Origin of the sequence: Flavobacterium polysaccharolyticum (genome assembly GCF_038739875.1) — a bacterium.
In the GTDB taxonomy this organism is placed as follows: domain Bacteria; phylum Bacteroidota; class Bacteroidia; order Flavobacteriales; family Flavobacteriaceae; genus Flavobacterium; species Flavobacterium polysaccharolyticum.
Window position 1 is genome coordinate 1 of record NZ_JBCGDP010000020.1, and the last position, 57,671, is coordinate 57,671.

Sequence of the window (57,671 nt, forward strand, 5' to 3'; positions counted from 1 at the left end):
GCTAAATTGAGTTTCCCTTTGAAATGACCTTGTAAAACTGAAATAAGCTCTGTATCTTTACCCTCAAGACAGGTATTCTTCATTATAAAAATTATGTCGTAATAATTCTATAATGTACGAAATATCACTCTTTTTTGCAAATTAATTAACTTGTATATTATTGATTTTTAGTAAAATGTAATTTTGTCATGTACTAAACAAAAATAGAATATTTGTAAATAGACGGAGGATTCAACTATCAATTGCAAGGGGTTTGAAACATTTTATAGAATTTCCTTGGACTTACTATTGTAAAAAAACTTCTAAGCAACAATAAATTCAATGATTTTTGATTTTTCAACAGAGCCTACTTACTTTATTAGCAGCTTTTAGTAGTATAGATTAAAAAAGCTGCTAATTCATTTTTTCTAGTCTCTATTGGGACTATTTTTTTTATCTCGTTTTTCTTCTTTTTTTTCTTTCGCTGTTTTTAGCGGTTCTTTTTTTGCTGTTTTTTTAGCATTTAGACTTTTTGCCATAATTACTTGTTTTAGAGAATCTAGTAAAGGTAGTTTAATTTAGTGTTGTCAGTACTTTAAAAAAACTCCCAATTACAAGATGCAATTGGGAGTTTTCAAATGGGTTAAATAGGTACTACAATTGCTATTTAAAATTTAAGAAATTGATATGTAATAAAAAAGAAAACCCTGTGTGTGTCAGCAGCAACAGGGTTTTCAGAGATCATTTCTAAATAAATTCAGGGGACACTTTTTAACGAATATATTATGCTGAAATGATCTATACTAACTACTACCTTGCTTTTTTGCAGCAAGGTAGTAGTAAAACCAATCTTTTTGAAACGCTTAATTATGGAAAAGCAACTCATTACGACTAGAGTTTTTCAAGTAAGATTGGATTTTGATATTTAAAAAAGACCTTTAATGAACTGATAGTTTTTTTCAAGTTTGTTTTCCTCGTTGTTCAATTCTTTACTTTTTGTTATTTTAAGCGAAGTGTTTTTTATTTTTAATAAAAAAACAATTGATAATGCTACAAATACAATTATCATAATGGCTAATACTTGTGTCATACTTATTTTTTTAAATTATTTTTTTTTGAAGAGTCTACTATTAAGATTCTTTTGTTATTAATTAACTGTGTTTTGGCGTTTTTTTCATTCAAAACCATCACACTACTGATGGTAATGAGCATAGCAATGATTGGTACTATGTAGAACAACTTTGACATTTCTTATTTTATGGTTAAAATATATTCTGATAATTGATCCAATTGTTCTTGTGATAACTGTGACTCAAACCCTGGCATTTGAGGGTAGTCAGGTCTTTTTTTGCCTGGGTTTTTAATCCATTTTTGTAAGTCACCTTTGTTCCCTTTATAGATGGTTGCCATTTCTTTTACTGGTGGGCCAACTAATTTCACATCGGGTTTGTGGCAAGCAGCACAGTATTGATTAAATACTGCTTTCCCTTTATCGGCACCAGAAAGATTAGCATTGCTTTCATTGGCTTTAGCCTCTTTACTTTTGGCAATGGCTATTTTTTTAATTTCTTGAAATTCATTGGTTTTTAATCGAACCAACTCACGGTGTTTTTCTAATGCATTGGAACGATAAATTTGACGACCAGATCCCATAAAAACTACAGTAATTGTCATTAATATCAATACTTTTTTGAAATCTTTATCAATGGTAGTTTCATCCCCTTTTATTCCTTTCCACATCATCCACATTGCAGGAAGAGCAATACTAGCTCCAATTAAAATGACAAAAACCAAATTCCAACCTAATCCTTTTGAAGGTAAGGTTAAAAGCACAATTGGGCCTATTAAAAATTGAATAACCGATCCGACCAAAGCCAATGAATATCCTTTTTTCTTCAGCTCATATCTTGTAAACGTTGGAAAAATAGTTTCGAATGGGTAATTTTTGCGACCCATATACCAATGTAAAAACAAACCAGTAATAGATAATGAAGCAAAAATAAAATGAAGGTATCTTGGAAATACATTGGGTAAAGTTAACGCACTAAAAAAGCCTTTGACCAAACTCCATTTTTCAGGAAAAAGCATCAAGTTAATATTGGTTAAAAAGATCAAAGGAATAAACAAGAATATAGCTACTGCGACTGCAAGAATTGAAATATGAATAGCTTTATGATTTTCTAATGTTTCCCAAGTGTATTTATGCAAATAGGTTAACAAGAATGCCACGGTTACTAATGGGATTACTGCTAACCACATTAATCCAGTAAGCGCATTAGCAGAGTAAAAGTAAATAGTATACAGTACATTGATACTTAATAAGGGAGCAATTCCCATTACTACGGCTATACTTTTGTTTACCGTTATAGTTGCGGCTATTTCGTGAGCAAGAATGTCATATTCTTTATTTTTTAATCCTTTAATTTGTGACCAAAGAGTCAATAGGGATCCGCCGACCATAAGATTCACAAACAGAAGATGAACTAAAAATGAAACTACAAGTAAGACAACCAAAAGCCATTCAGGAAGAGGTAACGGTAACGGAATATCTTTTGGAACAGGGGTAACGTTTTGTAAGGCTATAAGTAAACTATGAATCATTTTATTTGTTTTTGTTAATTAATGCAGCTGCGGTATTGTTTGGGTTAATCGAAATCCCTTCTTCTTGAACCCCCTCTAAAACATCACCAGTTTGTTGTAAGTATTTAATGTAAGTTGCAAGTGCTTCTGCTTCTTTTTCATTTCCGGGAAATTCTGGCATAAATGTTCTACCGCTATGCATATTTGGCATATAAGCAGCCATTGAGGCAATATCCAAAGGCTTTCCGCTGCCACCATACATTCTGTCAAAAACGTATACTACACTATTTACTCCTTGAGAAGTATGGCATCTGCTACAAGCGATTACAAATACGTTTTTACCCGCTTCAACTTTATTGTCTTTTGTGATTTCGTTGACAGAAGTATAGGTGGCGTGTTTCAAAACTCCATCTTGTTTGTACACTACATAATCATCCTCCAGCAAAAGATTGGAGTACATATATTGTCCAATTACATATGGTTTCCTTATAAATTCGCGCACTCTTTCAAAGAAACCTAAATAAGCAATAGCGGTAATTACGGGTACAATAACAATATAGGGTTTTAATACTTTTGTTTTATAAATCCCAAGTATTCCAACAATTAATGTAAATCCTACACCAGCTGCCACAAAGTATTTTAACAAATCATAATACTGAGAAAATGTGATTGTACCTACAGCAGTACTCATATTTGCTGTCATAGCATCAGGCATAGCTTTATAGTAGATAAAAGCGCCCATCATCGAAATAGGAGCCCAAAGCAACAACCATTTCGAAGCGTATTTAACAGCATTTAATCGCAATTCGCTTCCTGATTTAGTAAAAATTGTGATTAAAAACATTCCAAAAATTCCAGCGACTAGCATAGCCGTTGGTGTTCTAAATAGGAGTTGAGGTAAGTATATTGGGTTAGTAAAGCCGTTTAGTAAACTTTTATGAGTTTGCCAATTCCCTGGATCCATCATAAATCCTAGAATCGAAACAATAATAGCCATTGTTATCCAAGAGAAAATACTCAAATACCAACCAAAATTAATATGTCTTAGTTTGGCTTTTAAGGTGCTGTTGCTGTTTTTCCAAGTAAGGAAGTAGATCATAATTAAGATTACTTCGGTTACAAAAACTAACCATTCTATAAACCAAGCCCAATAAAAAACTCGAATTAAGCTTCCTATTGAAGCTGGGCTAACTAGCGCAACAGAGAACCAAATTCCTACGCCAGTCATTGCGCCAAGAGTTGTCGTGATGATGAAGGCGATTTTCATAATTTTGTACACCATAGCATCCCATTCTAGATCGGTAATTTGATCTTTACCACTTCTAGAAACACCTCTTTGTTCTAGCCAAGTCACAAAAGGCATAAATCCTACAGCTAAACCGTGATTAATAATAACGTGAAGAATGGCAATAATGGCTATAAGCATTCTATTATTAAGCCAATCTAAATGAAACATTGGGAAATCCATAAAATATAATTTTGATGGTACAAATTTCTATTAGTATTTCGTGTCTTGCTAGAAACAAAAAAGCAGGAAGTTTCGAAAAACGTTCCTGCTTAGTATGATAAAAGTGCTTAATTTGTTGTTATTTATACTAGTTGATTTAGATTTTCAATTCTAAAGTTTTTATTTTAAATAATAAAACCCAATAGTTTTTAACCATTGGGCTTCTAATTAATCATAGAAATGATGCAAATAAAAAATAGTGTAATTTTTTCACAGTCCATATTTTTAAAATTCACTAATTTTTTTTCTTGTTTTTTATAATCCTACAAGAAATAGAACTATTATAATAGCAAAAGTATTTAGCAAAACAGTAAAAAAAAGCAGGAACGTTTACAATTTTGAAACTATACTAAAATGTAAATAAAAAAAGTGAGGGTTTACATAAACTCTCACTTTTGCTATTTACACACATTTTATCATCTAGAAATTTATAGTTTAATATGCTTTGCCCTTCAAATACTTTCATAAAGTCTAATCTTGATGGTGCTAAATGACTAACTAAATTAAATACTTGTAATTTAAAAAAATAGAAAACTCAACTACTGTGCATTTATAAATATTTTAGGTACTTTAAGAAATAGTATAAATACCAGATTTCATACCATTAATCCGTTTGCTTTCTGCCTTTTCTTTTCCAAAGAAAAAATCCAGTAATAGAAAGGATCGCAGGACTAAATCCGGCAAATACATAAAGAATTTTGATAAAAATATTATCATAATCACCTCGGTGAAGCTGTTTCATCATCCAATAAAAACGGTCGGAAAATGGTTTTTCTTCAATCCGTATAGTTTTTAGCCAATTTCCACTATCACGGTCATAATAAACGTCACTGCCTTTGCCAAAATAAAGCGGATTTTTGGTATCAGAAAACTCACCACTTACTACTATTTCAGTTTTTTTATCATTAGCTATTTTTACAGCTATTGGATTGAAATTCGGAATTTCGCTAGCATGTTTTATCACTTGATCAATATTTGCTTTTACCTTGTAATGCTGTTCTTTTTTGGGAATTATTTCCCATTCTGCGGGTAAAAAAAGACTTTTATTCATCCAGAAACCCGTAAAAAAAAGAATGAAATTAAGCATCAAAGTCCAGACACCTATAATTCTGTGGAGTGATGAATTAAAGGTTCTGGCAGATTTACGATTTAACTTCTCTTTGAATGTAAGTGTAGTAAATATTTTTTTACGATAAATAATCACACCGGTAATCAAGTTTATCAGTAAAGCAATGGCCGAAATGGCAGTTATGAGTCTGCCTGGTTTATCAATTAAAAGCGAGTAGTGCGCAAGATAGAGCCAGCGAAAAAAAGGGGATTGAAGAGAACTAAAATCTCCTTCTCTTACAATTTTTCCACTATAAGGGTCAACCATACAGCAGTAGAGATAATTATGGGCCACATTATCCTGATAATTATAAATCATAAATTCGTATGTATCACAGGTACTTCTTGGAAAAGTATGCAGCATAATCTGTCGTGCTTCAGGATACCTTTCCGAAACTTTATAATACATCTCGTTTAATGAAATGGAATTGCTTCCCTTTGCACAGTAGTGCATTGGCGGGTTATTGAAATACTCGATCTCTTTTTGAAAAACCAGTAATGCACCCGAAATTCCGAAAAACAGATACAGTACCCCGAAAATTAATCCGAGGTAACTGTGAATTTTAAATGATATTTTTGTAATTTTTTTCACTTTAAGTTTAAAAATAGCGCTTTATAATTTCAATTTAAAAGATAAGATTACCTCACGTAACATTCCTGGCGTAATCATACCACGACCTCCATACCAATAGTGCTCGTTAAGCAAGTTATTAGCAGAAAGAGAAAAAACATATCCTGTTTTCTCAAAACTTAAAACAGAGTTGATTAAGGTGTAAGCATCAGTAGAAAAAGAACCATTAGTATTATTGATAATTAAGTCTTTACCATAATGACTCCCGCCCAAACCTAAAGAAAAACCGCTTAAACCTTTTGACTGCGGAGCATAATTGATATACCAGGTTCCGGAAAGTTTAGGACCAGCATCTACGGGTCTTAAGCCTTGAGTAAGAGCATCGGAAACGATAAGTTTACTGTCGTTATAAGCTAAACCTGCATGCAGAAACAATCCTTTGATTGGATTTGATTCTAAATCAGCTTCAAAACCTTTACTATTTTGTTTACCATCTTGTAAATAAGATGCGGTATTATTTGGATCTTGCCTTACCACATTGGTTACATCTATATTATAATAACTTAAAACGGCATCCAGTAAGTTCTTTTGCAGAGAAATTTTAACTCCCGATTCCCATTGATTTCCATAAACGGGCTGAAAATTGGTCATCTCACCATTTACTGATTGAGGTGCTTGGGCTTGAAAACCATTCATATAATTAGCAAATAATGCAATTTTTTCAGGAATGATTTGATAATTTATTCCCAATTTTGGAGAAATAGCAGTCTGTTTGTAATCAGCAGTTGTGGTTGCTGTCAATAAATCCTGCGTACCTTTGTTGTCAATATGATTTATTCTTGCGCTCAACATCAGGCTAAGATTCTCAAGGGGATTAATAACATCCGAAATATAAAATGAATAATGATCCTGAACTGCTTTATAATTTTCTCCATAAGGTTTTGAAGCTAATTGAGCAGCAATATACTCATTATTAAAATAAGCGTTTTGACTATCAGTTCCAGTTGCTGGAACTTTGGTAAAATTCATAGATTTACTACTGATAGCATAGAGATAATGGTAATATTCAACTCCAGTAACAAGTCGGTTTTTGATTTTTCCAATATTGAAATTTCCAACAAAATCTTGTTGAATTTGCTGGCTGGTAATATTTTCTGGGTACATTCTGTATACTCTTCTGGTAACATTTTGGCTGTTATCATCCAATCGCAGTCGTATATAATCTCCTGGAGTTTTATTATTTATTGAAATTAAATTGGTTTCAGATTTCCAGTTTGGTGAAAGCTGATAAATAATTTTTCCATAAATATTTACCGCCTTATTGTTCAAAGTTACAGTATTGTCCTGGAAGGAATGGAAGTAATCCAAATTCAGCTCCTCGGAGGATTTAGCATTGCCTAAAGCCACTTGGTACAGTGAGTTATTAGTAGCCGTTTTGTTTAAAATTTCGGCATCCAGCTGAATCTTCATTTGATTATTAACCTTATAAGAAATACTTGGAGCAGCAAAAAAAGTTTTTGAAAAACCCTGATCTTGAAAAGAGCCTTTGTAAGTATAAGCTCCTGTTAGTCTTGCGAGAATCTTCCCGTCTTTGTCAAGAGGACTGTTAACATCAAGTGTTGTCCTTTGCAGATCATAAGAGCCACCCAACACACTGATATTGGCAAATGCTTTATCCTGCGGTTTTACGGTAATACGATTAATGAGTCCGCCAAAAGTTATCATTGTAGAGCCACCGCCTCCGAAAATAACAGCACTTGGTCCCTTGATAACCTCTAGCTGAGCTATGCTGACAGGATCCATATCAGACGCGACATAACCATTAACCCCATTTCTGAAGCTCGAACGAGTACGAAATCCTCTAATGGAATAATATGGGGAAATACCAGCCCAGCTCGGGACAACACCAGTGGCATTTTGTAGCATTTCACCTTGAGTGTAAAAATTTCTATTTTTAATGAGCTGTGGCGAAACCGAAGCGGTAACCTGCGGATTTTCTAAATTTTTAATTGGAAGTTTTGAAGCCAATTCGCTTGATACATCCTTAGACTTTCTGACTCCTTCAATAATCACTTCGTCCATTAAGGTATATTTTTTTTCGATGCTGTCTTTTTCTTGTGCATAAATTTGTACTGAAGCTACTAAAGCCAGTGCAATAAAAAATTTTTTTTTCATTTTGTAATTTTATAATTATAATTTTATTAGAGTGAAAGCACTCTTTCATTTTGGTTTAACAATGAAAGGTTATTCCAATACGAATTGAAATTTTCACGCTACTATTTTACTCTTTTAACCAAACTATTTTACTTTCCCTTTTTTATACTGTCCAATACTGGTCCAAACATTGAATCGTACATTGCTACCATCATTTTTACAGTTTCTTTGTCGGTATTTGTTACCGAACCTCCTTCTAATGGTGGCTTTGGATCGTACTCTAAATCCAGCATTGTTATTTTTAAGTATTCATCGCCACGAACTTCACGAACAATTGCAAGACTCATATCAATACCTGCTGTAATTCCTGCACTAGTCCAATATTGGCTCTATTTTGTTTTTCAATTCTTTTATTTTACTTTTTAGCCAGATACATTTCAGGATTTTTTAAAAATTCATCTTTGCACATTTTGGCACAAAAGCCATATAATTTTCCTTTGTAATGAAGGGTGTCGCTTACTCCAAATTTGACAATATCCATTTTGCAATAAAAATCAACTTTGTTGTCGTATTTTAATTGGTTTAGAGGATTGCTAGGTTCAAGTACAGTAGTAGCTTTTTCTTCAACAACAACTTCTTGTTTTTTGTTACAGCTCAATACTGTACCTAGGACAGCTAGATAGATTAGTTTTTTCATTGTTTTTTCATTAAGTTATAGGTATGGTTTTTATTGCTTTTTGTAAATCCTTCTTTTTAATCGTCTTATAGTTTTTGAGCTGTTAAAGTAAAGTGCAAAACCGCTTATTACAGTACAGCAGCCAACTAATGAGAAAATGCGCAAAGTAAGCGTGTTGATGTTATCTCTACCTTCGTAATCCATAGTGTGTGTCATCCAAAGAAAATCGAAGATTCGCCATTTACTGTGTCGTATGGTTTGAAATTTTCCATCCTCTTTTGAGACATAAGCTTTGATGGCATCATTTCCCTTGTAACTAATCACATATACGGGGACTTTTTTTTCTCTGTATTCGTGATGTTTTCCTACTGTTTCTAGGAGTACAACATCTTTTACTTTTAAGCTCTTGATAGTATGCTCTTTTGCTATGGAGACGGCTTCAGTTGCAGTTATTCCGTTTTTTAGAATACCTGTATAGGCATTGACTAACTGTTTGTTATTGATCCAGTAATATGGAGTTCCAGTAATATCCCTGAGTTCAACCGAGGTTATTTTATCCTTGATTTGAAATTCAGAGAAACCGATCAAATGCTCAAAAGATCTTTCTTTTTTTGTGATTTTATAAAGATCACCGTGAATATCATCAATATCAGTCCAACTGAAATAGAGACCACTAATGGTCCAAAGTAGGAATTGAATTCCCGTGAAAAGTCCTAAATAACGATGTGTTTTTCTAATAGTTTTTGCTGTACTCATTTTCTCTTAATGGCTATTGTCTTTTCTAAATTGTTCAGGAGTTACTAAGGTTTGTTTTTTGAAAAAAGTAACAAAATAGGATGTGTTTTCAAATCCTATGGTTTGAGCAATTTCATTGATCGATAAGTTGGTATAATGAAGAAGTCTTTGCGCTTCAATCACAATTTGCTTTCGAATCAAATCACCAGCGGTTTGTCCTGTTTCTTCTTTACAAAGTTTATTTAAATAATTAGTGCTCACATTCAACATATCGGCATAGCAAGAAGGTAATTTTTTGGTCACAAAATGATTTTCTATCAGTTTTTCAAAAAGTTGAATTTTATCCTGCTTTAGATTTTTATGTTTACTTACTCCCAATGGTTTAAAGAATCGCTCTAGTTCAAATAAAAAGATATTCAAATAAGAGCGAATCACTTTGTTCGCATCATTCCTTTGTTGCAAGTATTCTTCCTGCATTAGTTCAAGCAATAAATCTATTTTTTGCCTTTTATTTTCGGTTAATCGAAACGATTTTTTTGCTTCTCTATCAAATAAAGAGAATTGATTTAAAATATTATTGTTGTATCGCAATGAGAAAAAATCCTCTGAAAAACAGATTATTTTTCCTGAGGCATTATTATTTATTTCGATACTATTTATGCAACGAGGTTTGATGATGATAATTTTTGCATCGATAAGATTTATTTTTTCATTGTCAATTTCAATTTCCCCTTGGGCTTCATTGATAATTAGCAAAGTGTAAAAATTATTTTTGTGTGGATATTCTAAACTAGGAAATCGCTCCAAAAGATTCCAAAGGTTATCAATCCATAAGTGCTTTAATTTTTCATCAAATATATCAAGGTTGCATACTGGTAAAATTCCTGTTTGCATAGGTATGAGTTAACTTGATTAATAATAAAATAGTACTAATAAGTTAAGCCAATTTTGGAGGTTGGAGGATAGCAAAAAGGTAAGGCGCTCTAATTTTTGAGACATTCAAGTCAACTATTTTTTGACGAATTTCAAGTGTAATGGTAATTGTAAATGCTATTGTTTTTTGAAAATTAAAATACAATAGTGTCTCTTTTTCTTTGATATTTGGGATTTTTTCTTCCTTACTTTCGTTTTTACTAAGTTTGGTATTTAAGTAGCATTTACCATTACAAAGTGGTATTTTATCAAAACGGTTGATACATAGATTTTGAGCAATATAATCTTGATTGACATAAAAAGCCCCTATAATCCATAAGTTAGAAAAACTTTGGAAAAAGGTAGCCAATACAATAATATATATAATGCCTCTTTTCAATTTATCGTATTTCTTTTTTTAAAATAATGATTTCTTTTATCAAACGATCCACATCTTTAGTATCGGTGCCGTCATAAACACCTCGAATATGTCCTTTTTTATCTACTAACAAAAAACCACCGCTATGCACATATCCTCCTGGGGCAGTTTGATCTTTATAAGCTTTAGCATAATAACTTTTTTCGGCCAATTCATAGACTTCTTTTTTTTGACCGTATAAAAAGAGCCATTTGTTTGTTTTTACATTCAAAGCATCTGCGTAGGCTTTTAGTGCAGGAATTGAATCGTTTTCAGGATCGATAGTGTGCGAAACGAAAATAATTTCATTATCCTTTTCAAAAACATCATACACTCTTTTTAATTGCATATTCATTTTTGGGCAAATGGTTGGACATTTTAAAAAGATAAAATCAGCAATATAAATTTTGCTTCTCAGTGTTGAATTGGTTACCAGCTCTCCCTCTTGATCCAAAAAACGAAAAGGACTTATCGTTGGATAATCGATTTTGTTTCCTTTCTTTATCGGGTCTCCCAAATAAGGCAATTGCTCCTGTTTAGGAGTGCAGTAAGCGAATAAAAAAAGGATACAGAATAAGATTATTTTTTTCATTGTTCAAGCGTTTAGAATGGTAATGCATTTTTAACTTTTTTGCTTTTGTTTTTTATAAACTATAATTCAAGTTAATACTCCAACGATAGTTGGCTTCCATTTTATTATTGGCTAAGTGTTGATTGATAGGTAGCATAGCATTAATTCCAAGAGAAAAATTGTCTTTTCCTAGTTCTAGACCAAGTTTGCTAAACAAAACATCTCCAGCAGTATTAGGTAAATTCAACCCATACTGTTTATTGGTAGCATAAACTTCTCCTGCAATTCCTAATTGAGGTACAAATTGAACAGCGGAAGTATCAAATAAATAAAACAGTGTGCTGCCATAATTGAACTGATTTCCAAATTGGTATTGTTTTTTGTTTTCTGTTTTTACGGTATAATTGGCCATAGTATGCAATCCTAATTTCCCTTTTTTGAGGATGTATTCTGTAGCTAATAAAAAATCCCAACTCCCAGTTCCGACTTGAAAACTTTGGTTGATATTGCCAGCATTGTTGGTTTCGTTAAACTTCCCAGTAGGCATTTTTACCCCACCTCCAAGCTGTAATTTATGAATCAAAAGAGTGCTGTCTTTGTGAGTTTTATAGATAGTATACAATCCCATCAGGGTGATGTCGCCCAAACCTTTGATGGATTCATTGCCAGTGGTTCTTTCTCTGTTGTGAAACTGGTAAGGAACTAATAGCGAAAGTTGTAATTGTTCTGTAACGGGAATTTTACTCCAAAGTTGAAGGGTATTAAAGTGTTCATCTACCCAAGGCGAATTAGCAAATATGCCGTCTTGGCTAGAGTAACTTTGATAAAAATACCGAATTCCCACAAAATTAGAGTTCAGCATAGAACTGAACCCCATACTTCCACCACTTGCTGAACAGCCACAAGCATCACAAAAATCGTCATAGCTTTCTATAAGCATCTTTTGAAAGGTGAATCCCGAAATTGGGTCTTCTGTCTTTGCACAGAATCCTATTTGATGACATAAAACAAGAACTAATAGGTATATTTTTTTCATTTTGATGGGTTGTTTTTATCTGTATTGACAATTTTTGCTAACTTTTTAAAATTCCGAGAATCGTTTATCGGTAAGGAATTCGTAATCGGTTAGTGTTTTCAAAAAGGCAATAAGTTGTTCTTTTTCTTGAATAGAAAGGCTAATACCTATTTTTCCGTTTTGTTTTAAAAGGGGATCCAAAGTTGTTGAATTTTCAACACCATTGGCATAATGATCTAAGACGGCTTCTAGTGTTCCAAAGCGTCCGTCGTGCATATATGGTGCTGTTTTTTCGATGTTTCTTAAACTTGGTACCTTGAATTTATATAAATCGGCGGCTAGTTCTGTTACTCGGTAACGTCCCACATCGTTTACTGCTGGATTTACGGGCAGGCCATTGTTTCTAAAAGAATGGTCGGTCATTAAATCTGTAGCGTGACAAGAAGCACATTTGGCATTAAAAACAGCATAGCCCTCTTTTTCGCTCGTAGTGAGTGTGATGCCACCTTCATTTCTTCTGAATTTATCAAATTTTGAATTGCTTGAGGTTACTATTACCATAAATTGTCCCAAGGCTTTTAGCATATTTTCAGAATTAATTAATCCGTCAGTGAAAGCGGATTTGAATAACTTTCGGTATTCAGGGTCATTTTTCATCATCGCAAGCGCTTTGTTGAAATCGCCATTCATTTCTATTGGACTGGTAAAAGGAATGATGGCTTGTAAGTCCAAATGATTGGTAGCGCCATCAAACATAAAGGTAGTTTGATAGGCTAAATTTTGAATGGAAGGCGTATTTCGAGTGCCTACAGCGCCGTCTACTCCGTGACTTACGGTGTGTCCGTGGTGCGTAAACGCTGTTTCTTGTTCGTGACAAAAACCACAAGAAACGATTCCGTCTGAAGCCAATCGTCCGTCATAGAATAATTTTTTTCCTAATTCGAATCCTTTTTCGGTCAACGGATTATTGGCAAAATTATAGGCAACTGGCGGAAAGTTTGAAGGGACTTTGAAGTTGATGGGTACATTTTGATAGTCTTCGTCGTTGTCGTTTGAACAACTCAAAAGAATAGGAAAAATGAACAACAATAGGTATTTTGTTTTCATTTGTATTTGTACATTTTGTTATTAAAAAAGGAATCGCGATAACTTTGGTTAGCGATTTTGGTAAAAAAACGATTGAAAGCGATTTTCGTTTGAATGTTTCCAAAGTATCCTAAGTGTGGGTCTTCTAGCCCCGACAGAAGGGAAAACCTTGTGAGCTGGTGTTCAGCTCACAAGTTTTGGAATGATGGCGGGAATCTTGTTGACAAAAATGCCTGATGATTCGCTCCTTATTCTTAATAGATGGCGACTTTCAATCGCTTTTTGTGAAGTGGATTAGTCGTTATGAACGTGATCTACTTTGAACATTTGGTTAACATTAGCGGTAATTAAGGCTAATTTTGAACCACTCATAATCATAGCACCCATACCGTTCATATTGTTGTCTGTCAATTTGATAGTATTGGCTCCGTCTACCACTTTAGAGATATCTGTGATGATATGTACTTGTGGGGTAATGTTGGTTCTAACTAATGCTTTGGTAGCTAAATCCAAAGTGATTTCAGTGTAGTTGTAATCGGTTCCTGTTTGTCCTGTGTGGATCATAAACGAAGTAGGAGTTGTCACTGTACTTGAAGTAAAGGTACCTTCGAAAGCTAAGAATTTGTATCCTGCAGTCCAGCTCCACATCATTTTTGCTGCTTGTGCTTTGGCTAAGAAATCGCCTTGTCCTGTGGCACCAAGTTCCCATTGTGCTTTGTCTACCCCAATTCCGAATTTTACTCTGGTATAATTACCTGCTGGAATGTTTTTTAATTGAGCTTCTAAACTAGCTGGAGTAGCTTCGTCTATAATGAAGTAGCTTTCGCTTTTTGGGTAAGTGAACGTTGTTCCGTCTTCTTTTGTCAAAACGATGTTACTTACGATGTATTTTACGGTACTGATTTTCAACACTTCGTTGTTGGCTGTTGTATTCGCTTGTGAAGTTAGGATAAGATCGTTGGCTTTGAAAGCATTGTCAAATTCAAGTGCTAAAGAACCTGTTCCATTGATTGCTTCGTCGTTATCGTTAGAACATGCGGTTATAGTTACTATTGCTGCTAAAGCTAGAGTTGCTTTTAAAATATATTTTTTCATGAGTTGGTTTTTTACTATTATGATATTCATTTGTTTTTTTTTGCATGATTGTATCGAAAAAGAACTTGATATATGTTCTTTTTTGAAATGAGATTGGTGCATTTTCGAATTAAAACGCACGAAATCTTTCAGAGGCAATCATTGCGAGACATTGTATTTTAATACAAGTCAATGCCTTTCAATTGAGATTGAAATGGATTTTGAATAAGATTATAGTAAAAAGGAGGGAGGTCTGAAAGTCGAATTTGTTTTGGAAATGGTTTTTCCAGACGTATGAAAAACGTTCAACTTGGTTGTTGAAGTTATAGCGGTGTTACTTGTGAATGCTGTAGGATTCGAATGAATGAGGTAAACAAAATCTGCTTTTTCTTTCAGAATGTTTTCCATTTTTTTCTCATTCTCATCAAATTGTTTTAGGCTTTTTTGTAATTCACAACGTCCGTTACAAGTATTGGTAACTAATTTTCGTTGTACACAAATGGTTTTGATGATTTGCTCTTGATTGGCTTTAAATTGGGTGTATATCACTAGATTCCCAAAAATAGGGAATAGCAATGTGAGGGTTAAAAGATATACGCCAATTTTTTTCACAACAATTGTATTGTTTTTCGAGGAGCAAAAGTAGAACAAGATTTTAGATTACAAAATTATATTTTCACAAAATTCAATTTTCTAGTTTTATGGGGTTATTTCATTCTATTAACAATAAGTTCTTGATAAATGTAATGCTGTCTTGTTTTTTTGTTAAGGTTTTTAATTATATTTAAGAACTATTTAGAATAAAAAATACCACTATTTATTCCTAACCCAAATATGAACATATATTCTGTTGTACTTGTTGATGACGAAATGATCAACATTGAGATTTTAAAGAAAATTATCTCTACGCATTGCTTAAAACTTGAGATAGCTGGTGTAGCTAAGACTATGGAAACTGCCTACTTAGAGATTGTTGCTAAGAAGCCTGATATTGTTTTTTTGGATATTAATATGCGTGAAAAACAAATTTTTGAAGTTTTGGATAAATTTGAGACTATCGATTTTCAAATTATTTTTGCTACAGCTTATCCTGGATATTTCTTTAAAGCTTCAAAGTATAATCCTGCAGATTTCGTGGTTAAACCATTTAGTGAAATTGCGGTAAAAGAAGCTGTTGAAAAGGCTACTAAGCGAATCATAAAAAATATAAAAAAGTAATACGTATTATTATTTTTTCTTCAAGATTTTATATTCTTCATAGCAACCACTTATGGCATCCATAATTTGTAAATCATTGGCTGTTTGGATAAATGCGTCAGAGTAATTGCATCGTTTGAGGATGTCAGGAATTTCATTTTTATCTATTCCTAATAAGGTAGCAATCATCTCTCTATCGTACTTAGACTCTAAGGCTTTGCGTACTGTGTCGTCTTTCTTTAAATCCTTTAATCTTCGTAATTCTTTTGGTTTTTTACCAAAAAAGTTATACAACATATCTGCTGGGTTAAAAATCGACCCAAGTACTTTTCCGAAAGCATCAGGAGAATATTGTCCACCTTCGTAACCAGCAGTTAATCCTGAAATACTATATCTGAAGTTTTCTTTTACTGGAATCAATTTTGAATCTACTTCTAAATATCCTGTAAGGTGAAAAGGTCTAATAACCACTTCCTCAAGGGCTATTGCTTTTTCTGTAAGTTTAATTACTGTGGTTTTATTTTTCAACCAGTCGTTTGTAACTCTAACTTTGATGGATTGAAAACCTAATAATGAGACGTGTAAGGTGTCGCTTTGTGAAACTTCAATTTCAAAATTTCCTTTAGTATCTGTAGTGGTTCCTTTTACTTTGTTGACATTGATGATGTTAGCATAAGATAATGGTTGGTCATTACTGTCATTAACGATGGTTCCTGAAACTTTTAAAGTAGGGTTGGTTTCTTGTGCGAAACTGCTAACTGAAAGTAGCATAAAAAAGAAAACTACAAAATATCTCATATACGAATTTAAAGCTTTAAAAGTAGTAAATCGCAATTAAATATTTTGTAGTTTCTTAGTATTATTATAAGAAAATTAACAAAGGAATGTTAGTCTCTTCTTGGTCTTCTTGGTCTAGGGCTATCGCCAAAACTTTCAGAACGTCTTGGGGCTCTTTCTGTTGAACCGCCTTCTCTTCTTGGAGCACTACCTCTTTCGCTTCTGAATCCTCCCTCTCTTGGAGCTGAGTTTCTGTCGCTACGGAATCCGCCTTCTTTTCTTGGAGCGAAGTTGCCTTCTCTTCTTGGAGCAGAACTTCTACCGCCAAAACCTCCAGAGCTTCTTCCGTTGTGGTCACGTCTTCCGCCACCATCATTTTTAGAGATCTCTACATTGATTCGACGTCCTTCTAATTGCACATTGTTTAAGATGTCCATTACTTTATCAGTATGTTCAGCATCTGTATTAAAGAAAGAGAATCCTTCTTTTACATCTACTTTGAATACGTCATCACGACCTAAGTCTAAAGTTTCTTTTAAGAAATCCTTCAAAGTCATCCAATCAAAATTATCTCTTGAACCGATGTTTACAAAGTAACGAGTTGCACCGCTATTGTTTCCTCTAGACGCACTATCTCTATCGTCGCGTTCACGACGATCTGAGCCAGATGATTGGCTAGATAAGTCTCTGTTCTTTTTATAGTAGTTGATAAAACGATTAAATTCTACCGATACCATTTTCTTGATTAATTCTTCTTTACTTAGACCTTCTAATACATCATTAATAGCTGGAAGGTAGTTGTCAATTTCGTGATCTACTTCAGTTTCTTTGATTTTGTTGGCTAAGTGCAATAATTGAATTTCGCAGATTTCAATTCCAGATGGGATTGTTTTTTCTTCAAATTTTTGTTTTATGATTCTTTCGATAGAAGAAATTTTACGCAATTCACTTTTGGTAACGATTACAATCGAAGTTCCTAATTTACCAGCACGACCGGTACGACCAGAACGGTGGTTGTAAGTTTCGATTTCGTCAGGAAGTTGGTAGTTTACAACGTGAGTTACGTTGTCTACGTCAATTCCACGTGCGGCTACGTCGGTAGCTACTAGCATTTGGATTTGTCTTCCTCTAAATGATTTCATTACCCCATCACGTTGTGCTTGCGATAAATCTCCGTGTAAGGCAGCAGCGCTGTATCCGTCTTCTATTAATTTTTCAGCTACTTGTTGCGTATCTCTTTTGGTACGACAAAATACTACTGAGAAAATATCTGGATTAGCATCGGCTAAACGTTTTAAAGCTTCGTAACGATCTCTTGCGTTTACCAAATAAAATTCGTGAGAAACAGTTGCAGATCCTGAGTTTTTAGTTCCTACTGTAATTTCAAGAGGACTGCTCATAAATTGTTTTGCAATTCTTGCTACCTCTGCTGGCATAGTTGCAGAGAATAACCATGTGCTTTTTTCGTCTGGAGTATCTGATAAAATCGAACAAATGTCTTCATAGAATCCCATGTTTAACATTTCATCTGCTTCATCAAGTACGCAATAATCAATGTTCTTGATGTTTACCAAACCTCTATTGATCATGTCTTGCATTCTTCCAGGAGTAGCTACAATAATTTGTGCTCCTCTTTTAATTTCTCTAGCTTGCTCTGTAATACTAGCTCCACCATAAATCGCAACTACATTAATACCTTTTTCGTATTTTGCGTAGTTTTTAAGTTCATTTGTAATCTGTAGGCAAAGTTCGCGTGTTGGCGATAAAACTAATGCTTGTGTATTTCTGTTGTCGGCATCAATTTTTTGGATTAGCGGAAAACCGAAAGCTGCCGTTTTCCCTGTCCCTGTTTGAGCCAACGCAACCATATCTGTGTCTTTTTCCAATAATAGGGGAATCGCCTTTTCCTGTACCTCTGACGGATTTTCAAATCCTAGATCTAAAATCGCCTTCAGTAACGATTCATTCAATCCTAATTGTTCAAATTTGTTCATTATGTATTTTTAAAATAGGGTGCAAAATTAATGTTAATTTCTCAGATTAACTAATGTAATTTTAAGTTTTAATGAATTATTGTGATTTGATTGTCAGAAAGTTAGCTTTTTGAATTTTGAAATTTAAGTTTTTAATACTCTTTTTGATGTGAAATTATAGCGAGAAATTCTAAAAAATGTTATAAAAAATGATACATTTTTGATTGTTAATGAGTTGTATTCAGAAATACAAGTAACGATTGTGTTGCAACGCCACGGTGACTGATTTTGTTTTTAGTTTCAAGTGAAAGTTCCGCAAATGTTTCTTTGTAATTTTCTGGTTGAAAAATCGGGTCATATCCAAAGCCTCCTTCGCCTTTTTTTTCTGAAGTAATGCTTCCTTTGGCTATACCAGTGAATAAGTATTGTTTGCCTTTAAGATTCAAACAAATCACGGTTTTAAATTGTGCGTTTCTGTTGGTTTCGTTGTATAAAAGATGGAGTACCTTGTTCATATTGTCCTCAGCGGAACGTTGTTCTCCAGCATAACGAGCAGAGTATACTCCTGGTTCGTTGTTTAAAGCTTCTATTTCAAGTCCAGTATCATCAGCAAAACAATCATAACCATAATTTTCGGTTATGTAATTCGCTTTCATAATAGCGTTTCCTTCAATAGTAGCAGCGGTTTCTGGAATTTCCTCAAAGCAACCAATGCTTTCAAGACTCACTATCGTGATGGTTTCGGGAAGCATGCTTTGGATTTCTTTTATCTTGTTTTCGTTATTGGTGGCGAATACTATTTTCATGTGTTGATGATTTTGGGGAATGATTAATAACGAAGTCTTACGTAAACATGTTTGATTCCTTTCTTGTCAGAATCTCTCTCGTCAATTTCAAGAATGTCAGTTAGGGATTTGAGCATAGGAGTGAGTTTGCTAAAGCCATAACTTCTTGGATCGAATTCGGGTTTGTTTTTGACGATTAGATTTCCCACATCGCCCAAAAATGCCCAGCCATCATCGTCGCTTATAGCATCAATAGTATCTTCAATAAGGTCAATAGTTGGGTTGTCTATTTTGATAGCCGTTTCTTTTTCTACTACTTTTTTGGTATCGCTTGGAGTAGTAGTAGTGGTGGCTTTTGGTTTTTTCTTTTTGGTGGCACCTTCTAAAACTTCTATAAATACGAAACGATCACAGGCCACGATAAAAGCGTTTGGCGTTTTCTTTTCACCAATACCAATGACTTTCATACCTGATTCTCGTAACCGAATGGCGAGTCGAGTAAAATCGCTGTCGCTAGAAACGATACAAAAACCATCAACTTTATCGGAGTACAACAAATCCATTGCATCAATAATCAAAGCGGAGTCGGAGGAATTTTTTCCCGTAGTATAACTGTATTGTTGAATAGGTGTAATGGCGTGTTCTAATAAAACCGATTTCCAACCATTAGAATTGGGTTTTGTCCAATCAGCATAGATGCGTTTGGTGGTGGGAGTGCCGTATTTGGTGATTTCTTCCATCATCCCTTTGATGTTGCTATACGGAACGTTGTCGGCGTCAATTAGGACGGCTAGTTTTAACTCTTTGGTGTTGTTTGACATTTTTGAAGCTTTGGTGTTCAAAGATACAAACTTTATGGTTAGCACTTTGCCTAGCCCTGATCGAAATGAAAAGCCTCTTGTGTCTCAACCGAGTATTTTACTTGTACTAGCAGAGCGACTAAAAGAAGCTCCTGCTAGTGCTTTAGTAAAATTCGGTTGAGCCATAAGAGCTTGTAATGAAGAGCAGGATTTAGCTACTAAAAATAATCGTCTTGAGAAGGCTGTTTTTTTAAGTAAAATAAAAGGATTTTGGGAGTAATTATAAATTTTAAATATTTAATTTTGCACCTTAATAAAAATGTAGTATTAAGTCATTATATTATGGTAAAAGATTTATTCGAAAGAATCCAAAACAATAAAGGTCCTTTAGGAAAATGGGCTTCTCAGGCAGAAGGATATTTTGTTTTTCCTAAACTAGAAGGAGAATTGGGGCCAAGAATGCAATTTCAAGGAAAAAATATATTGAACTGGAGTTTGAACGACTATTTAGGTTTGGCCAATCATCCAGAAGTGCGTCAGGCAGATACAGATGCAGCAATTCAGTTTGGTGCAGCTTACCCAATGGGTGCGCGTATGATGAGTGGTCATACCAAATATCACGAGCAATTGGAGCAAGAATTGGCTGCTTTTGTAATGAAAGAATCGGCTTATTTGTTGAATTTTGGTTACCAAGGAATCATGTCAGCCATTGATGCTCTTGTGACTCGAAATGATATTATTGTATATGATGTAGATGCACATGCGTGCATTATTGATGGAGTTCGTTTACATAGTGGAAAACGTTTTACGTATAAGCACAATGATTTAGAGAGCATGGAGAAAAACCTGCAACGTGCTACTAAAATGGCGACAGAAACAGGTGGAGGAATTTTGTTCATTACCGAAGGTGTTTTTGGAATGCGTGGGCAACAAGGAAAATTGAAAGAAATTGTAGCCTTGAAGGAGAAATACAATTTCCGTTTATTGGTTGATGATGCACACGGTTTTGGAACGCTTGGAAAAACAGGTGCAGGAGCAGGTGAGGAGCAAGGTTGTCAAGACGGAATTGATGTTTATTTTTCTACGTTTGCTAAATCTATGGCGAATATTGGTGCTTTTTTGGCTGCCGATAAGGATATAATCGATTATTTGAAGTACAATTTGCGTTCTCAAATGTTTGCTAAAGCGTTACCGATGATCCAAACGATTGGTTCTTTGAAACGTTTGCAATTGTTGCGTGAATCCTCTGCAATTAAAGATAAATTGTGGGTAAATGTAAATGCGTTGCAAAACGGATTAAAAGAAAAAGGTTTTAATATTGGCGATACCAACACTTGTATTACTCCTGTTTACTTAGAAGGAAGTATTCCAGAAGCGATGGTGATGGTAAACGACTTGAGAGAAAACTACGGTATTTTCTTGTCGATTGTTGTATATCCAGTAATCCCGAAAGGTATTATTTTATTGCGTATGATTCCAACGGCTTCGCATACTTTAGAAGATATTGAAGAAACCTTGGCGGCTTTCGAAGCGATTCGTGAGAAACTTGTTAACGGTACCTATAAAGAAATTGCAGCACGTACTACAGTAGATATGGAAGCTTAATTTTTAAGTATTCAGTTTACAGTTAAGTAGTAGGCAGTTATATAGAAAATCCATTCGTTTTTGACGAATGGATTTTTTTGTTTTATGAGGACTAAAAATTAGTGATTATTCACTATAATTAAAGTTCTTTTCTAAACGTTTTTCTTCGGCAGTGAATGGTGGGATTGAAGTTTTTCCATAGCAATTGAATAGCGAGATTGTCTGCTAATTCGGGTGTACGGATGCAGTTTTGAATGCCTTTTTCAGTAAAAGTGGTATGATATTCTTTAAAAATAATAGCGTGAACTCCTTTGTTTTGGTAGTCGGGATGTACGCCAATTAAATAAAAAAGAACGTCTTTACTGTTTTTTCTTGCTTGTAATAAATGAAGGAAACCAAAAGGAAATAACTTGCCTTTTGCTTTTTGTAGTGCATTTGAAAAACTCGGCATTACGATGGCAAAAGCGACTAGATTTCCGTCTTTGTCTTCTACATATTTAATGTATTCTGGATTGATGAAGTTGATGTATTTGTTTTTGAAATATTCCTTCTGAATATCCGTAATCGCTACAAACGAGGAAAGTTTGGCATACGATTCATTGAATAAATCAAACATTTTGTCCACATACGGAAGGACGTCTTTAGTTTTGGTGAAATTGATGGCTTTTAATTGGTATCGCTTTTTAATCAACTCTTGTGCTTTGTCGAACGTTTCTAGTTTTACATTCGAAAAAGGAAATTTGTTTTCTACATATTCTTTTTCGGTAACGTAGCCCAATTGCTCAAAGTGTTGCGCATAATAAGGATGATTGTACCAAGTAATCATTGTACCAATTTCTTCAAAGCCTTCGGTTAGTACACCTACTTTGTCAAGATTAGAAAACCCCATCGGACCTTCTACATAGTCTAAGTTGTTTTTACGTCCCAATTCATACACTTTTTCAAGTAGTGCTTGGGTTACTGTTATGTCGTCAATAACATCAAACCAACCAAAACGAACCTTTTTTTTCTGTTGATTATTGACTTCATCCCAATTGATGATAGTTGCAATTCTTCCAACAATTTCTTGATTTCTTTTAGCGACAAAAAAATACGCTTCGGCATTTTCAAAAGCGGGATTTTTGGTCTTGTCAAAAGTTTCTAATTCATCTGCAATCAATGGTGGTACCCAATAGTTGTTGTTTTTATAGAGCGAAAAAGGGTATTTTATGAACTCGGTGATTTCTTTTTTGCTTTTGGCTTCGTGAATCGTAATCATGGATTGTAAAGTGTAAAGTGTAGGTGCGAATATAACCAACTTTTATTCATAAAAAAAGCCCAATTAAGGGCTTGTTTGTTAGTCGTATTTGGATTTTCTTCTTCTTTCTTGTTCCTGATTGTCGGTAGCTTTTTTCTTTTTATCTTCTTTTTTTATTTTTGAAATCGCTTTTTTGTAAAAACCATCATAGCGCCAAGAAACCCCAAATCCACCATATAAAATCGATGGAGTATCCTTGAAATTGGTACTGATTGATGCATCGATTTGTAGGTTGTCGTTAAGCAAATAGGCGGCTCCACCACGAGCGATCATATCGCTATAAAAATCGCTATTGTAGCCTTGGTTTTCAATAAATCCAGACCATCTTTTACTGAATCCGCGGGTTAAAGTGACTACGTAGCCATAACTTGGATAGTCTGTACCTATGTAGTCGGCTATGATATTAGTAACAAAAACCCAACGACCATCTCCAAAATGATTTTGTGTGATCAGCATAACTTTTGGAGAAATACTAGATTCTAGTGAAAAGGCATACGGATTTCCTTCGAAAACAAAATTCGCTCCAGCAAATAAAGAAACGGCTGGTAAAAACTGTCTCCAATTAAAACGTTGATTGGCTTTCCAACTGTAAAAATTGACTTTTTTCTCGTAATTTTTAAAAGGATCATAAATTAAATACTTTGCTCCTAAATTGGTTTGTCTAAAATTAGCCCTTTTGGTTGAGCTGATATTACTGTCGAGTTGGTCATTTTGATATTGAATATCTGCAATGACTTCTAATCTTTCTAGGAAAGCGCCCCAACGAATCGTGGCGTCAAGTCCAAAACCATTGACATCATAATTCAATAAATTGTGATGGGAAGTTATGCCATAGATGCCGCTTTCAAGCTGAATGACATGTTTGCCTACACCATAAGCCGACATAGTTTCACCAGGGCGATTGGAATTAATTTGATCTGTAAATTGCCCATAATGAGTAAAAGGTGTTAAAAATAAGGTGATTAAAATAATTTTTTTGAATGGGAGCATAGTTATATTCTTTTGATTTAAAATAGTAACGCAACCAAATGTACTATATTTTATTATTTATTTAAGATTAGGATTTTAAATTTGACCATTTGATTTACTAATTTTGGAAAAATTTTTAGATATGCAACTAGCTTCATTTAGTGGATTTGTAAGAACATTGTTTTACATGATTATGTTTTACTATGTTTTTAAATTTTTGGCTAAACTTTTTTTACCGATTTTAGTTAAAAAAGCGGTGGAGAAAGCCGGTGAGAATTTTCAGCAACAGCAACAATATGCGCAACAGCAATATGCCCAAAATAATAGAAGAAACAACAATCAAGACGAGATTATTGTAGATACTGCTCGTTCCAAAAATCCAAAAGAGACCAAAAAAGTGGGAGAATATGTGGATTACGAAGAAATAGATTAAATTTGTGCGCTGAAGCCCATTTTTTAATCTAATTCAAATCTGAATCCATTGAAAGTTTTAAATAAATTTTACCCGCACGCGTTAGCTATTCTAGGTTTTGTAGTTATTTCTTTAATTTATTTTTATCCTGTTCTACAAGGAAAACAAATCTTCCAGTCTGATATTGCTCAGTTTACTGGGATGGCCAAAGAGCAAAACGACTTTAGAGCCATCGAACATCAAGAACCTTACTGGACAAATTCTGCTTTTGGTGGAATGCCTACCTATCAATTAGGGGCTAAATACCCTCATGATTACATCGGTGCTCTTGATGACGCTATCCGATTTTTACCACGTCCTGCTGATTATTTATTCTTATATTTTTTAGGATTCTACGGCCTTTTGTTGGTCTTGAAAATCGATCCACTTAAAGCTTTTTTTGGTGCGATTGCCTTTGGTTTTTCTACATATTTGATTATTATTTTGGGAGTGGGGCACAATGCCAAAGCTCACGCTATTGGATATATGCCTATGGTAATTGCAGGTTTTATACTTGTTTTTCAGCGTAAATATATTCTAGGTGGCTTGGTTACTTTATTTGCCACAGCATTAGAAATTAATGCAAATCACTTTCAAATGACCTATTATTTGTTGTTATTATTATTGATTTTGATCGGGTATTATTCGTATCAAGCCATCAAAGAAAAACAATATAAAGATCTTGGTAAAAGCTTTGGAATATTAGCTATTGCTGGAATTTTGGCGATTGGAGCCAATGCTACCAATTTATTAGCTACTTCTGAATATACTGCTTTTAGTACTCGTGGAAAAAGTGAATTAACATTCAACCCAGATGGTTCTAAGAAAACGGAGGATATAGCCTTATCTCGTGATTATATTACTGAATATAGCTATGGAATAATGGAGAGTTTCAATTTGATTGCTCCAAGACTTTTTGGTGGTTCGAATAGTGAAGCTCTTGGGAAAGACAGTGCTATGTTTGAATTTATGGTGGGTCAAGGTGTTCCTGAAGATCAAGCTGCCGATTTTGCTAATGGATTGCCTACATATTGGGGTGATCAGCCGATAGTGGCTGCTCCAGCATATATTGGAGTTGTGGTTTTCTTTTTGGCGGTTTTAGCATTGTTTATTGATAAAAGGAAAATTAAATATGTCTTCTTTGGAGGCGCTATGTTTGCGTTAGTCTTGTCTTGGGGAAAAAACTTTTCTTTATTGACAGATTTTTTCATCGATTACATTCCGATGTATGATAAGTTTAGAGCGGTTTCGTCTATTCAGGTGATCCTCGAATTGTCCTTTCCAGTATTGGCTATTATGGGATTGCAATCCTTTTTTACTTTGGAAAAACCACAGCAAACTAAAGGGATTTTGCATACAGCGTTGTTTGGTTTAGGCGTTATGCTCATTCTTTTTGTAAGCAAAGGTGCTTGGAGTTATGCAGGCAGCAACGATGGATTGTATATGCAAAATTATGGTCCTGGATTTGTAGACGCATTAAAAGCAGATCGTATGAGTTTATACACAGCCGATTTGTTACGTTCTTCTTTTTTTATAATTGTTATCGCTGCTATTTTGTGGCTGTATACCCAAAAGCGTTTGGTGCAAAATACAGCCATAATTTTGGTTGGAATTTTGATGATTTTTGATCTTTTCTTCGTGGATAAAAAATATGTTTCTGGAAAAGATTTTATGAATGGTAGAGAAGTTGCAGCTCCATTTCAGGAAACTCCAGCAGATATTCAAATTTTGAGAGACCCTTCTAATTACAGGGTTTTTGAGGTAAGCGGAAATCTATCAAGCGCAAGAGCTTCATACTTTCATAAATCTTTGGGAGGTTATCACGCGGCTAAGCCTAGAAGAATTCAGCAGTTATTCGATTACCAAATTGCAAAAAATAATATTGAGGTTTTAGATTTTTTAAATGTAAAATACATCATTCAAACGGATAAAGAAGGTAAAGAATTCCCAACTGTTAATCCTAATGCGAATGGAAATGCTTGGTTTGTAAATCAAATAAAAGCAGTTTCTTCTGCCGATGAGGAGATGAAAGCGCTTGATAAATTCGATTCTAAAAACGTGGTAATTGTCAATATAAAAGAGTTTACTATTTCAAATAAAAGCTTTGTAAAAGATGCTTCAGCGGTAATTACTTTGGATGCCTATAAACCGAATCACTTAACGTATACTTCAAGGAATGCTAATGCTGGTTTAGCGCTGTTTTCAGAAATGTATTATGCTAAAGGTTGGAAAGCCTATGTTGATGGTAAAGAAACGCCAATTTACAGAGCAGATTATGTTTTGAGAGCTATTGAAATTCCAGCGGGGAAACACCAAGTGGAATTCAAATTCGAACCAGAAGTTGTGCAAACTGGAAGTACCATTGCCTTGGTTAGTTCTATTGGAATGTTATTGCTTTTGTTAGGAGGGATATATGTTGAGCGAAAAAAAATCAAGAAAATAGAGTAAAGAAAGAGATGAAATCTAAAGCTAAAATTGATGCAAAAAAGGTTGAATTGCAAAAAATATATTTGGAGCGATTGGAACGATTTATGTCATTAGTTGAACTTTCATATGTTTTAAAACACGCACCACGAGTGATACAGAAAAAATAATGCTTCCAGAAATTGTAAATATTTGGACAATATTTAACGAAAAAAATGTTCGTTATCTAACTATTGGAGGTCTTGCTGTAAATATTTATGGCTATACAAGAAACACTGGTGATATTGATATATTATTAGAAGATACTACTGAAAACAGAATCAACCTAAGAGCCGCTTTTAAACAAATTGGAATAGGAGACTTTCCTCAAATTGAAACGATGCAATTTGTAGCAGGATATACAGATTTTACAATTTCTTATGATTTACGTTTGGATGTAATGACATCAATTAAGGGATTGGAAAATGCAAATTTTGATGAACTACTTCAAAACGCAACAATTGTTTACTTAAACGAAGTTCCTGTGTATTTCATTGATTATGATAGTTTGATACTGGCCAAAAAAGCGACCAATCGATTAAAGGATCAATTGGATATTGAGGAATTAAATAAATTGAATAACAAATAACTTGAAGAAAGATATCAAAAAACTCTTAATCATCACTTATTATTGGCCGCCAGCCGGTGGACCAGGTGTACAACGTTGGCTTAAGTTTGTAAAATATTTACCTGATTTTGATATACAGCCAATTGTTTATATTCCGGAAAATCCAACCTATCCTATAGTCGATGCTCATTTAGAAAAAGAAGTGTCGCAACGAGCTATTGTTTTAAGAAAATGCATTTTTGAACCCTATCAATTGGCTTCCTTTTTTTCTAAAAATAAAACCAAAAAAATAAGTTCGGGAATCATTCCTAATCAAAAAAAGCAATCCTTTTTGGAAGCTTTTTTATTGTGGATACGAGGCAACTTATTCATTCCAGATGCGAGAGTTTTTTGGGTGAAACCTTCAGTCTCTTATTTAGAGAAATACATTGTTGAAAATAATATTGACACTATCGTTACTTCAGGTCCACCGCACAGTTTGCATTTGATTGGACTGGAGTTACAAAAAAAAGTAAACATCAAATGGTTCGCCGATTTTCGTGACCCTTGGACGACTATTGGCTATCATAAAGCCTTGCGTTTGTCTAGTTATGCTGCCAAAAAGCATAAAAAATTAGAACATCAAGTGCTAAATGCAGCTGATACGATAATTGTAACTAGTAAAACGACTAAAACGGAGTTTCAAGCCATCACTTCAAAACCTATTGAAGTTATTACGAATGGGTATGATACGGAAAATGTGGCGCCACAAACGTTAGATGCCAAATTCACTTTAGCACATATTGGTTCGTTTTTATCCGAACGCAACCCAATGATTCTTTGGGAAAGTTTTGTAGAGTTACTTGCTGAAATCCCTGACTTTAAAAATCAGCTAGAGATTAAGTTGATGGGCGCAGTGAGTCAGGAAGTATTGGATACCATTACCCGATTTGGGCTCAATGACTATTTGAATAATTTAGGCTACGTGTCACACGATGAAGCCGTAGCACATCAACGTAAATCACAAGTGTTATTGTTAATCGAAATAGATTCAGAAGATACTAAAAGCATCATTCCGGGAAAACTTTTCGAATATATGGTTTCTGGAAGGCCAATTATCGCTATTGGCCCCAAAGACTCTGATTTTGCCGAGATTATTACTAGTACGAATACAGGAGTGTTTTTCGAATACGATAAGAAACAGCAATTGAAAGCTAACATTTTAGCCAACTATCAACAATTTTTGGAAGGAAAATTACGATCGAATCCAGTAGGTTTGCAAAAATATTCCAGAAAGAGTTTAACCAAAGAATTAGCTACTCTTTTAACTTCTAATTTCTAACTTCAAACCACAAAAAAGTCACTTCAAACCTCTAACTTCTAAATTCTACCTTCGAATAATGGGCATTGTTTTAAATCAATCACTAAAAAACACTATAATCACTTACATCGGTTTTGGAATAGGCGGGATAAGTACCTTGTTTTTATTTCCACCTATTTTGGGTAAAACGTATTATGGATTATCCAATTATATTTTGTCCTGCGCCAATGTATTGATGCCCTTATTCGCTATCGGAATGCAAAATACCTTGGTGAAGTTTTATTCGCGGTGTAAAACAGAAGAGGAAAAAAATCAGTTTTTGTCTTTTACCGTTTTGTTTCCCTTACTGTTCAGTATTCCTCTGATTTTAATTGGCTTGTTTTTTTATGATGAAATTTTATTTTTCGTAACCAAAAAGAATCCAATTGTAAAAGATTTTATTTGGATGATACCCTTTGTAGGTTTGTCTATGGCGTATTTCGAAATATTTTATGCGTGGGCAAGAGTACATATGCATTCAGTCTTTGGGAATTTTATCAAAGAAGTCGGTTTGCGACTGTTTTCATTGCTGGCTCTTTTGGCTATGTATTTTAAGTTGATTACAGCTGTACAGTTTATCTATCTCACGGCAGGTATTTATTTTATAGCTTTTTTGGTTACTATGTTTTACGCCTTCCGAATCAAAAAACCTGTTTTTCAATGGGTGATTCCAGCACACGTAAAAGGAATTGTTGAATACTCTTTCTATATTATTTTGTCAGGTAGTGTTGCAAATTTGCTGCTCGACGGAGATAAAATTATGCTGAACCAGTATCTAGATATTGGAGCTATTGGGATTTACTCTGTGGCTACTTTTATTGCTTTGGTGATTTCAGTTCCTAGTCGCGCTATGCATCAAATTGTGTATCCTATTACGGCCAAACTAATGCACGACAACAAATACGACGAATTGAATGTGTTGTACAAAAAAACCTCTATCAATCTGCAAATGGTGGGCGGATTCGTAATGTTGTGCATTTTTGTCAATATCAATCAGTTGTATGAATTGTTGCCCCAAGAATATGCGGGCGGAATTATGGTTGTTTTTATGATTGGTATCTCAAAGTATTTCGATTTGATTTTAGGAAACAATAATGCCATTATTTTCAACTCCAAATACTATCGTATGGTGCTGTTTTTGGGCGTAATGTTGGCGGTACTAACCTTTTTACTCAATTGGATTTTTATTCCTTTATATGGCATAATTGGCTCCGCATTTGCTACTTTGTTGTCAATTACCGCGTATAGTATTGCCAAATTGTATTTTGTGGTCAATCGAATGCATCTGTATCCATTTAGCAAACCAACTTTAGAGTCATTAGGTCTTACGGTGGTTATTTTTCTTCTCTTTTACTTTTGGCAATTTCCATTTCATCCGATAATTGGGATTATGTTAAAGTCGATTTTGCTAACAATAGTCTATGTTTATGCCAACTACAAAATGGTTATTTCTCCCGAAATCAATCAGGCTATCGACACGCTTTTTATTAAATTAAAAATAAAAAAATAGCATTCAATCGGTTTAAATAGTAGGAATTCTGTTAAAAGTATGTTGTTTTGTCGTTATATTTGTTAAGCAAAATTTCATAAAAATGATGTTTAGGAGCAGTGGTCAAAGGATTTTTTGGTCACATCGTCCCGCCATCCGCTATATCTTTGCTTTTTTAAAGAAAAAAAGCAAAGGATGCCGCTACTGTCGGGGCTAAAAGGAAGTATTTGGCTTTCTTGCTAGCATTACAATGAAATCGTATAGTTTAATTCAAAGACATTCAACTACTATGAACCGCACGAAAGCCTTTAGAATCCTTTTCATTTTATTCATTTTTACTACTATTTTATGGGGGCAAAATTCAGCACCCAAACCTAATGGAAAGACCGCTGTAACCATAAAGTCAGATACTGTTCCGGCTATAAAAGAGCGTTATCCAGTAGCTCCTTTTCAGGACACTTTATTCTTTATCCATAATAAAATAGGAAGTTTTTCTCCGGAAAAAAGAGCTAAAGCCATTGCTGAAAGAATTCAACAAATTTACAGCAACCCTTTATTCGAAGCAGATTCTTTAAAAATCGTTCCTGCAGATATAACGCTTGATATTGTTTACAAGGATGCCTTTATTATTATGTCTATAACCACTCAGGATGCTAAATTTGTGGGAGAAGACAGCCAATTTTTAGCAAAACAAAATAAAGCTATCATTGCTAAGGCAATTCTAAAAGAGAAAGAAAACAACGCCCCAGTCAAGTGGATGAAACGCATTGCACTAGAACTTCTTTTTATAGGATGTATAGCTTTATTATTGTTTGGTATAAACGTCATTTTTCGAAAGTTTAAATATTTTCTAATCCGCAATGAAGAAAAGTTTTTCAAAGGTATTTTAATCAAGAATCTTCACATTTTATCACCAGCCAACCAGCTCTATTTTACGTTGCGCATCATCGGTATCATTCGTACCATAGTTTTTATTTTTATAATATATCTCTCGTTACCCTTGCTGTTTAGTGTTTTTCCATCAACTGTGGGATACACAACGACTCTGATTCATTGGATTATGAAACCCGCTAAGTTTGCTTTGGTAAGTTTTATTGATTTCCTACCTAATCTGTTTTCCATTATTGTTATTGTAGTGTTGTTTCGCTATGCTCTAAAAATTATCAAATATTTTGTAGATGAAATTCAAAAGGAGAACATTAATATCAATGGTTTTTATAGTGATTGGGCAAAACCTACCTATAATATTGTAAAAGTGTTGTTGTATGCCTTTATGTTAGTGATTGTTTTTCCTTATTTACCGGGATCTAATTCTCCCATATTCAAAGGGGTTACAGTATTTGTTGGGGTTTTATTCTCTATTGGTTCTTCAAATGCCATTGCAAATATGGTAGCTGGTTTGGTGATAACTTATATGCGTCCTTTTAAAACAGGAGATTTTATTAAAATTGGAGAGGTAAGTGGAGAAGTTACCGAAAAAACGGCCTTAGTTGTTCGTTTGAGAACACCTAAGATGGAAGATATTACTATTCCTAATGCCACCGTTTTATCGAGTTCATCGATAAATTTCTCTGCTAATACCAGATCTAATACTAACGGATTAGTGATTCATTCCACAGTAACTATTGGTTATGATGTTCCTTGGCGCGAAGTTCATAAAGTACTAATAGAAGCGGCCAACCGAACCGATTTAATTGAGAAAGAGCCCAAACCATTTGTATTACAAACCAGTTTGGATGATTTTTATGTTTCTTATGAAATCAATGCTTTTACCAAAGAAGCGACAAAACAACCTGTCATTTATTCCAATTTGCATCAAAACATTCAAGACTGCTTTAATGAAGCGGGCATTGAAATTATGTCACCACATTATAAAGCCCTACGTGATGGAAATCATACTACAATTCCAGATTCATATTTGTCTTCTTAATATTAACTCATTGTTTTTAGGTAAATATTGGTGGTAAAATAAGAAATAGCTTAAAATATGTGTAATGTTTTGTTGATTTCAACTGGTTTTTTATCGAGTTTTATTACCGTTTAACGAGTTTTGAAATCACAACTATTTGTTAAGGTATTGATTTTTAGATATTTGTGTGTTCTTGTGTTTTTTTGTAACAAATATCACTAAAAGTGGGTATTGTGCATTCTGTATATCTAAGGTAAATTTGTGAAAAAATTAATATCTAATAATTGAATTGGATTTTAATCTTTAAAAGCAAAAAGCATGAAAAGTAACCAACCATTAAACCAAGAAGATTTAACCATTTTTACAGAATCCATTAATTCCAAATTAGAAGAGGGATTTGTTTTAGAGGAACGAAACGATGCTTTACCTTTTGCTGTTTTATCCAAAGAACCTAAAAAAGTCAATCACAATTTAAATTTTAAATTATCGTGTATTACTCTAGGTGTTTGGTCAATTGTATGGCTTTATTTAAGTCATATTTCTAAGGCAAAAAAGATTGTCGTAGGTATTGATGAAGACGGAAACGTTTTTCAAGAAAATTGTTATATGGGTTAGTTTTAATTCATTTCTTTCCTAAAAAAAATAAGCCGCGAATTCATGTATCTTGATACGTAATTCGTGGCTTATTTTTTTAAATATACTCAGAAGTCTAGTTTAATTTGTCTATAAGGTACTTTGCCGTAACTGAATCTTTGTTTTTAACGATGGTTTCGGGAGTGCCTACCGCTAATAGTTTACCTCCATTTTCTCCTCCTTCAGGTCCTAAATCGATAATCCAATCGGCACATTTTATCAAATCCAAATTGTGTTCTATAACGAGTATAGAATGTCCTTTTTCAATCAAAGCATCAAATGAGGCTAATAATTTTTTAATGTCATGAAAATGAAGGCCAGTCGTTGGTTCATCAAATACAAATAAGGCTTTTTCTTTGGTTGCTCCTTTCACTAAAAAAGAAGCTAATTTGATACGCTGGGCTTCTCCACCAGAAAGAGTTGATGAAGATTGACCTAATTGTACATATCCTAAACCAACGTCCTGCAAGGGCTGTAATTTTTGGATAATTTTACTTTGTTTGTGTTGCTTAAAAAAAGAAATGGCATCATCGATGGTCATGGTGAGAATGTCGTGAATATTCTTTTGTTCGAAGGCTACTTCTAGAATCTCTTTTTTGAATCGTTTACCATTACAAGTTTCACATGGCAATTGGACATCGGCCATAAAAACCATCTCAACATTGATAGTACCTTCTCCTTTACAAGTTTCGCAACGACCTCCATCCACATTGAAAGAAAAATGTTTGGCTTGGTATCCTCTTACTTTGGATAGCTTTTCTTTGGCAAACAAATCTCTGATGTCATCATAGGCTTTGATGTAGGTAACAGGATTCGAACGGGAGCTTCTTCCTATCGGATTTTGATCTACGTATTCGATATGTTTGATATGAGAAAATGAGCCTTTCATTTCAGTAAATTGACCCGCTTTTTCACCTACGTTTTCCAACTTTTTTTGCATCGCAGGAAACAGTATTTTTTTTATTAAAGTACTTTTTCCGCTACCAGAAACGCCAGTTATAACTGTAAGTACATCCAAAGGAAAAACCACATCTATGTTTTGTAGATTGTTTTCTCTAGCGCCAATGATTTCGATGTAATTTTTATATGGACGTCTTTTCTTAGGAGTTTCAATAGTTTTGGTGCCACTCAAATAATTCGCGGTCAAGGAATCGGCTTTTAAGATTTCTTCGAAAGTCCCTTGTGCGACTAAGTTTCCGCCCAGAGTACCAGCTTCAGGACCAATATCAATAATCATATCGGCGGCTTTCATGATATCTTCATCATGCTCTACCACAATTACGGTATTGCCTAAATTTCGTAACGAAAGTAAGACATTGATTAAACGTTCGGTATCTTTTGGGTGTAAACCAATACTTGGTTCATCTAGAATATACATCGACCCTACCAAACTGCTGCCAAGAGATGTTGCTAAATTAATTCGTTGTGATTCACCACCCGATAAAGTCGCTGAATTTCGGTTTAAGGTTAAATAATCCAATCCTACTTCAGTCAAAAAAGACAATCTATTATTAATTTCAATCAATAAACGTTTTGCAATTTGTTTTTCATATTCATCCAATTGAATTTCTTTGAAGAAAGCCACAAGATTTTTTATAGGTAAATCGACAAGATCTGATACAGTTTTGTGGTTTATCTTAACATATGATGCTTCTGGGCGAAGGCGTTTTCCTTTACATGTAGGGCATTTGGTTTTGCCTCTATAACGAGAAAGCATGACTCTGTTTTGAATTTTGTAATTTTTTTCTTCTAATTCTTTAAAAAAATCATTCAGTCCCTGAAAGTATTGATTTCCTGTCCAAATGAGTTCTTTTTGTTCGTCAGTTAATTGAAAATATGGTTTGTGAATAGGGAAGTCAAATTTGTAAGCAGAGTTGACTAATTCGTCTCTAAACCAGCTCATGCTTTCGCCACGCCAAGGATAGATGGCGTTTTCAAAAACAGAAAGTGTTGTGTTGGGTACTACGAGTTCTGGATCGATACCAATGATATTTCCGTAGCCTTCACATGCTGGACAAGCCCCATAAGGATTATTGAAACTAAACAAATGAACGTTGGGTTCTAAGAAAGAAATACCATCCAATTCAAAGTTATTGGAGAAGCTAAATCTATTTTTTTCGTTGAGTTCTTGTAGAAAACATTCTCCTTTTCCTTCGTAAAAAGCAGTTTGAATAGCATCTGCCAATCGATTATAAAACTCTTCTTCATTCTTTACCACAATCCTATCTATGATAAGTTCGATGGTTAGTTTTTCTAACTCTTTCTCTTTTTTGTCGGCAATAGAAGTAATGAAATCGTCTAAGCGAAGCATTTCATGATCGACAAGAATTCTCGCAAAGCCTTGTTGTTGCAGTATCTTTAGTTTATCTTGTAGTTTTCGTCCTTCTTCTATATGTAGAGGAGACAAGAGCAGCCATTTACTGTCCAATGCTAATGTTTTTACACAATTTACAACATCGGTTACGGTGTTTTTCTTTACTTCTTGCCCAGAAATAGGGGAATAGGTGCGTCCAATTCGAGCATACAACAACTTGATGTAATCATAAATTTCTGTTGAAGTACCCACTGTAGAGCGTGCATTGGTCGTGTTTACTTTTTGTTCGATTGCAATGGCTGGAGCAATACCTTTGATATATTCTACTTTTGGTTTATCCAATCGTCCTAAGAATTGTCTGGCATAGGAGGATAAACTTTCTACATAGCGACGCTGTCCTTCTGCATAGAGAGTGTCAAACGCCAAACTTGATTTTCCAGAGCCAGAAAGTCCAGTAATCACCACTAATTTATTTCTAGGAATAACTACATCCACGTTTTTTAGATTGTGAACTTGTGCGCCTTTGATTATTATATTTTGTTTTGGGTCTAGTGTAGAAAGGTCAATCGACATAATAAAATGAATTTGCACAAAAGTAATCAATTTTGCCCTGTTTAAGTAGCTTGAACGAATCACAATTTTTATCCATTTGGAGTTATGAAATGCTTATTTTTAGCTGTTTTTTGATGGTTGTTTCTTTTGTTTCCTTCGTTTTATTTAGAATTTATGATATTAAGTTATAGTTTTACATAAATAATTTATCCTATGCGATTACAAAAAGCAGTACTACTAGTAACACTATTTTCGGTTATCAATTTTTTTGCTCAAGAATTGCCTCCAATTGTAAAATATGCACCTATTACTTATGGTGCTGGCAATCAAAATTGGATGATTTCTCAGGATCAAAATCAATATTTATATTTTGCCAATAATGAGGGGTTACTCGCTTTTGATGGTTCTAAATGGGATTTGTACCCATCTCCCAATGAAACAATTATTCGTTCAGTAAAAGTAATCGGACAGCGAATTTATACAGGTTGTTATATGGAGTTTGGGTATTGGGTACGCAAAAAAAATGGACAATTGCACTATACTTCATTAAGCAAAAAGATTAAAAATAAAATTCAAGAGGATGAGCAGTTTTGGAATATTTTGAATTATGATCAATGGATTATTTTTCAATCATTGAATAAAATTTTTATTTATGATTCCAAAAAAGAAACTTTTAGAGTAATAGCACCCAAAAGCGGTATTTTAAAATCCTATAGGACTTCTAATGCGATCTACTACCAGACGGTTTCGAATGGGCTTTTTGAAATTGTTAGTGGAAAAGAAAGTTTGGTTTCGAATGATCCGATACTGAAAAACAATAAAATTATCAATGTGTTCGCTGTAGATCAAGGCCTTTTAATACAAACACAATGGAATGGTTTTTATACCTTAATTAATCAGGTGGTTTCTCGATTTGTAACCGAAGTTGACCATCAGCTAATTGCAAATAATATTTATAATAGTCAACAATTGTCTAATGGAAGTTTTGCAGTAGGAACAGTTTCTAATGGTGTTTTTATAATTGATAAAAACGGAAAACTCCAGCATCATATTTCACAAAACAAAGGATTAAGTAATAATACAGTTTTATCCTTGTTTGAAGATGTTGATAAAAATTTATGGATTGGCTTAGACAATGGTATCAATTGTATCAACCTGCAGTCTCCTATCAAAAGTTTTACAGATAATACGGGGATTTTGGGTACTGTTTATGCCACAAAACTTATAGGTGGGAAGCTATATGTAGGGACCAATCAGGGACTTTTTTATAAAAATTATTATTCTAATGAAGAGTTTAAGTTTATAAATGGAACTAAAGGACAAGTTTGGTCCTTGTTTGAATGGAATGGAGAATTGTTTTGTGGTCATGATTCTGGAAGTTTTTTGATACAAGGAGGAACTGCTGTTCCGATTTTTAAAAGTTCAGGTACTTGGAAGTTTAGTTCGGTTCCTAACAGGAAAGATCTTTTGTTACAAGGTAATTATTATGGAATTTCATTACTTCAAAAAGTCAATAATCAGTGGGTTTTTAAAAACAAAATAGCTGGATTTGATTATTCTGCAAAAAGTTTTGAAATTACTAAAGGTCTTGAAGTATACATAAGTCACGAATACAAAGGTGTTTTTCGTTTGCAATTGAATAAAGAATTGACAAAAACAGCACCTTTTTACACCTATTCCAATCCTAAAAAAGGTAAAAATGCAAGTTTAGCTCAATTCAACGGCTCAATTTATTATGCCTACAAGGAAGGAATTTTTAAGTTGAACCCCAAAACTAAGCAATTCATAAAAGACCCGTTCTTAAGCGCTGTTTTTAGCAAAGATGAGTATACCTCAGGTCAAATGATTGTTGATTCCAATAGATTATGGTTATTTACTAAGAACTATATTCATTATTTATCCTTAAGTAAATTGAGTAATCAATTAAAGGATAATGTAATCCCGATTCCAGCTTCATTGACAAACTCTATGTTGGGTTATGAGAATTGTACGCAACTCTCAAATTCTGTTTTCCTAATAGGAACAGTTGATGGATACTATACTTTGAATTTGAATGATTTGAGTTTTAAAAATTATAAAGTAGCCATTACGAACATTGCTGTAAATCGTTTGAACGAAGGTTCTTATAACTATGCTATTCCGGAAGATGGGAAGTTTAATTATGAGCAAAATAACATCGCTTTTAATTTTACAGTTCCAGAATACAATAAGTATATCAATGCTGAATATCAATTTTTATTAGAAGGATTTCAAGAAGGGTGGAGTAAATGGAGTTCACGTTCTACTATTAATTTTAAAAATTTACCGCCAGGTGACTATGTGTTTAAAGTCAGAGCTAAGTTTTCGAATACATTATTAGAAAATACAGCCATTTATTCTTTTACAGTTTTAAAACCGTGGTACCTTACCAATTTAGCGGTATTAATTTATCTAGTATTATTTGTTGTTTTGGTATTTTATATCCATAGGGCCTATAAAAATTTTTATGAAAAGCAAGAAGCTAAATTAATCGAAGAGAACAACCTCTTATTAGAAATTAAAGAATTAGAAAACGAACAGAAGTTAATGCGATTGCGTAATGAACAACTCTCACAAGACGTAGATTCAAAAAGCCGTGAATTGGCAGTTTCTACAATGAGCTTGAATAGTAAAAATGAATTATTGGCTTTTATAAAAGAAGATTTAAAGAAAACAGCACAAAGCGAAACCTCGAATATTAAATCTGTAATTTCTACCATTAATAAAAACATAACCGAAGAGGATTCTTGGAAAGTGTTTAGAGAAGCATTTGATAGCGTAGATAAAGATTTTCTAAAGAGGGTAAAACAAGTACATTCTTCTCTTACTCCAAATGATTTGCGACTGTGTGCTTATTTAAGAATGAATCTTTCTTCTAAAGAAATTGCTCCATTACTTAATATTTCAGTCCGAAGTGTTGAAATAAAAAGATATCGTTTGCGTAAAAAAATGGATTTGCCACATGAACAAGGGCTAGTAGAATATATTTTGACCGTATAGTTTTTTTAAAAAAAGAACTTTTACCTATACAACACCACAACATTTGTATTGTTCGTGGTGTTTTTTGTTTTTTTAAGAACAAATAAAGATGTGTATTTCTTAATAAATACGCTTGTTTTTTATTGTTTACTTAAATAAATGCTGTTTTTTTTGTCTTGTATGTTTTTTGTAGAGGTTCTTTTTTTACTATTACGTTGTAGTTGTAGTAATTTTAGAATTCAATACAAAACCAAAATGTTATGAAATCTAAACTAGTAGTAATTGCATTCATTTTGCTAGCCTCTTTAGGATATGCACAAACGAATGAAATCAATGGAAAGGTAATCGATACCAAATCCGGCACCTCACTTCCAGGTGTAAATGTGAGGGTAAAAAATGGAACACAAAGTGCTTCAACAGACTTTGATGGAAGTTTTAAGTTAAGCAAGGTGCCAACCAATGCTGTACTCGTTTTTAGTTATGTTGGTTATTTAGACACTCAAGTCACTATTAAAGGGAGTGAATCATTGGTTGTAAAAATGGAAGAAGAAGCCAGTCAACTTAAAGAAATTGTAGTTATTGGTTACGGTAGTCAGAAGAAAAGAGAGGTAACAGGAGCTGTTTCGGTTCTAGATGCCAAAGCTTTGGATGTAATCAAGCCAATAAAAGTTGAACAAGCACTTCAAGGAACAGTTTCTGGAGTAAATGTTACGACTCAGTCAGGTTCGCCAGGTGCTGCTTTAGACATCCGTATACGTGGTATCGCTACTAATGGTGAAAATAGACCTACCACAATTATTGACGGTTATGTTGGTGAATTAGGACTGCTCAATCCTAATGATATCGAAACCATTACTGTTTTGAAAGATGCTCAAGCGGCTATCTATGGAACCATTGGTGCCAACGGGGTAATTTTGATTACTACTAAAACTGGGAAGAAGAATGCAAAAACAAAAATCAATTTCAATACTTATGTTGGCTTTCAAGAAACCACAAGAACTTTACCTACGCTAAATGCTACAGAGTATGCTTTGTTATTGAACGAAAGTTATGCTAATGGAGGTCAAACTATTCCTTATCCCAATGTTATAGGTTTAGGAAAAGGAACCAATTGGCAAAAAGAAGTATTCAGTACAGGAGTTCCAATCATTAATCACGATATCTCCATTTCAGGGGGATCTGAGAAAATGACATATGCTGTCAGTGGTTCTCACTTAGACCAAGAAGGGATTGTTGGTACTGATAAATCTGGGTTTTTAAGAAACACTGCTAGAGTAGCTTTAAATGCAGACCTGAGTGATAAATTAAAATTAAAAACCAATGTTATCTATACTTATTTTAATAGAAAAGCTTTAAATGAGAATGGATTAGGTTCGGTACTTTTTAATGCTTTGAATACTCCCGCTACCTTACAACCTTATGATGCTAATGGTAACTTTACTTTAGTGCCAAGCACAACAGGTTTAGGTACTGAAATTATTAACCCATTGGCACAAATAGAGAATACTTACAACGATTATAACTTTAAGAAATTGAATGGTAATTTCGGATTAGATTATAAATTGTTTGATGGTTTTGTACTTTCCAGTACTATTGGTTTTAATACATCTAATAGTGAATCCAAAAATTTTGCTAAACAAGTAAATTATGGAGGTAAAGTTTTTGATGTTCAACGTAGCTCTGTAACACAAGGTGCCGTAAATGACAATAATTACTCGTTTGATATTTTTGGAACGTATACCAAAAAAATTGGAGAAGACCACAGTTTTGTGGGGACCATAGGGAATACTATTTTCAAGGAATGGGGTAATGGCCTTTTTGCTACAGGTTATGATGTACCAAATAATTCTTGGGAGTTCGCGGATATTTCATTGACTACTGGAACGCTTGATGCTAAAACTAATAGTTCTTATGTGTATGACGAAAGACGATTGTCTTACTTTGGTAGACTACAATACGATTTCAAAGGAAGATACTTATTATCGGCCATGTTAAGACGTGATGCTTCTACTAAATTTGGACCTACGAACAGAGTAGGATATTTTCCATCATTTACCGCAGGTTGGATTGTTTCAGATGAGCCTTTTTATGGAGAACCCAAAACGCTTAATTTTATGAAATTAAGAGCTAGTTATGGTACTTTAGGGAATGACCAAATTCCAAACAATGGTTATGTTGGCCTATTAGGAGGTGAAGCTACTTATGTGTTTAATGGAGTTTTGGTAAACGGAACGGCTAATGGTCAAATTCCGAATCCAAATTTGAAATGGGAAGAAGCTAGAAAATTTGACGTAGGTTTAGATTTAAAACTATTTGACAACAAACTTTCTATAATTACAGACTACTTCATCGATACTCGTAAAGACTTATTAATCCCAAACATCCCTGTTTCGGGTATTAATGGAATTGCGGCACCTGGAGCTGGAGCGCCAACCTTGAATGCAGGTACAGTACGAAATTCAGGAGTTGAATTTTCGATGGATTTCAAACATACGTTTACTAATGATTTATCATTGAGTTTAGGATACAATGTGACTTTCCTTGAAAATGAAGTTTTAGCTGTTGATAACGGAACAGGATTTATTGAAGGAGGATCTTTTGGCGTAGGGCAACCTGCTCCTTCAAGAATGGAAGTTGGAAAACCAATTGGATATTTCTTTGGGTACAAAACAGATGGAATTTTTCAAAATCAAGCCGAAATCGATGCCCATCCCTCTCAAATTGCTTTAGGAGCGAATGCTGCTCCTGGTGATATTAGATATGTTGATGTCAATGGTGATGGTATTATCAATGCTAATGATAGAACCAATATTGGTGATCCAATTCCAGAAGCTACGATGGGTTTCAATATGCAAGTAAACTACAAAAATCTTGATTTAGCAGTGTATACTTTTGCTTCAGTAGGAAATGATATGGTTCGTAATTACGAAAGAACATTGACCGATGCCAACCGCTTGAATTATGTATTGGATCGTTGGACAGGAGAAGGCTCCACTAATTCAACGCCAAGAGTGACTACAGGAGCTACCTCAAATAATGTATTCTCAGATTATTTTGTAGAAGATGCTTCTTATATAAGAATACAAAATGTTCAACTAGGATACACTTTGAGTCCAACCGTTTCTGAAAAAATAGGTGTATCAAAATTCAGAATATATACAGGGGTAAACAACTTATACACGTTTACTAAATACAAAGGTTACGATCCGGGAGCTTCAAATGGAGCGCCTATTGGAGGTGGAATTGACTATGGATTTTATCCTATTCCAAGAACTTATTTGTTTGGACTAAACATTAATTTTTAATTGCAATTACAATGAAAAAGTATTTTTTTTTAACGATAGCAACCGTATTTGTTACTACACTTACCGTTACCTCTTGTTCGGATGAATTTGTAGATCGTTCTCCTGCTTACTCTATCGACTCAGAAAATTATTTTAATTCTAAAGACGATTATGACAAAGCACTTGTAGCCGCTTACGATTTATTACAATCATCATATGTGAATGTTTTGTTGGGCGAAATTGCCTCAGATAACACACTTGCCGGTGGAGAAAGTCCAACTGATGTGATTGGTTTTCAACAAATAGACGATATGATTCATACTCCCGTGAATAGTAATTTACGTGATTTATGGAACTGGATGTTTGCTGGGGTTCAAAGAGCCAATTATATTTTGGAATTCAAAGACAAAACTGATTTTTCAGGAAAAAATCAGATCATTGCAGAGGCTCGTTTCTTACGTGCTTACTACCAATTTGAATTGGTTAAATGGTTTGGAGGAATCCCAATGAAAGGTGATGCTCGCTTCAAAATTGGTGATGAAAAAACAATCAAAAGAGCTACAATCCAAGAAGTATATGCTTCTATCGAATCGGATTTGATTTTTGCTTCGGGCAATTTGGCCGCTGTTCCTTCTCAAAAAGGGCGCGCTACCAAAGGTGCTGCTTTGGCCTTACTTGGAAAAGCATATTTGTATCAAAATAAATTCACGCAAGCAGCAACTGCTTTAGAGAGTGTTATTACCTCTAATACTTATTCATTGGTTACAGATTATAATTCTATTTTTGAAGAAGCTGGTGAAAACAATGCAGAATCTGTTTTTGAAGTTCAATATACAGATATTGAAGGAGCTGGATTTGGATGTTTGCAATGTAGTGAAGGGAATGTGGCAGTAGGTTTTAACGGTATTAGAAACTATTCAGGTAGTGTTTTTTCTCCTGGATTTAGTTTTAATATACCTACCAAAGAAGCAGCAGAGTCTTTCGAAATTGGTGACCGAAGAAAAGATGTTGCTATTTTAGACATCGAAGCTTGGGCCACTAGTACTAGCGCTACTTTTGGCAAAGGAAACGAACACACAGGGTATTTCAACAGAAAATATTTACCTAGAAAAAGAAGTGCGAATGCAGCTGGAGATTTGAATTTGACCAATCCTAACAACTACAGAGCCATTCGTTATGCCGATGTGTTGTTGATGGCTGCTGAAGCCAATAGCCGTGGTGGAATTGATGATAATAAAGCTAGATTGTATTTGAATCAAGTACGTCGTCGTGCTTTTGGAGATACTAATCACGACATTACAGCTTCTGGAGCAGCTTTGACAGATTTTGTTTTGGCAGAAAGAAGAGTAGAACTTTTGGGTGAAGGACATCGTTTCTTTGACTTGGTTAGAACTGGTAAAGCAGCTGGAAAAATCCCAGGATTTACTGCTGCTAAAAACGAATTATTCCCTTTACCTATTGAAGAAATTCAATTTTCAAACGGAAATTGGCAACAAAACCCTGGATACTAAAATATAAAAAACGATGAAAAAAATAGTTTATATACTAAGCATGTTAGCACTTATTTTAATAGTAAGTTGTACTAACGAAAATGACCTAATTGATGTTAGTAGTGTCAATGCTCCTAGTAACATATCTGCTTTAACAACAGTTACACAGGATAATACAGGAAAGGTAACCTTCTTGCCAAGAGGGGAAGGGGTTACCCGTTATGAAATTTTTTACGGTGATGGGACTACACAACCTAGTTATGTATTACCTGGCGGAACAGTTGATCATACTTATAAAGAAGGAGTATACGATGCCAAAATTGTTGGAACCACCATTGACGGAAAAAGAACCGAAGTAATCCAAAAAGTAGTAGTGGCTTTTAGAGCACCAGAAAACCTTGTGGTTACTATCGAAAATGATTTGACGGTTTCTAAAAAAGTTACGATAAAAGCGACGGCAGATTTTGCTTTGTTTTATGATGTGTATTTTGGAGAGCCTGGTAAACCAGATCCTATTTCGGTTAACAATGGCGAATCGGTTTCATATACGTACCAAGCTGCAGGAGTTTATAAAATCCGAGTGGTTTCTAAAAGTGCGGCTATAAAGACTACAGAATATTCAACAGACTTTACAGTTACGGTAGTAAATAAACCAAGTGCCTCAGCACCTACACCTCCTAACAGACAAGCTGGAGATGTAATCTCTCTTTACGGTTCAAAATACACCAATGTTGCAGGAACAAATTTCTTCCCAGATTGGGGACAAGGCGGTCAAGGTAGTAGTTGGGCAGAGTTTGATTTGAATGGCGATAAAATGCTAAACTATATCAACTTGAGTTACCAAGGAATTGCTTTGGCTGATGGAACTACTATCGATGTTTCGGGAATGGAGTACATTCATATGGATGTTTGGACAGCTGATTTGGAAAAAATTGAAACCTCATTGATTAGTAAAACCAATGGTGAAAAACCAGTAGTAAAAGATCTTGTAGCTAATCAGTGGACTAGTATTGACATTCCAATTTCAGCATTTACAAGCCAAGGATTGGCGGTAGCAGATATTTTTCAATTGAAATTTGTTGGAACGCCATGGGCAAAAGGCTCAGTGTTTATAGATAATATTTATTTCTATAAAGCACCAACACAAACTATTCAAATGCCAATCGATTTTGAAGCTAATATAACTTATGGTTGGAGTGGGTTTGGAGCTTCAGATTTTGGAGCGATTCCAGCTTCTGTAGTTAACAATCCTGATAAAACAGGAGCAAATGTATCCAACAAAGTAGTTAAAATCGATAAGCCTTCTGGAGCTCAAGTATGGGCTGGAGCTAGTTTAAATCTTGATTCAAAAGTAGATTTCACAAAAGGAACCAAAGTAAAAGTGACCGTTTGGTCGCCTAAAGTTGGTGCTAAGATTTTATTCAAGATGGAAGATTCTACTTCTCCTAAAGATGGTAACGGAAATCCAACAATTTTTGTTGAGGTTGAAGGGACTACTACGGTTGCAAATTCATGGCAAGTACTAACGTTTGATCTTACCTCTTTCGGTGCATTTAGCACGTCCAATAAATACGACAGAGTAATTTTATTCCCTGATTTTGGTGTGAATGGAACGGGTGCTACTTATTACTTTGATGATATCAAACAATCCAACTAAAACTATTCAAAAATGAAAAATATTATAAAATATATAACAGCTGCCTTTTTACTGCTACTTATGGTAAATTGTCAGGACGATAATGTAGAGTTCGGCTCTTTGGATGCTCCTACAAATTTAGCAGTAAAAGTAGATATTGTTGGCAAGACTGCTACGGCTCCTAATGGAGACGGATCAGGGAAAGTGCTTTTTACAGCCACTGCTGATAATGCGATTTCTTACAAATACATTTTTAGTGATGGAACTTCTCAAAATGCCCCAAGTGGTATTTTTGAAAAAGGCTTTGCAAAACCGGGAACAAATACTTATACCGTAACTGTTTTGGCAAGTGGAAAAGGTGGAATCACAACTAATACCACTGTTGAGGTTACTGTATTTAGTAATTTCAAAGATGAAGAAGCAGTTAAGTTTTTAACAGGTGGTTCTTCTAAAAAATGGTATTGGTCACAATCAGAGGCAGGTCATTTGGGTGTAGGGCCTAATACTTCACACACGGATGCTCAATTTGGAACTCAAAACTATTATCCATCGTTCTATGGTGCTGCAGCTAATGAAAAAGCATCTACTTGTTTGTACAATAGCGTGATGACTTTCTCTGTTGTAGGAGATCAATTGAAATTCAATTTGGATAATCAAGGGCAAACCTATTATAATGCTGCTTTTATTGGAGGCGGTAATGATGACTGTAGAGCTTTAGACACTAGCGGACAAAAAACAGTTATTTTGAGTCCATCGGAATCATTTGTTAGTAAAAATCCAAACGCTAATACGCAAACTCGTGGTACAGTTATGAATTTCTCAGACAATGGATTTATGGGGTATTACATTGGTACCAGTTCTTATGAAATTATTTCTATTACTGATAATCGTATGGTAGTTAGAGCGGTAATGGGAGGCAATGCTTTCTTAGCTTGGTATCATACTTTTACAACTACACCTCCTGGACAATCTTCAGGACCAACAGATTATACTAATTTAGTTTGGTCTGATGAATTCAATACAGATGGAGCTCCTGATGCAACCAAATGGGGCTTTGATTTAGGAGCTGGCGGTTGGGGTAATAATGAATCTCAAACCTATACTAACAGCGCCTCAAATGTTGTTGTTCAAGGGGGAGTATTGAAAATTACTGCTAAAAAAGAAGGATCTACCTATACTTCATCACGTTTAAAATCTGAGGACAAATATGAATTCACCTATGGGAAAATTGAATTTAGAGCTAAATTGCCTGCTGGTGGCGGAACATGGCCTGCCGTTTGGTCTTTAGGGCAAGATTATAAAACAAATTCTTGGCCTGCTTGTGGAGAAATTGATTTTATGGAACATGTAGGTAATGCTCCAAATGTAATTCATGGAACGTTGCATTACCCTGGAAATTCAGGAGGCAATGGAAACACTGGTAATACTACAATTGTCAATGCTTCTACAGAGTTCCATGTGTACAAAACTATTTGGACACCATCGTCTATAAAGTTTTATGTAGATGATAAATTATTTCATTCATTTGCAAATAACAGCACTGTTCCGTTTAATAAAGATTTTTTCTTGATAATGAATGTGGCTATGGGTGGAAATTTTGGAGGAACAATTGACCCAGCATTTACACAATCTACCATGGAAGTGGATTACATTAGAGTGTACCAATAATTAAAAAAATAATACCAATAGAAGATTGATTGTAAATCAATCTTCTATTTTTTAACAGCGAGCTTATGATACTAACAACGAAAAAACAACTCCTAATAGCCTTAGTTATTGCAGGTCTAAACCTTGGTTCTATAACTGCTCAAACTAAATCCGTTACTTCGGCAGTTAGTTTAGATAAAAAAGTTACTTCTTTATTAAAGAAAATGACTTTGGAGGAAAAAGTTGGACAGTTAAACCAATACAATGGTTTTTGGGATGTAACTGGTCCTTCGCCAAAAGAAGGACAAGCCGCTAAAAAATACGAAGATTTAAAGAAAGGATTAGTAGGTTCGATGCTTAATGTAAAAGGAGTAAAAGAAGTCCGAACGCTACAAAAAATTGCCGTAGAACAAACTCGTTTGGGTATTCCTTTGCTATTTGGTTTTGACGTAATTCACGGCTATAAGACTATAAGTCCAATTCCGTTGGCTGAATCGGCAAGTTGGGACTTACAAGCCATTCAGCAATCGGCAGCTATGGCAGCCGAAGAAGCTGGGGCTGTAGGAATCAATTGGACGTTTGCGCCAATGGTAGATATTTCACGCGATGCGCGTTGGGGTAGAGTAATGGAAGGTGCTGGCGAAGATCCTTATTTAGGAAGTTTGATTGCCAAAGCTAGAGTAGTTGGTTTTCAAGGTGATTTTAGTAGCAATAAAAACATTTTAGCTTGTGCTAAACATTTCGCTGGTTATGCTTTTGCCGAAGCAGGTAGAGATTATAACACGGTCGATATTGGTGAATCTACGTTACAAAATATAGTTTTTCCACCTTTTAAGGCTGCGGTCGATGCTGGCGTAAGAACCTTTATGAATTCTTTCAACGAATTGGATGGAATTCCTGCAACAGGTAACGCCTATTTGCAACGAAAAATCCTAAAAGGAGATTGGGGATTTCAAGGTTTTATGGTGTCTGATTGGGGGTCAATTATGGAAATGCAAGCGCACGGCTATGCAAAAGATTTAAAACACGCTGCCGAGTTGGCTATCAATGCGGGTTCTGATATGGATATGGAATCTAGTGCTTATGTTGAGCATTTGGTTCAGCTAGTTCGCGAAGGAAAAGTCAAAGAAAGCACCATCGATGAAGCTGTAAAACGTATCCTCAGAACCAAATTTGTTTTAGGTTTATTTGATAATCCTTATAAATATTGCAACGAGGAATATGAAAAAGCTACTGTTGGGAAAGCAGAATTTCATCAACAGGTTTTAGAAATGGCCAAAAAATCAATTGTATTGTTAAAGAACAAAGATGAGATTTTACCCCTTAATAAATCAGGTCAAAAAATAGCGTTAATCGGAGCACTTGCGGCGGATAAAACAAGTCCATTGGGCAGTTGGCGTATTGCGGCCGATGACAATACCGCTGTTTCTGTTTTAGAAGGATTACAAGCATATAAAGACAATCAGTTGACGTATGCCAAAGGCGCTGATGTAGCTTTGGGTGAACCTAAATTTGTTTTTGAAACCAAAATCAATACTACAGACAAGAGTGGTTTTGAAGAGGCGATTGCAGCAGCCAAAAATGCGGATGTTGTGGTAATGGTTCTTGGAGAACACGGTTTGCAATCTGGAGAAGGACGTAGTAGAACTGATATTGGTTTGCCGGGCGTGCAACAAGAATTGCTTGAGGCGGTTTATGCGGTAAATCCAAAAATTGTTTTAGTACTAACTAATGGACGTCCGTTGGCTTTGCCTTGGGCTGACGAACATATTTCTGCGATTGTTGAGGCTTGGCAATTAGGAACACAAAGCGGAAACGCAATTGCACAAGTCTTGTATGGTGATTACAATCCTAGTGGAAAATTACCTATGACGTTTCCTAGAAATGTAGCTCAAGTTCCTATTTATTATAATCATAAAAATACAGGAAGACCATCTTCAAACGAGCCTGAAAGTGTTTTTTGGTCGCATTATATTGATGAGAAAAATGCACCTCTATACCCGTTTGGTTACGGATTGAGCTATTCCAAATTTGATTATTCAGATTTGAAATTATCGTCTCCTTCATTTACAACGAATGGTAAAATTGAAGTTTCAGTTACGGTTACTAATTCTGGTAAAGTCGCTGGTAAAGAAGTGGTTCAAATGTATATCAGAGATTTATTTGCTAGTGTAACTCGACCTGTTTTAGAATTGAAAGGGTTTGAAATGATAGAATTACAACCCAATGAGTCCAAAAAAGTAGTTTTTGCGATTGATGAAAAAACAATCGAATTCTATACTGCGAATTCAAAATGGGAAGCTGAAACTGGCGATTTCAAAGTATTTGTAGGCGGAAGCTCAACACAAACATTGCAGGCAGATTTTCAATTTGCCCAATAAAAAAGTAATTAGTAGTTGGTTTAACTTGTATTTCATTTTCATTACTGCTGCAAGATGAATTAATTTTTAATGGTGTTTTTATTTACTTCGAACGTATACTCTCTTGAGAGGATACCTGAAAAAAAATAGAAATACAAGTTTAAATCAATACTTTATATTTATATGATTTGCTCTTTTCTAGGTAAAAAAATAACGAATTAATTTTTAGGGATGAAAAAGTATATAATTCTAATAGTAGGAGTAGTAAGTTGTGGTTTTGCTCAGCAAACGCAACGAAAACTAGTCTGGGAAGAAAATTTTAACGGAAAGACCTTAGACGAAAAAGCATGGAATATTGAAATTGGCGATGGGTGTCCTAATTGTGGTTGGGGAAACAACGAACGACAATTGTACACCGATTCAAATCACGCGATTGAGAAGGGAAAATTGGTGATTAAAGCCAAAAAAGAAGGCAATAAATACACTTCAACTAGAATCAATACCAAAAGCAAAAAAGAGTTCCAATACGGACGATTTGAGATCAGAGCCAAATTACCTGTGGCTAATGGTTTATGGCCAGCCTTCTGGATGTTAGGTTCAAATTTTAAAGAAGCAGGATGGCCAAAATGCGGTGAAATTGATATTTTAGAATACATAGGCCGTGAACCTCATGTTATTTTCAATTCGTTGCATACACAAGACAGTCACGGAAATACCATAAATACCAAAAAAACTACCATTCAAGATATCGAAAAAGGCTTTCATTTGTATGCTATTGATTGGGATAAGGACAAAATTGCTTTTTATGTAGACAATCAATTAACTTATACTTTTCAACCTACAGAAAAAAACGAAAATACTTGGCCGTACAATCAACCGTTTTATTTCCTTGCCAATTTGGCGATAGGAGGTAATTTTGGTGGGCAAATTGTAGACGATGCGGCACTACCGGATTATTTTTATATTGATTACATCAGAGTATATCAATAGAACATTTTTTAAGTCCATAGCTTTTGCCCCAAAAATAAATTATATTCAAGAATGCTGAATGAGGAAAGCCTGATCTTATTTTTTAAGAATTCAGGCTTTTTTCTTGTATTTGCTTAACGATTATTCTTAATTTTTCTACTTTTTATTTGTTTATTAAGATAAAAAATTGTTAAATTTGACCATTAACTAACCAAAACCAATAAAGCCTATAGCTCAAAACTACTTTTTAGAGAATTTCCCCAAATTTAAAATCAAAACTAAAAGGTATGACTATGGCTGCTACACAATTCACCGACGCGTATTTAGTTCAAGAGTATGTTTCTGGTAACGAGAAAGCACTAGAACTATTAATCAAACGCCACGAATCCAAAATCTTTGGCTTCATTTATTCTAAAATTGCAGATCGTGATGTTGCGAATGATATTTTTCAAGATACATTCATCAAAGTAATCCGTACCTTAAAATCTACTTCTTATAACGAAGAAGGCAAGTTTTTACCTTGGGTAATGCGTATTGCGCATAATCTCATTATTGACCATTTTAGAAAAAACAAAAAAATGCCACTCTATAGAGAAACCGAAGAGTTTTCCATTTTCTCTGTAATGTCTGATGATTCACTAACTATTGAAAACCAATTGATCGCTTCCCAAGTGGAAATCGATCTGCGTCGTATAATACACGAATTGCCCGATGATCAAAAAGAAGTGTTGATGATGCGTATGTATCAAGACATGAGTTTTAAGGAAATTTCAGAAATTACAGGGGTTAGCATTAATACAGCTTTAGGAAGAATGCGCTATGCATTGCTTAATTTGAGAAAAGTTATCGACAAACATCAGATTATTTTAACAAATTGATACTAAATAGTAAACTTTATCGTTTTACTTTGAATAACACAGTCTAATCACTAATCTATTCAAAGTATATGGCCAAAATTTACTCTAAAAAGAATGCGATTTCAAAAGAATCAAAACCCAAAAAAGAAGTAGTTTCTTTTCTTTTGAATTATTCCAAAGCATTAACCGTCTTAAAAACAAAGACTAACAGCTTTGAAATTGTATCCAATTAGGAATTGCATCAGCACTTTTTTTAGTACTTCACTAAAAAGACAAGCCCAAAATCATTCTCGATTTTGGGCTTTTTTGTTTTTGTTAGATTATTGTGATGGAGTTTTTTACTTCCTCTTGTAATAGTCGTCAATAACAGATTTTCGGCCAATGGTTTTGGTAATAATATCTTTTTCTAGATCCCAACCTCTCGCAGGTGAATATTCTCGACCATACCAAATAATTTGAAGGTGTAAATCGTTCCAAATGTCCTCAGGAAATAAGCGCTTGGCATCTTTCTCAGTCTGAACGACATTCTTTCCGTTGGTCAAATTCCATCGGTACATCAGGCGGTGAATGTGAGTATCTACCGGAAAAGCAGGTACGCCAAAAGCTTGCGACATCACCACACTAGCCGTTTTGTGTCCCACAGCAGGTAATTCCTCTAGTGCTTCAAAACTCTGTGGCACCTGACCATTATGCTTTTCAATTAAAATCTCAGACAAGCCATAAATCCCCTTCGATTTCATTGGCGACAAACCACAAGGGCGAATGATTTCTTTAATTTCCTCTACCGATAATTTCACCATATCATACGGATTGTCCGCTTTGGCAAACAACAGTGGTGTAATTTGGTTTACCCGAACATCTGTGCACTGAGCCGAGAGCAAAACAGCAACCAATAAAGTGTACGGATCCTTATGATCTAAGGGAATCGGAATCGTTGGATATAATTCTTTTAACGTATTTATAACAAATGTTACGCGCTCCTGTTTGGTCATTTTACTACTTTTATAAAAGGTAAAAATAGCCTATTTTTTATAATGTGCCTAATCCAGCTGTACGTTACAAGTCCTCCTTCAAAACTGTATTTTTCTAAGATAAAAAAGGAGCTTCCGTTGGTCGCTCTTTTTTATCAAGAAAAAAAACAGTTTTTCAGTCCGGGCTTTCCACTACCATCTGGGGCATAACGCGTTCCTTTAACGATTACGAATAGTTAAAACAAACCATAAACCATAAACTTTAATTCATTAACATCAAAATATGACCACATTACAAAAAGGAGATCAAGCTCCATCATTTTCAGGAGTTGATCAAGACGGAAAAACACATCAATTAGCAGACTATGCCGGAAAGAAACTAGTCGTTTTTTTCTATCCAAAAGCGAGCACGCCAGGTTGCACTGCCGAGGCTTGTGATTTGAGAGACAATTACGCCCGATTTGAAGCGCAAAACTATGCGTTACTTGGTGTTAGTGCTGATAGTGCCAAAGCGCAAGCTAAATTTAAAGACAAATACGAATTTCCATTTCCATTATTAGCAGACGAAGACAAAGTAGTGATTCAAGCCTTCGGTGTTTGGGGGCCTAAAAAGTTTATGGGAAAAGAATACGATGGCATTCACCGAACTACTTTTGTCATCGATGAAAAAGGAATTATTGAAGAAGTAATCACCGACGTAAAAACAAAAGTACACGCGTCACAGATTTTGAAATAATTATTCTATTAGGTATAATTTACTAATGTTAGAAAAGTATATTAATCAATAGAATAATAACAAAAGCCAAGTCTAAAACTTGGCTTTTGTTGTTTATTAAGCTTGTAATACTTTGTCGGGATCGTAACCAAATAAGCGTTGTTTTTTGATGATTTCTGCCACACCAGAAGGTAACATAGGTTCCCAGCCTGGTTTTCCTTGGCTAATCATTTTGAGTACTTCTCTAGAGAATACTTCTAAGATAGTTGGGTCGTAGTCTGTAATATCTACTACTTTTCCGTTGAATTTAAAGAACTTGTACAATTCTTTCATTCTTGGGTGTACTTTAAGATTTTCAGAAGTAATTACTTCTTTTTCTTCACCAAGCATTGGATACAAGAATACTTTCATATCGCGATAGAATAATTTACCAAAAGCTTCAAGTATTCCACCACTCAAATGACGGTAGTATTTCTCGTCGAAAATATCAACCAAGTTGTTAACTCCCATCGCTAATCCCATACGGGCTTTGGTGTAATTAGCAAAATATTCTACCACTTTGTAATACTCTTGGAAATTAGAAATCATTACAGTTTGACCCAAAGAACATAGCAACTCGGCTCTATCCATGAAATCTCTCTCGTCAATCTCACCATCTGAGCGTAAATTCGATAAAGTAATTTCAAAAATAACTTGAGTGTTTTCTTTCTCTACTTTGTTTTCCTCTAAGAACATTTTTATGGAGTTTTCATACATATCCATATTTACTTTGGTAACTGGACGGAAACTACCTCTAAAAGCTAAAATATTTTTTTTGTATAAAATGGCTGCTGGTAAAATGTTTTTTCCTTCTGGATTGAACATTACAGCATCGGTCATTCCGTTTTTTACCAATTGTAAACTCATCAATCGGTTATCAACTTCTGCAAATCGAGGTCCAGAAAAGTTGATGGTATCAATCTCTAATTGATCTTTATCTAAGTGATCATATAAGTAACGTAATAATTTCTTAGGGTCGTTGTATTTATAAAAAGCACCATAGATTAAGTTAACACCTAATACTCCCAGAGTTTCTTGTTGCAAACGGGAATCGGTTTCTTTAAAACGAATGTGAAGGATGATTTCGTTATAGGCTTCCTCAGGATCTAATTGGTAGCGTATTCCCACCCAACCGTGGCCTTTGAATTGTTTTGCAAAATCGATGGTTGCTACCGTATTGGCGTAGCTAAAAAATAATTTATTTGGGTGTTTTACTCGACTCAAACGTTCTTCAATCAATTCTCCTTCAAAAGTCAACATTTTTTTGAGACGACTTTCGGTTACATATCGTCCATCTCCTTCGATTCCGTAAACCGCATCACTAAAATCTTTATCATAAGCCGACATTGCTTTTGCAATCGTTCCAGAAGAACCTCCTGCTCTAAAAAAATGTCTCACCGTTTCTTGTCCTGCACCAATTTCAGCAAATGTTCCGTAAATATTTTCGTTGAGATTTATTCGAAGTGCTTTATCTTTTATCGATGGAATTTGCTCAATGACTTTGTCTCCCTTAAGTTTGATTTTTTTTGTATCCATTTTGAATCTAAATAGTGGTGTTTTGTGACAAAGTTAATTAATTCGATTTCGAAATGAATCATAAATAATTCTATTTTTGTAAAAAAATAACACTCTTTTGAACATCTATTTTTTAGGTACTGGCACTTCTCAAGGAATTCCAATCATTGGGAGTACCCATCCTGTTTGTAAAAGCACTGATTATAAGGATAAAAGACTTCGTGTTTCACTATGGATATCATGGGGAGACCATTCTTACGTTATCGATTGCGGTCCCGATTTTAGACAGCAGATGTTGGCATCGGATTGTCAAAAAGTAGACGGAATTTTATTTACTCATGAACATTCTGACCATACTGCTGGTTTAGACGATATTCGTCCGTTTAATTTTAGACAAGGCGAAATGCCTATTTATGCCCATCAACGCGTAATCGAAAATTTAAAAAAACGTTTTGATTACGTTTTTGAAACCGAAAACAGGTATCCTGGTGCTCCTTCTGTAAAAACTATTGAGGTTATTAATAATCAACCTTTTGTGTTGGGGGGTAAAACGGTTATTCCTATTGATGTAATGCACGGCGATTTGCAGGTTTTTGGATACCGAGTTGATGATTTTGCCTATTTGACGGATGTGAAAACGGTAGCGACTGAAGAAGTAGAAAAATTGAAAAATCTAGACGTTTTGGTCTTGAATGCTTTACGAATCACACCTCATAACACTCATTTTAATCTTCAAGAAGCACTAGATTTTATCGCTTTAGTACAACCTAAAAAGACATATTTGACACATATTAGTCATTTGCTAGGGTTTCATGAAGAGGTTCAAAAACAATTGCCAGAAAACGTGTTTTTGGCCTATGATAATTTAATTATTACCCTTTAATTTAATATTTTAAAATGAAAAAATCACTCCTACTTTATGGTTTTATATTGGCTGTTTTATTCAATATTTATACTTATATGTTTTTGAATAAAGAAGTAAAATTCGAGCAAGAAAAATTCATTAAAGTCACTACCAAACTTAGAGATAGTATCAAAAAAGTGGAACTGAAATTGGATGATGCCAATTATTTTTCATTAGGTAAAAATGAAAATGCACAAAATTATTTTGAGGCGACTAACCCAGATAAAACGATTTTAATCGAAAAATTAATTCCTGTTGTAACTGAGAAATTATTAGATTTTAATAACAATCCCAAAGGAAATCCTTACACAGGACAAGATCCAATTGGACCAAATAAATTTGTAATTAACAAAATCAAAATTTTGAATCACCGATGGATTATTGCTGATTTTAGCGATGGCGAATATTGGGGAGAAGTTCTTATAAAATACTTCGTTAATACTGACGAAACGATTTCTTTTGAAGTGAGTCAATCTTTATTGTATCAAAAATAATTTCTATACATTTCTTATCGATGAATTCAACTCTTATAATCGAAAGAGCAACCTTAGATGACGCTGCTGAAATTAGCGATTTGATTATAAATAATGCTACATTTTATTTAAAACCGCATTATTCTGACGCGCAATGGAGTATATTCAAAAGGTATTATTCAATTGAAACCATTCAACAAAAAATCCTAAGACAGCAAATGTTTTGTGCTAAACTAGAGGCCAAAATAGTAGGAACAATTGCTTTAGATCACGATTATATTATAGGTTTCTACACCCATGTTGATTATGCAAAGAAAGGAATTGGGTCAAAGTTGTTAAGTTATATTGAAAAGGAAGCACTGGCCATCGGACATTTTGAAATTTATTTAGCATCGTCACCAGTTGGAGTTGATTTTTACCTAAAATTTGGATGGCAGATAGTAGAAGAACTTGCAATTGATTATTTGGGAGTTCCTTTTGTAGAAACGGTAATGAAAAAGCAGCTCTAAATGTTTGATTAAAGCCGCTTTTTTTGGGTACTTGAAAGTGCTACTATTCGTTTATTTCAACCAATTTTTGAAGTCATAAAAATTTTGTGGAGAAACACCATGTCCGATAGGGTATTCTTTATAGGTTATAGCAACGCCTAATTTTTCGATAAAAGGAGCTGTTTTTCTGGCCCATTCTACAGGAATCACTTGATCTACTGTGCCATGAGATGCAAAAATACGCAACGAATGTAGACTGTTTTTTAAGTAATCTTCAGCTATGATATCAGGATTCAAATAACCGCTCATCGCAACAATCTGTTTTACTTTTTCAGGATAAGAAAGTGCTACAGCATAACTCAAAATAGCTCCTTGGCTAAAACCAATAAGCGTTACTTCTTCTTTGTTGATAGGGTAATTTTGAAGTAATTCGTCAATAAAGCTTGCAATGTGATCACGAGATTCACGAGCTTGATCGTTATCCGAAAATTTGTTTTGATCAGCATCAAAATTGATGGCATACCAAGCATAACTTCCGTATTGTAAATCATAAGGAGCTCTAGCAGAAATGATATAGTAATGATCGGGCAATTCTGATGCAAAAGAGAATAAATCTGCTTCATTACTGCCGTAACCGTGTAATAAAATCAATACGGGATTTTCTGCTAAAACAACTTTAGGCTCTCTTATCTTGTACTCTAAGGATAAATTCATGAAATGTATTTGATGTATGTTATTCTATGTTTTTAAAAATCTTTTGAAACTGTTCTCCCAAAAGCGGAATAAGTTTGGCCTCTCCTTGTAATGCTGCTACAAAGCCATAAATCCATAGGATAAAATAAAAAACATAAAAGGCGGACGATATCATCCAGCTATCAAAATAGCCAATGAAATAGCCAATTAAAAAGAAAGAAACAAAAATCCCTAACGCTTGACGAATGTGAAAAGCCGCAAAGGAATTTTTCTTTTCAGAGTTCATAAAAATTGCAATAATGGCGCCAATAATGGTAAGATAACTTACAATGGCGATATTCTTTCCGTTGTCTGATGTATTCATTTTAGTTGTGATTTAGGATAATTATTGATTCAAAATCATTTGATCTTGGTTGATACAACCATACACTTTTCCTTGTAATTTTTGTCCTAGAAAAGCTGAGTTTTTAGATTTTGTTAGTATGTTTTCTTTGGTGAAAACACTTTCTCCTTCGGTAGTAAAAAGAGTCAAATTAGCTGGTTCTCCTTCGTTGATGGAGTGGGACGGAATTCCAAAAGTTATTTTTCCAGCGGTTAATTTTTCGATGATTACGGCTGTTGGCAAAACAGTAGACAACGCTCCAAAGGCACTTTCTAATCCAATAGTACCGTTTTTAGCTCCGTCAAATTCCATTTTTTTATGTTCAATATCTATAGGATTATGATCAGTTGTAATCATATCAATTGTTCCATCGAGAATTCCTTCTAGTAACGCTTTTCTATCCGATTCGCTTCTTAGCGGTGGTGTTACTTTATATCGAGTATCAAAACCATCCAATTGATCTTCGTTTAATACTAAATGATGTACGCTAACACTACAGCTTACTTGTAAACCTTTGGCTTTTGCTTCTTTTAGTAACGCAACTGATTTTTGTGTTGAAATGGTTGGAATATGCAATTTACCTCCTGTATACTCTAATAAAAATAAGTTTCTAGCTATTTGTAATTCTTCGGCTAGAGCAGGAATGCCTTTTAGCCCTAATCGGGTAGAGGCTAAGCCTTCGTTGGCCACACCGTTTCCTTTAATTTTTTCGTCTTGGGCAAAAGCAATAACTAGTCCATCAAAATCTTGTACATATTGCAAAGCT

48 protein-coding genes (1 of these 48 running past the window's edge) are annotated in these 57,671 nt (G+C 34.4%); 21 read left to right on the forward strand and 27 right to left on the reverse strand.

Annotated elements, in window-relative coordinates:
* Window positions 1-904: 904 nt before the first annotated feature.
* The 15 genes from WFZ86_RS16610 to WFZ86_RS16680 form a co-directional block, all read right to left on the reverse strand.
* Entirely contained in the window at window positions 905-1,069 is a 165-nt protein-coding gene (locus WFZ86_RS16610) for a hypothetical protein (RefSeq protein ID WP_315139799.1), read from the reverse strand.
* A gap of 161 nt (window positions 1,070-1,230) precedes the next feature.
* Window positions 1,231-2,580, reverse strand: coding sequence for a c-type cytochrome (locus WFZ86_RS16615; protein ID WP_342692969.1), 1,350 nt, complete (start codon window positions 2,578-2,580; stop codon window positions 1,231-1,233).
* Window position 2,581: 1 nt separating this feature from the next.
* Window positions 2,582-4,027 (reverse strand): c-type cytochrome, encoded by a 1,446-nt coding sequence (locus WFZ86_RS16620; RefSeq protein ID WP_342692970.1) that lies wholly within the window; start codon window positions 4,025-4,027, stop codon window positions 2,582-2,584.
* A gap of 643 nt (window positions 4,028-4,670) precedes the next feature.
* Entirely contained in the window at window positions 4,671-5,765 is a 1,095-nt protein-coding gene (locus tag WFZ86_RS16625) for a PepSY-associated TM helix domain-containing protein (RefSeq protein ID WP_342692971.1), read from the reverse strand.
* 21 nt (window positions 5,766-5,786) lie between these two features.
* Window positions 5,787-7,919: a TonB-dependent siderophore receptor gene (locus WFZ86_RS16630; protein ID WP_342692972.1), complete on the reverse strand. Its 2,133-nt coding sequence runs from the start codon at window positions 7,917-7,919 to the stop codon at window positions 5,787-5,789.
* Between the two features lie 128 nt (window positions 7,920-8,047).
* Window positions 8,048-8,245, reverse strand: coding sequence for a hypothetical protein (locus WFZ86_RS16635; protein ID WP_342692973.1), 198 nt, complete (start codon window positions 8,243-8,245; stop codon window positions 8,048-8,050).
* Window positions 8,246-8,313: 68 nt separating this feature from the next.
* Window positions 8,314-8,595 carry a YHS domain-containing protein gene (locus WFZ86_RS16640; protein ID WP_342692974.1) on the reverse strand — a complete coding sequence of 94 codons (282 nt, stop codon included), beginning with the start codon at window positions 8,593-8,595 and terminating at the stop codon, window positions 8,314-8,316.
* A gap of 30 nt (window positions 8,596-8,625) precedes the next feature.
* Window positions 8,626-9,330, reverse strand: a complete 705-nt coding sequence (locus WFZ86_RS16645; protein WP_342692975.1) for a hypothetical protein — start codon at window positions 9,328-9,330, stop codon at window positions 8,626-8,628.
* A 6-nt stretch (window positions 9,331-9,336) separates the two neighbouring features.
* Window positions 9,337-10,203: a helix-turn-helix domain-containing protein gene (locus WFZ86_RS16650; RefSeq protein WP_342692976.1), complete on the reverse strand. Its 867-nt coding sequence runs from the start codon at window positions 10,201-10,203 to the stop codon at window positions 9,337-9,339.
* A 43-nt stretch (window positions 10,204-10,246) separates the two neighbouring features.
* Window positions 10,247-10,621 (reverse strand): hypothetical protein, encoded by a 375-nt coding sequence (locus WFZ86_RS16655; protein WP_342692977.1) that lies wholly within the window; start codon window positions 10,619-10,621, stop codon window positions 10,247-10,249.
* A 1-nt stretch (window position 10,622) separates the two neighbouring features.
* A complete protein-coding gene (locus tag WFZ86_RS16660; protein WP_342692978.1) occupies window positions 10,623-11,231 on the reverse strand; it encodes an SCO family protein in 609 nt (202 codons plus the stop codon).
* A 52-nt stretch (window positions 11,232-11,283) separates the two neighbouring features.
* Window positions 11,284-12,246 carry a transporter family protein gene (locus WFZ86_RS16665; RefSeq protein WP_342692979.1) on the reverse strand — a complete coding sequence of 321 codons (963 nt, stop codon included), beginning with the start codon at window positions 12,244-12,246 and terminating at the stop codon, window positions 11,284-11,286.
* 45 nt (window positions 12,247-12,291) lie between these two features.
* A complete protein-coding gene (locus tag WFZ86_RS16670) occupies window positions 12,292-13,332 on the reverse strand; it encodes a cytochrome-c peroxidase (protein ID WP_342692980.1) in 1,041 nt (346 codons plus the stop codon).
* A 273-nt stretch (window positions 13,333-13,605) separates the two neighbouring features.
* Entirely contained in the window at window positions 13,606-14,406 is an 801-nt protein-coding gene (locus WFZ86_RS16675) for an MbnP family protein (RefSeq protein WP_342692981.1), read from the reverse strand.
* A gap of 210 nt (window positions 14,407-14,616) precedes the next feature.
* Window positions 14,617-14,997, reverse strand: a complete 381-nt coding sequence (locus WFZ86_RS16680) for a hypothetical protein (RefSeq protein WP_342692982.1) — start codon at window positions 14,995-14,997, stop codon at window positions 14,617-14,619.
* 222 nt (window positions 14,998-15,219) lie between these two features.
* Here WFZ86_RS16680 and WFZ86_RS16685 point away from each other — a divergent pair, with 222 nt between their 5' ends.
* Window positions 15,220-15,603 (forward strand): LytR/AlgR family response regulator transcription factor, encoded by a 384-nt coding sequence (locus tag WFZ86_RS16685; protein WP_342692983.1) that lies wholly within the window; start codon window positions 15,220-15,222, stop codon window positions 15,601-15,603.
* Between the two features lie 9 nt (window positions 15,604-15,612).
* Here WFZ86_RS16685 and WFZ86_RS16690 read toward each other — a convergent pair whose 3' ends face one another.
* The 4 genes from WFZ86_RS16690 to WFZ86_RS16705 form a co-directional block, all read right to left on the reverse strand.
* A complete protein-coding gene (locus tag WFZ86_RS16690; protein WP_342692984.1) occupies window positions 15,613-16,380 on the reverse strand; it encodes a carboxypeptidase-like regulatory domain-containing protein in 768 nt (255 codons plus the stop codon).
* 89 nt (window positions 16,381-16,469) lie between these two features.
* Complete coding sequence (locus WFZ86_RS16695) at window positions 16,470-18,353, reverse strand: DEAD/DEAH box helicase (protein ID WP_342692985.1); 1,884 nt, start codon at window positions 18,351-18,353, stop codon at window positions 16,470-16,472.
* A gap of 206 nt (window positions 18,354-18,559) precedes the next feature.
* Window positions 18,560-19,138 (reverse strand): non-canonical purine NTP diphosphatase, encoded by a 579-nt coding sequence (locus WFZ86_RS16700; RefSeq protein WP_342692986.1) that lies wholly within the window; start codon window positions 19,136-19,138, stop codon window positions 18,560-18,562.
* Window positions 19,139-19,161: 23 nt separating this feature from the next.
* Entirely contained in the window at window positions 19,162-19,938 is a 777-nt protein-coding gene (locus WFZ86_RS16705) for an NYN domain-containing protein (RefSeq protein ID WP_342692987.1), read from the reverse strand.
* A gap of 321 nt (window positions 19,939-20,259) precedes the next feature.
* Here WFZ86_RS16705 and capB point away from each other — a divergent pair, with 321 nt between their 5' ends.
* The gene (gene capB / locus WFZ86_RS16710; RefSeq protein WP_342692988.1) at window positions 20,260-21,522 is read left to right on the forward strand and encodes a cysteate-C-fatty acyltransferase; all 1,263 of its coding nucleotides are present in this window, start codon (window positions 20,260-20,262) and stop codon (window positions 21,520-21,522) included.
* A gap of 118 nt (window positions 21,523-21,640) precedes the next feature.
* Here capB and WFZ86_RS16715 read toward each other — a convergent pair whose 3' ends face one another.
* Both WFZ86_RS16715 and WFZ86_RS16720 read right to left on the reverse strand, forming a co-directional pair.
* Window positions 21,641-22,759 (reverse strand): GTP cyclohydrolase, encoded by a 1,119-nt coding sequence (locus WFZ86_RS16715; RefSeq protein WP_342692989.1) that lies wholly within the window; start codon window positions 22,757-22,759, stop codon window positions 21,641-21,643.
* Window positions 22,760-22,837: 78 nt separating this feature from the next.
* Window positions 22,838-23,788: a transporter gene (locus tag WFZ86_RS16720; protein WP_342692990.1), complete on the reverse strand. Its 951-nt coding sequence runs from the start codon at window positions 23,786-23,788 to the stop codon at window positions 22,838-22,840.
* Between the two features lie 121 nt (window positions 23,789-23,909).
* Between WFZ86_RS16720 and WFZ86_RS16725 the strand changes: the two genes are divergently transcribed.
* From WFZ86_RS16725 to WFZ86_RS16755, 7 genes are all read left to right on the forward strand, one after another.
* The gene (locus WFZ86_RS16725; protein WP_342692991.1) at window positions 23,910-24,200 is read left to right on the forward strand and encodes a DUF4834 family protein; all 291 of its coding nucleotides are present in this window, start codon (window positions 23,910-23,912) and stop codon (window positions 24,198-24,200) included.
* Between the two features lie 48 nt (window positions 24,201-24,248).
* Window positions 24,249-26,666: a YfhO family protein gene (locus WFZ86_RS16730; RefSeq protein ID WP_342692992.1), complete on the forward strand. Its 2,418-nt coding sequence runs from the start codon at window positions 24,249-24,251 to the stop codon at window positions 26,664-26,666.
* Window positions 26,667-26,811: 145 nt separating this feature from the next.
* Complete coding sequence (locus tag WFZ86_RS16735; protein WP_064715115.1) at window positions 26,812-27,270, forward strand: hypothetical protein; 459 nt, start codon at window positions 26,812-26,814, stop codon at window positions 27,268-27,270.
* A gap of 1 nt (window position 27,271) precedes the next feature.
* Entirely contained in the window at window positions 27,272-28,570 is a 1,299-nt protein-coding gene (locus WFZ86_RS16740; RefSeq protein WP_342692993.1) for a glycosyltransferase family 4 protein, read from the forward strand.
* 58 nt (window positions 28,571-28,628) lie between these two features.
* Window positions 28,629-30,098: an oligosaccharide flippase family protein gene (locus WFZ86_RS16745; protein ID WP_342692994.1), complete on the forward strand. Its 1,470-nt coding sequence runs from the start codon at window positions 28,629-28,631 to the stop codon at window positions 30,096-30,098.
* A 229-nt stretch (window positions 30,099-30,327) separates the two neighbouring features.
* Window positions 30,328-32,007: a mechanosensitive ion channel family protein gene (locus WFZ86_RS16750; RefSeq protein ID WP_342692995.1), complete on the forward strand. Its 1,680-nt coding sequence runs from the start codon at window positions 30,328-30,330 to the stop codon at window positions 32,005-32,007.
* A gap of 297 nt (window positions 32,008-32,304) precedes the next feature.
* A complete protein-coding gene (locus tag WFZ86_RS16755; RefSeq protein WP_342692996.1) occupies window positions 32,305-32,601 on the forward strand; it encodes a hypothetical protein in 297 nt (98 codons plus the stop codon).
* 94 nt (window positions 32,602-32,695) lie between these two features.
* Here the strand turns inward: WFZ86_RS16755 and uvrA are convergent, their stop codons facing one another.
* A complete protein-coding gene (gene uvrA / locus WFZ86_RS16760; protein WP_342692997.1) occupies window positions 32,696-35,506 on the reverse strand; it encodes an excinuclease ABC subunit UvrA in 2,811 nt (936 codons plus the stop codon).
* 192 nt (window positions 35,507-35,698) lie between these two features.
* On the opposite strand from uvrA, the gene WFZ86_RS16765 reads away from it, so the two are divergent.
* The 8 genes from WFZ86_RS16765 to WFZ86_RS16800 all read left to right on the forward strand — a co-directional run bounded on the left by WFZ86_RS16765 (window position 35,699) and on the right by WFZ86_RS16800 (window position 50,746).
* A complete protein-coding gene (locus tag WFZ86_RS16765) occupies window positions 35,699-38,503 on the forward strand; it encodes a helix-turn-helix and ligand-binding sensor domain-containing protein (RefSeq protein ID WP_342692998.1) in 2,805 nt (934 codons plus the stop codon).
* Between the two features lie 239 nt (window positions 38,504-38,742).
* Complete coding sequence (locus WFZ86_RS16770; protein WP_342692999.1) at window positions 38,743-41,787, forward strand: SusC/RagA family TonB-linked outer membrane protein; 3,045 nt, start codon at window positions 38,743-38,745, stop codon at window positions 41,785-41,787.
* Window positions 41,788-41,798: 11 nt separating this feature from the next.
* Window positions 41,799-43,277, forward strand: a complete 1,479-nt coding sequence (locus WFZ86_RS16775; protein ID WP_342693000.1) for a RagB/SusD family nutrient uptake outer membrane protein — start codon at window positions 41,799-41,801, stop codon at window positions 43,275-43,277.
* 13 nt (window positions 43,278-43,290) lie between these two features.
* Entirely contained in the window at window positions 43,291-44,913 is a 1,623-nt protein-coding gene (locus WFZ86_RS16780; RefSeq protein ID WP_342693001.1) for a carbohydrate binding domain-containing protein, read from the forward strand.
* A gap of 12 nt (window positions 44,914-44,925) precedes the next feature.
* The gene (locus tag WFZ86_RS16785) at window positions 44,926-46,560 is read left to right on the forward strand and encodes a glycoside hydrolase family 16 protein (protein WP_342693002.1); all 1,635 of its coding nucleotides are present in this window, start codon (window positions 44,926-44,928) and stop codon (window positions 46,558-46,560) included.
* 65 nt (window positions 46,561-46,625) lie between these two features.
* A complete protein-coding gene (bglX, locus tag WFZ86_RS16790) occupies window positions 46,626-48,920 on the forward strand; it encodes a beta-glucosidase BglX (protein WP_342693003.1) in 2,295 nt (764 codons plus the stop codon).
* Between the two features lie 210 nt (window positions 48,921-49,130).
* On the forward strand, window positions 49,131-49,889 hold the full coding sequence (locus tag WFZ86_RS16795; protein ID WP_342693004.1) for a glycoside hydrolase family 16 protein: 759 nt from the start codon (window positions 49,131-49,133) through the stop codon (window positions 49,887-49,889).
* 272 nt (window positions 49,890-50,161) lie between these two features.
* Entirely contained in the window at window positions 50,162-50,746 is a 585-nt protein-coding gene (locus WFZ86_RS16800) for an RNA polymerase sigma factor (protein ID WP_342693005.1), read from the forward strand.
* 317 nt (window positions 50,747-51,063) lie between these two features.
* On the opposite strand, the gene WFZ86_RS16805 is transcribed toward WFZ86_RS16800, so the two are convergent.
* A complete protein-coding gene (locus WFZ86_RS16805; protein ID WP_342693006.1) occupies window positions 51,064-51,717 on the reverse strand; it encodes an endonuclease III domain-containing protein in 654 nt (217 codons plus the stop codon).
* A 262-nt stretch (window positions 51,718-51,979) separates the two neighbouring features.
* On the opposite strand from WFZ86_RS16805, the gene bcp reads away from it, so the two are divergent.
* On the forward strand, window positions 51,980-52,432 hold the full coding sequence (gene bcp, locus WFZ86_RS16810) for a thioredoxin-dependent thiol peroxidase (RefSeq protein WP_342693007.1): 453 nt from the start codon (window positions 51,980-51,982) through the stop codon (window positions 52,430-52,432).
* Between the two features lie 96 nt (window positions 52,433-52,528).
* Here the strand turns inward: bcp and WFZ86_RS16815 are convergent, their stop codons facing one another.
* A complete protein-coding gene (locus WFZ86_RS16815) occupies window positions 52,529-53,986 on the reverse strand; it encodes a TonB-dependent receptor (protein WP_342693008.1) in 1,458 nt (485 codons plus the stop codon).
* 97 nt (window positions 53,987-54,083) lie between these two features.
* Here WFZ86_RS16815 and WFZ86_RS16820 point away from each other — a divergent pair, with 97 nt between their 5' ends.
* Genes WFZ86_RS16820 through WFZ86_RS16830 form a run of 3 tightly spaced genes read left to right on the forward strand, consistent with a single transcriptional unit; the run spans window position 54,084 to window position 55,851 of the window.
* Window positions 54,084-54,848, forward strand: a complete 765-nt coding sequence (locus WFZ86_RS16820) for an MBL fold metallo-hydrolase (RefSeq protein ID WP_342693009.1) — start codon at window positions 54,084-54,086, stop codon at window positions 54,846-54,848.
* 14 nt (window positions 54,849-54,862) lie between these two features.
* Window positions 54,863-55,363: a hypothetical protein gene (locus WFZ86_RS16825; RefSeq protein ID WP_342693010.1), complete on the forward strand. Its 501-nt coding sequence runs from the start codon at window positions 54,863-54,865 to the stop codon at window positions 55,361-55,363.
* A 20-nt stretch (window positions 55,364-55,383) separates the two neighbouring features.
* On the forward strand, window positions 55,384-55,851 hold the full coding sequence (locus WFZ86_RS16830; RefSeq protein ID WP_342693011.1) for a GNAT family N-acetyltransferase: 468 nt from the start codon (window positions 55,384-55,386) through the stop codon (window positions 55,849-55,851).
* 51 nt (window positions 55,852-55,902) lie between these two features.
* Here WFZ86_RS16830 and WFZ86_RS16835 read toward each other — a convergent pair whose 3' ends face one another.
* The 3 genes in view from WFZ86_RS16835 to WFZ86_RS16845 are tightly spaced (at most 21 nt apart) and all read right to left on the reverse strand, a layout consistent with a single transcriptional unit that may run on beyond the window.
* Window positions 55,903-56,544: an alpha/beta hydrolase gene (locus WFZ86_RS16835; protein WP_342693012.1), complete on the reverse strand. Its 642-nt coding sequence runs from the start codon at window positions 56,542-56,544 to the stop codon at window positions 55,903-55,905.
* A 19-nt stretch (window positions 56,545-56,563) separates the two neighbouring features.
* Entirely contained in the window at window positions 56,564-56,887 is a 324-nt protein-coding gene (locus tag WFZ86_RS16840; RefSeq protein ID WP_342693013.1) for a DUF4870 domain-containing protein, read from the reverse strand.
* Window positions 56,888-56,908: 21 nt separating this feature from the next.
* Window positions 56,909-57,671 carry the 3' portion of a dihydroorotase gene (locus WFZ86_RS16845; protein ID WP_342693014.1) on the reverse strand. 491 nt of this gene lie beyond the right edge of the window, so only the last 763 of its 1,254 coding nucleotides appear in the window; the start codon falls outside the window, past its right edge; the stop codon is at window positions 56,909-56,911.

Excerpts from the sequence above, each read along its gene's own strand:
- WFZ86_RS16610 (WP_315139799.1), bottom strand. The coding sequence starts at position 1,069 with ATGACACAAGTATTAGCCATTATGATAATTGTATTTGTAGCATTATCA.
- WFZ86_RS16615 (WP_342692969.1), bottom strand. The coding sequence starts at position 2,580 with ATGATTCATAGTTTACTTATAGCCTTACAAAACGTTACCCCTGTTCCA.
- WFZ86_RS16620 (WP_342692970.1), bottom strand. The coding sequence starts at position 4,027 with ATGGATTTCCCAATGTTTCATTTAGATTGGCTTAATAATAGAATGCTT.
- WFZ86_RS16630 (WP_342692972.1), bottom strand. The coding sequence starts at position 7,919 with ATGAAAAAAAAATTTTTTATTGCACTGGCTTTAGTAGCTTCAGTACAA.
- WFZ86_RS16635 (WP_342692973.1), bottom strand. The coding sequence starts at position 8,245 with ATGAGTCTTGCAATTGTTCGTGAAGTTCGTGGCGATGAATACTTAAAA.
- WFZ86_RS16640 (WP_342692974.1), bottom strand. The coding sequence starts at position 8,595 with ATGAAAAAACTAATCTATCTAGCTGTCCTAGGTACAGTATTGAGCTGT.
- WFZ86_RS16645 (WP_342692975.1), bottom strand. The coding sequence starts at position 9,330 with ATGAGTACAGCAAAAACTATTAGAAAAACACATCGTTATTTAGGACTT.
- WFZ86_RS16650 (WP_342692976.1), bottom strand. The coding sequence starts at position 10,203 with ATGCAAACAGGAATTTTACCAGTATGCAACCTTGATATATTTGATGAA.
- WFZ86_RS16660 (WP_342692978.1), bottom strand. The coding sequence starts at position 11,231 with ATGAAAAAAATAATCTTATTCTGTATCCTTTTTTTATTCGCTTACTGC.
- WFZ86_RS16665 (WP_342692979.1), bottom strand. The coding sequence starts at position 12,246 with ATGAAAAAAATATACCTATTAGTTCTTGTTTTATGTCATCAAATAGGA.
- WFZ86_RS16670 (WP_342692980.1), bottom strand. The coding sequence starts at position 13,332 with ATGAAAACAAAATACCTATTGTTGTTCATTTTTCCTATTCTTTTGAGT.
- WFZ86_RS16675 (WP_342692981.1), bottom strand. The coding sequence starts at position 14,406 with ATGAAAAAATATATTTTAAAAGCAACTCTAGCTTTAGCAGCAATAGTA.
- WFZ86_RS16685 (WP_342692983.1), top strand. The coding sequence starts at position 15,220 with ATGAACATATATTCTGTTGTACTTGTTGATGACGAAATGATCAACATT.
- WFZ86_RS16690 (WP_342692984.1), bottom strand. The coding sequence starts at position 16,380 with ATGAGATATTTTGTAGTTTTCTTTTTTATGCTACTTTCAGTTAGCAGT.
- WFZ86_RS16695 (WP_342692985.1), bottom strand. The coding sequence starts at position 18,353 with ATGAACAAATTTGAACAATTAGGATTGAATGAATCGTTACTGAAGGCG.
- WFZ86_RS16700 (WP_342692986.1), bottom strand. The coding sequence starts at position 19,138 with ATGAAAATAGTATTCGCCACCAATAACGAAAACAAGATAAAAGAAATC.
- WFZ86_RS16705 (WP_342692987.1), bottom strand. The coding sequence starts at position 19,938 with ATGTCAAACAACACCAAAGAGTTAAAACTAGCCGTCCTAATTGACGCC.
- capB (WP_342692988.1), top strand. The coding sequence starts at position 20,260 with ATGGTAAAAGATTTATTCGAAAGAATCCAAAACAATAAAGGTCCTTTA.
- WFZ86_RS16715 (WP_342692989.1), bottom strand. The coding sequence starts at position 22,759 with ATGATTACGATTCACGAAGCCAAAAGCAAAAAAGAAATCACCGAGTTC.
- WFZ86_RS16720 (WP_342692990.1), bottom strand. The coding sequence starts at position 23,788 with ATGCTCCCATTCAAAAAAATTATTTTAATCACCTTATTTTTAACACCT.
- WFZ86_RS16725 (WP_342692991.1), top strand. The coding sequence starts at position 23,910 with ATGCAACTAGCTTCATTTAGTGGATTTGTAAGAACATTGTTTTACATG.
- WFZ86_RS16735 (WP_064715115.1), top strand. The coding sequence starts at position 26,812 with ATGCTTCCAGAAATTGTAAATATTTGGACAATATTTAACGAAAAAAAT.
- WFZ86_RS16745 (WP_342692994.1), top strand. The coding sequence starts at position 28,629 with ATGGGCATTGTTTTAAATCAATCACTAAAAAACACTATAATCACTTAC.
- WFZ86_RS16750 (WP_342692995.1), top strand. The coding sequence starts at position 30,328 with ATGAAATCGTATAGTTTAATTCAAAGACATTCAACTACTATGAACCGC.
- WFZ86_RS16755 (WP_342692996.1), top strand. The coding sequence starts at position 32,305 with ATGAAAAGTAACCAACCATTAAACCAAGAAGATTTAACCATTTTTACA.
- uvrA (WP_342692997.1), bottom strand. The coding sequence starts at position 35,506 with ATGTCGATTGACCTTTCTACACTAGACCCAAAACAAAATATAATAATC.
- WFZ86_RS16765 (WP_342692998.1), top strand. The coding sequence starts at position 35,699 with ATGCGATTACAAAAAGCAGTACTACTAGTAACACTATTTTCGGTTATC.
- WFZ86_RS16770 (WP_342692999.1), top strand. The coding sequence starts at position 38,743 with ATGAAATCTAAACTAGTAGTAATTGCATTCATTTTGCTAGCCTCTTTA.
- WFZ86_RS16775 (WP_342693000.1), top strand. The coding sequence starts at position 41,799 with ATGAAAAAGTATTTTTTTTTAACGATAGCAACCGTATTTGTTACTACA.
- WFZ86_RS16780 (WP_342693001.1), top strand. The coding sequence starts at position 43,291 with ATGAAAAAAATAGTTTATATACTAAGCATGTTAGCACTTATTTTAATA.
- WFZ86_RS16785 (WP_342693002.1), top strand. The coding sequence starts at position 44,926 with ATGAAAAATATTATAAAATATATAACAGCTGCCTTTTTACTGCTACTT.
- bglX (WP_342693003.1), top strand. The coding sequence starts at position 46,626 with ATGATACTAACAACGAAAAAACAACTCCTAATAGCCTTAGTTATTGCA.
- WFZ86_RS16795 (WP_342693004.1), top strand. The coding sequence starts at position 49,131 with ATGAAAAAGTATATAATTCTAATAGTAGGAGTAGTAAGTTGTGGTTTT.
- WFZ86_RS16800 (WP_342693005.1), top strand. The coding sequence starts at position 50,162 with ATGGCTGCTACACAATTCACCGACGCGTATTTAGTTCAAGAGTATGTT.
- WFZ86_RS16805 (WP_342693006.1), bottom strand. The coding sequence starts at position 51,717 with ATGACCAAACAGGAGCGCGTAACATTTGTTATAAATACGTTAAAAGAA.
- bcp (WP_342693007.1), top strand. The coding sequence starts at position 51,980 with ATGACCACATTACAAAAAGGAGATCAAGCTCCATCATTTTCAGGAGTT.
- WFZ86_RS16815 (WP_342693008.1), bottom strand. The coding sequence starts at position 53,986 with ATGGATACAAAAAAAATCAAACTTAAGGGAGACAAAGTCATTGAGCAA.
- WFZ86_RS16825 (WP_342693010.1), top strand. The coding sequence starts at position 54,863 with ATGAAAAAATCACTCCTACTTTATGGTTTTATATTGGCTGTTTTATTC.
- WFZ86_RS16830 (WP_342693011.1), top strand. The coding sequence starts at position 55,384 with ATGAATTCAACTCTTATAATCGAAAGAGCAACCTTAGATGACGCTGCT.
- WFZ86_RS16835 (WP_342693012.1), bottom strand. The coding sequence starts at position 56,544 with ATGAATTTATCCTTAGAGTACAAGATAAGAGAGCCTAAAGTTGTTTTA.
- WFZ86_RS16840 (WP_342693013.1), bottom strand. The coding sequence starts at position 56,887 with ATGAATACATCAGACAACGGAAAGAATATCGCCATTGTAAGTTATCTT.